At 38.2% G+C, this 57,671-nt stretch carries 49 protein-coding genes; 24 read left to right on the top strand and 25 right to left on the bottom strand.

What is annotated here, in order from left to right; all coding sequences use genetic code 11:
* Window positions 1–198 precede the first annotated feature (198 nt).
* Entirely contained in the window at window positions 199–840 is a 642-nt protein-coding gene (locus ACMGDK_RS06130) for an alpha/beta hydrolase (RefSeq protein WP_436807121.1), read from the top strand.
* Window positions 841–946: 106 nt separating this feature from the next.
* Window positions 947–2,290: an ammonium transporter gene (locus ACMGDK_RS06125; RefSeq protein WP_436807120.1), complete on the top strand. Its 1,344-nt coding sequence runs from the start codon at window positions 947–949 to the stop codon at window positions 2,288–2,290.
* A 78-nt stretch (window positions 2,291–2,368) separates the two neighbouring features.
* Here the strand turns inward: ACMGDK_RS06125 and ACMGDK_RS06120 are convergent, their stop codons facing one another.
* Together ACMGDK_RS06120 and ACMGDK_RS06115 are read right to left on the bottom strand one after the other, a co-directional pair.
* Complete coding sequence (locus ACMGDK_RS06120; protein ID WP_436807119.1) at window positions 2,369–2,992, bottom strand: FMN-dependent NADH-azoreductase; 624 nt, start codon at window positions 2,990–2,992, stop codon at window positions 2,369–2,371.
* Window positions 2,993–3,052: 60 nt separating this feature from the next.
* Window positions 3,053–3,631 (bottom strand): Crp/Fnr family transcriptional regulator, encoded by a 579-nt coding sequence (locus tag ACMGDK_RS06115; protein WP_436807118.1) that lies wholly within the window; start codon window positions 3,629–3,631, stop codon window positions 3,053–3,055.
* Between the two features lie 173 nt (window positions 3,632–3,804).
* Here ACMGDK_RS06115 and ACMGDK_RS06110 point away from each other — a divergent pair, with 173 nt between their 5' ends.
* Entirely contained in the window at window positions 3,805–5,223 is a 1,419-nt protein-coding gene (locus tag ACMGDK_RS06110; RefSeq protein ID WP_436807117.1) for an L-serine ammonia-lyase, read from the top strand.
* Window positions 5,224–5,384: 161 nt separating this feature from the next.
* Here ACMGDK_RS06110 and ACMGDK_RS06105 read toward each other — a convergent pair whose 3' ends face one another.
* Complete coding sequence (locus ACMGDK_RS06105; protein WP_436807116.1) at window positions 5,385–6,227, bottom strand: prephenate dehydrogenase; 843 nt, start codon at window positions 6,225–6,227, stop codon at window positions 5,385–5,387.
* A gap of 357 nt (window positions 6,228–6,584) precedes the next feature.
* Here ACMGDK_RS06105 and ACMGDK_RS06100 point away from each other — a divergent pair, with 357 nt between their 5' ends.
* Window positions 6,585–7,322, top strand: coding sequence for a hypothetical protein (locus ACMGDK_RS06100; RefSeq protein WP_436807115.1), 738 nt, complete (start codon window positions 6,585–6,587; stop codon window positions 7,320–7,322).
* A gap of 133 nt (window positions 7,323–7,455) precedes the next feature.
* On the opposite strand, the gene ACMGDK_RS06095 is transcribed toward ACMGDK_RS06100, so the two are convergent.
* From ACMGDK_RS06095 to tsaE, 6 genes are all read right to left on the bottom strand, one after another.
* Window positions 7,456–9,738, bottom strand: coding sequence for a cation:proton antiporter (locus ACMGDK_RS06095; protein WP_436807114.1), 2,283 nt, complete (start codon window positions 9,736–9,738; stop codon window positions 7,456–7,458).
* 249 nt (window positions 9,739–9,987) lie between these two features.
* A complete protein-coding gene (locus tag ACMGDK_RS06090; protein ID WP_436807113.1) occupies window positions 9,988–10,698 on the bottom strand; it encodes a LytR/AlgR family response regulator transcription factor in 711 nt (236 codons plus the stop codon).
* Window positions 10,673–11,446, bottom strand: a complete 774-nt coding sequence (locus tag ACMGDK_RS06085) for a histidine kinase (RefSeq protein ID WP_436807112.1) — start codon at window positions 11,444–11,446, stop codon at window positions 10,673–10,675. The genes ACMGDK_RS06090 and ACMGDK_RS06085 overlap by 26 nt, the downstream gene beginning before the upstream one ends.
* A 51-nt stretch (window positions 11,447–11,497) precedes the next feature.
* Entirely contained in the window at window positions 11,498–11,869 is a 372-nt protein-coding gene (locus ACMGDK_RS06080; protein WP_436807111.1) for a hypothetical protein, read from the bottom strand.
* Window positions 11,869–13,062 (bottom strand): alanine dehydrogenase, encoded by a 1,194-nt coding sequence (locus ACMGDK_RS06075; protein ID WP_111956148.1) that lies wholly within the window; start codon window positions 13,060–13,062, stop codon window positions 11,869–11,871. The genes ACMGDK_RS06080 and ACMGDK_RS06075 overlap by 1 nt, the downstream gene beginning before the upstream one ends.
* 63 nt (window positions 13,063–13,125) lie before the next feature.
* Window positions 13,126–13,533, bottom strand: a complete 408-nt coding sequence (gene tsaE / locus ACMGDK_RS06070; RefSeq protein WP_436807110.1) for a tRNA (adenosine(37)-N6)-threonylcarbamoyltransferase complex ATPase subunit type 1 TsaE — start codon at window positions 13,531–13,533, stop codon at window positions 13,126–13,128.
* A 236-nt stretch (window positions 13,534–13,769) separates the two neighbouring features.
* Between tsaE and dnaG the strand changes: the two genes are divergently transcribed.
* The 3 genes from dnaG (at window position 13,770) to ACMGDK_RS06055 (ending at window position 18,020) form a co-directional block, all read left to right on the top strand.
* A complete protein-coding gene (gene dnaG, locus ACMGDK_RS06065) occupies window positions 13,770–15,752 on the top strand; it encodes a DNA primase (protein WP_436807109.1) in 1,983 nt (660 codons plus the stop codon).
* 121 nt (window positions 15,753–15,873) lie between these two features.
* Entirely contained in the window at window positions 15,874–16,560 is a 687-nt protein-coding gene (gene clpP, locus ACMGDK_RS06060) for an ATP-dependent Clp endopeptidase proteolytic subunit ClpP (protein WP_436807108.1), read from the top strand.
* Between the two features lie 194 nt (window positions 16,561–16,754).
* Window positions 16,755–18,020 carry an esterase-like activity of phytase family protein gene (locus tag ACMGDK_RS06055; RefSeq protein ID WP_436807107.1) on the top strand — a complete coding sequence of 422 codons (1,266 nt, stop codon included), beginning with the start codon at window positions 16,755–16,757 and terminating at the stop codon, window positions 18,018–18,020.
* Between the two features lie 89 nt (window positions 18,021–18,109).
* On the opposite strand, the gene tpiA is transcribed toward ACMGDK_RS06055, so the two are convergent.
* The 6 genes from tpiA to ACMGDK_RS06025 form a co-directional block, all read right to left on the bottom strand.
* Window positions 18,110–18,871 carry a triose-phosphate isomerase gene (tpiA, locus tag ACMGDK_RS06050; protein WP_436807106.1) on the bottom strand — a complete coding sequence of 254 codons (762 nt, stop codon included), beginning with the start codon at window positions 18,869–18,871 and terminating at the stop codon, window positions 18,110–18,112.
* A 139-nt stretch (window positions 18,872–19,010) separates the two neighbouring features.
* Window positions 19,011–21,137, bottom strand: coding sequence for a S9 family peptidase (locus tag ACMGDK_RS06045; protein ID WP_436807105.1), 2,127 nt, complete (start codon window positions 21,135–21,137; stop codon window positions 19,011–19,013).
* Window positions 21,138–21,164: 27 nt separating this feature from the next.
* Entirely contained in the window at window positions 21,165–21,515 is a 351-nt protein-coding gene (locus tag ACMGDK_RS06040) for a tellurite resistance TerB family protein (protein ID WP_436807104.1), read from the bottom strand.
* 1 nt (window position 21,516) lies between these two features.
* Window positions 21,517–22,197, bottom strand: a complete 681-nt coding sequence (locus tag ACMGDK_RS06035) for a DUF6058 family natural product biosynthesis protein (protein WP_436807103.1) — start codon at window positions 22,195–22,197, stop codon at window positions 21,517–21,519.
* A gap of 4 nt (window positions 22,198–22,201) precedes the next feature.
* Window positions 22,202–23,314: a BT_3928 family protein gene (locus tag ACMGDK_RS06030; protein ID WP_436807102.1), complete on the bottom strand. Its 1,113-nt coding sequence runs from the start codon at window positions 23,312–23,314 to the stop codon at window positions 22,202–22,204.
* Between the two features lie 6 nt (window positions 23,315–23,320).
* The gene (locus ACMGDK_RS06025; protein WP_436807101.1) at window positions 23,321–23,884 is read right to left on the bottom strand and encodes a DUF1599 domain-containing protein; all 564 of its coding nucleotides are present in this window, start codon (window positions 23,882–23,884) and stop codon (window positions 23,321–23,323) included.
* A gap of 341 nt (window positions 23,885–24,225) precedes the next feature.
* Here ACMGDK_RS06025 and folP point away from each other — a divergent pair, with 341 nt between their 5' ends.
* The 7 genes from folP to ilvA all read left to right on the top strand — a co-directional run bounded on the left by folP (window position 24,226) and on the right by ilvA (window position 32,596).
* Entirely contained in the window at window positions 24,226–25,074 is an 849-nt protein-coding gene (gene folP, locus ACMGDK_RS06020; protein WP_436807100.1) for a dihydropteroate synthase, read from the top strand.
* Between the two features lie 347 nt (window positions 25,075–25,421).
* A complete protein-coding gene (ilvE, locus tag ACMGDK_RS06015) occupies window positions 25,422–26,294 on the top strand; it encodes a branched-chain-amino-acid transaminase (RefSeq protein WP_436807099.1) in 873 nt (290 codons plus the stop codon).
* Between the two features lie 199 nt (window positions 26,295–26,493).
* Complete coding sequence (gene ilvD, locus ACMGDK_RS06010) at window positions 26,494–28,185, top strand: dihydroxy-acid dehydratase (protein WP_436807098.1); 1,692 nt, start codon at window positions 26,494–26,496, stop codon at window positions 28,183–28,185.
* Between the two features lie 11 nt (window positions 28,186–28,196).
* Complete coding sequence (gene ilvB / locus ACMGDK_RS06005; protein WP_436807097.1) at window positions 28,197–29,924, top strand: biosynthetic-type acetolactate synthase large subunit; 1,728 nt, start codon at window positions 28,197–28,199, stop codon at window positions 29,922–29,924.
* Between the two features lie 23 nt (window positions 29,925–29,947).
* A complete protein-coding gene (locus tag ACMGDK_RS06000) occupies window positions 29,948–30,229 on the top strand; it encodes an ACT domain-containing protein (protein WP_436807096.1) in 282 nt (93 codons plus the stop codon).
* Window positions 30,230–30,281: 52 nt separating this feature from the next.
* Window positions 30,282–31,328, top strand: coding sequence for a ketol-acid reductoisomerase (gene ilvC / locus ACMGDK_RS05995; RefSeq protein ID WP_426047466.1), 1,047 nt, complete (start codon window positions 30,282–30,284; stop codon window positions 31,326–31,328).
* A gap of 11 nt (window positions 31,329–31,339) precedes the next feature.
* Window positions 31,340–32,596, top strand: coding sequence for a threonine ammonia-lyase IlvA (ilvA, locus tag ACMGDK_RS05990; RefSeq protein ID WP_436807095.1), 1,257 nt, complete (start codon window positions 31,340–31,342; stop codon window positions 32,594–32,596).
* Between the two features lie 132 nt (window positions 32,597–32,728).
* On the opposite strand, the gene ACMGDK_RS05985 is transcribed toward ilvA, so the two are convergent.
* The 6 genes from ACMGDK_RS05985 to alaS form a co-directional block, all read right to left on the bottom strand.
* The gene (locus tag ACMGDK_RS05985; RefSeq protein ID WP_436807094.1) at window positions 32,729–34,198 is read right to left on the bottom strand and encodes a M20/M25/M40 family metallo-hydrolase; all 1,470 of its coding nucleotides are present in this window, start codon (window positions 34,196–34,198) and stop codon (window positions 32,729–32,731) included.
* Between the two features lie 9 nt (window positions 34,199–34,207).
* A complete protein-coding gene (locus ACMGDK_RS05980; RefSeq protein WP_436807093.1) occupies window positions 34,208–34,444 on the bottom strand; it encodes a hypothetical protein in 237 nt (78 codons plus the stop codon).
* 30 nt (window positions 34,445–34,474) lie between these two features.
* The gene (locus tag ACMGDK_RS05975) at window positions 34,475–36,889 is read right to left on the bottom strand and encodes a hypothetical protein (protein ID WP_436807092.1); all 2,415 of its coding nucleotides are present in this window, start codon (window positions 36,887–36,889) and stop codon (window positions 34,475–34,477) included.
* A gap of 128 nt (window positions 36,890–37,017) precedes the next feature.
* Entirely contained in the window at window positions 37,018–38,832 is a 1,815-nt protein-coding gene (locus tag ACMGDK_RS05970; RefSeq protein ID WP_436807091.1) for a cytochrome-c peroxidase, read from the bottom strand.
* A gap of 64 nt (window positions 38,833–38,896) precedes the next feature.
* Window positions 38,897–40,378: a hypothetical protein gene (locus ACMGDK_RS05965; RefSeq protein WP_436807090.1), complete on the bottom strand. Its 1,482-nt coding sequence runs from the start codon at window positions 40,376–40,378 to the stop codon at window positions 38,897–38,899.
* Between the two features lie 191 nt (window positions 40,379–40,569).
* Complete coding sequence (alaS, locus tag ACMGDK_RS05960) at window positions 40,570–43,173, bottom strand: alanine--tRNA ligase (RefSeq protein WP_436807089.1); 2,604 nt, start codon at window positions 43,171–43,173, stop codon at window positions 40,570–40,572.
* Window positions 43,174–43,481: 308 nt separating this feature from the next.
* Here alaS and ACMGDK_RS05955 point away from each other — a divergent pair, with 308 nt between their 5' ends.
* From ACMGDK_RS05955 to ACMGDK_RS05915, 9 genes are all read left to right on the top strand, one after another.
* Window positions 43,482–44,036: a sigma-70 family RNA polymerase sigma factor gene (locus tag ACMGDK_RS05955; RefSeq protein ID WP_436807088.1), complete on the top strand. Its 555-nt coding sequence runs from the start codon at window positions 43,482–43,484 to the stop codon at window positions 44,034–44,036.
* A 12-nt stretch (window positions 44,037–44,048) separates the two neighbouring features.
* Window positions 44,049–44,321: a hypothetical protein gene (locus tag ACMGDK_RS05950; RefSeq protein ID WP_436807087.1), complete on the top strand. Its 273-nt coding sequence runs from the start codon at window positions 44,049–44,051 to the stop codon at window positions 44,319–44,321.
* 78 nt (window positions 44,322–44,399) lie between these two features.
* The gene (locus ACMGDK_RS05945; RefSeq protein WP_436807086.1) at window positions 44,400–44,843 is read left to right on the top strand and encodes a DUF417 family protein; all 444 of its coding nucleotides are present in this window, start codon (window positions 44,400–44,402) and stop codon (window positions 44,841–44,843) included.
* A 20-nt stretch (window positions 44,844–44,863) separates the two neighbouring features.
* The gene (msrB, locus tag ACMGDK_RS05940) at window positions 44,864–45,955 is read left to right on the top strand and encodes a peptide-methionine (R)-S-oxide reductase MsrB (RefSeq protein WP_436807085.1); all 1,092 of its coding nucleotides are present in this window, start codon (window positions 44,864–44,866) and stop codon (window positions 45,953–45,955) included.
* A 312-nt stretch (window positions 45,956–46,267) separates the two neighbouring features.
* Window positions 46,268–47,263 carry an alpha/beta hydrolase gene (locus ACMGDK_RS05935; RefSeq protein WP_436807084.1) on the top strand — a complete coding sequence of 332 codons (996 nt, stop codon included), beginning with the start codon at window positions 46,268–46,270 and terminating at the stop codon, window positions 47,261–47,263.
* A 124-nt stretch (window positions 47,264–47,387) separates the two neighbouring features.
* Window positions 47,388–48,752 carry an AAA family ATPase gene (locus ACMGDK_RS05930; protein WP_436807083.1) on the top strand — a complete coding sequence of 455 codons (1,365 nt, stop codon included), beginning with the start codon at window positions 47,388–47,390 and terminating at the stop codon, window positions 48,750–48,752.
* A 119-nt stretch (window positions 48,753–48,871) separates the two neighbouring features.
* Window positions 48,872–49,981, top strand: a complete 1,110-nt coding sequence (locus ACMGDK_RS05925) for an NAD(P)/FAD-dependent oxidoreductase (RefSeq protein WP_436807082.1) — start codon at window positions 48,872–48,874, stop codon at window positions 49,979–49,981.
* A 211-nt stretch (window positions 49,982–50,192) separates the two neighbouring features.
* Window positions 50,193–51,305 (top strand): peptide chain release factor 2, encoded by a 1,113-nt coding sequence (prfB, locus tag ACMGDK_RS05920; RefSeq protein ID WP_426049043.1) that lies wholly within the window; start codon window positions 50,193–50,195, stop codon window positions 51,303–51,305.
* 87 nt (window positions 51,306–51,392) lie between these two features.
* Complete coding sequence (locus ACMGDK_RS05915; protein WP_436807081.1) at window positions 51,393–52,088, top strand: DedA family protein; 696 nt, start codon at window positions 51,393–51,395, stop codon at window positions 52,086–52,088.
* Between the two features lie 38 nt (window positions 52,089–52,126).
* On the opposite strand, the gene ACMGDK_RS05910 is transcribed toward ACMGDK_RS05915, so the two are convergent.
* Window positions 52,127–52,996, bottom strand: coding sequence for an alpha/beta hydrolase (locus ACMGDK_RS05910; RefSeq protein WP_436807080.1), 870 nt, complete (start codon window positions 52,994–52,996; stop codon window positions 52,127–52,129).
* A gap of 101 nt (window positions 52,997–53,097) precedes the next feature.
* Window positions 53,098–54,543, bottom strand: a complete 1,446-nt coding sequence (locus tag ACMGDK_RS05905) for a serine hydrolase (protein WP_436807079.1) — start codon at window positions 54,541–54,543, stop codon at window positions 53,098–53,100.
* Window positions 54,544–54,645: 102 nt separating this feature from the next.
* Here ACMGDK_RS05905 and ACMGDK_RS05900 point away from each other — a divergent pair, with 102 nt between their 5' ends.
* Entirely contained in the window at window positions 54,646–55,545 is a 900-nt protein-coding gene (locus ACMGDK_RS05900; RefSeq protein ID WP_436807078.1) for a DUF808 family protein, read from the top strand.
* A 93-nt stretch (window positions 55,546–55,638) separates the two neighbouring features.
* On the opposite strand, the gene dnaJ is transcribed toward ACMGDK_RS05900, so the two are convergent.
* Together dnaJ and ACMGDK_RS05890 are read right to left on the bottom strand one after the other, a co-directional pair.
* Window positions 55,639–56,757, bottom strand: a complete 1,119-nt coding sequence (dnaJ, locus tag ACMGDK_RS05895) for a molecular chaperone DnaJ (protein WP_436807077.1) — start codon at window positions 56,755–56,757, stop codon at window positions 55,639–55,641.
* 105 nt (window positions 56,758–56,862) lie between these two features.
* A complete protein-coding gene (locus ACMGDK_RS05890) occupies window positions 56,863–57,399 on the bottom strand; it encodes a nucleotide exchange factor GrpE (RefSeq protein ID WP_436807076.1) in 537 nt (178 codons plus the stop codon).
* Window positions 57,400–57,671: the final 272 nt, after the last annotated feature.

Here is a 57,671-nt window from a genome sequence, read left to right as displayed (position 1 = left end):
AATATACCTTTAAAAATTAAAATGGGCGGTTTTTATAAACTGCCCATTTTTTGTGGTATAAACAGAGTGTTAGGATAATTATTCATTAATTCAGCTTACAATCCGACTACTTATAAAAATCTTCAATACACTTAAAGGTTCGAATACAAAACTAAATTTAATCTCTTCCTTTTCCTTCATTTTTCATAAATTAGTACTATGAAAATTTATGTAGTAAGCGGTCTCGGAGCCGATTTTAAAGTATTGGAAAGACTGGAATTTCCCGAGAACTGTGAGTTAATTTTTATAGACTGGCTCATTCCTGAAAAAAACGAGCCATTTCATTCCTATGTCCAAAGAATGGCGGAAAAAGTAGATGATTCTGAACCGTTCTGCCTGCTTGGATATTCTTTTGGCGGCATTATGGTACAGGAGATCAATAAGCTGAAGCCTGCACAAAAAGTAGTCATTATGGGAAGCATTAAATCAGATAAAGAAAAATCTAAATTTATCAGGACCGGTGAGATTACAAAAATACCAAGAATACTTCCAGTCGGGATGTTTAATGACAAAGCTGCCAATGTATATTCTGTGGTAAGAAAGCTGTTTGATCCTAAAAACCCTAAAATCCTTGAATATTTTAGAGTCAGAGATCCTTATTATCTCAAATGGTCTGTAGAAAAAGTTTCCGAGTGGAAATTTGAAGAAATTCCGGAGGTTATTCAGATATTAGGAGATAAAGACATTGTTTTTCCTATTAAATATTCAAAACCGGATTATGTAATCAAAGGAGGCACCCATCTTTTTCCTGCTACAAAACACAAAGAAGTATCGAAAATATTAAAAGAAGTTTTTATTTAAATCATTTAAATTTTATTTTAGGTATAATATTTTAAGGGTTATTTGATTAAAATATATGTTTTTATAAAATTTATATTTAATTTTGATAGGGTTAAATGTAAATTATATGAAAATTGGTTTAAAATGGATCGTTTCATTCTCGATCATTACTCTTGTTGCTTTCGGAGGACTATTTTGGAGCCCGATTGTTGATTTCCCTAATACCGGAGATTTCCTCAGTGAAGATAAGATTGTAGGTGCGGATGTAGCATGGATTCTTGCAGCAGCAGGGCTTGTTCTGTTGATGACCCCCGGACTGTCGTTCTTTTACGGAGGCATGGTAGGAAAGAAAAATGTAATCTCTACCATGCTGCAGAGCTTTATTGCGCTCGGGGTTATTTCTATTTTATGGGTTGTTGTCGGGTTTTCCTTATCGTTTGGGGATTCATTAGGCTTTGAGGTCAGTGGTGTACATTACGGAATCATTGGCAATCCCTTAAGCTATCCATTTTTCAGTCGTGTGGGAGTCTTACCTCACAAAATGATGGCCTCCACCATTCCTTTTGTCCTTTTTGCCCTTTTTCAGATGAAATTTGCCGTTATTACTCCTGCACTTATTACAGGTTCTTTCGCTGAACGTGTACGTTTTATCTCCTATCTGTTGTTCATGGTGCTTTTTAGCATTTTCATCTATACACCGCTTTGTCACATGGTATGGCATCCTGACGGGCTTCTGAATAAATTTTTTGGAGTAAAAGACTTTGCTGGTGGAACCGTAGTCCATATGAGTGCCGGTTTTGCAGCCTTGGCTGGAGCTATGGTCCTTGGAAACAGGAAAAATCCGCACCATGAGCCTTCCAATATTACTTACGTTATTCTTGGAACGGGAATGCTGTGGTTCGGATGGTTTGGATTCAATGCAGGTTCTGCTCTTAGCGCAAATGCTTCTGCTGCAATGGCTTTCGGGACTACCACTATTGCTTCTGCTTCTGCTATGATGACCTGGATATTTTTTGACCGGATCAATGGGAGAAGCATTTCTGCATTGGGAGCCTGCATCGGAGCCGTAGTAGGGCTGGTGGCCATTACTCCCGGCTGTGGTTTTGTCAGCATTCCGGAAAGTCTTTTTATAGGATTTTCAGCGGCAATTGTTTCTAACCTTATGGTAAATTGGAAAGCTTTGAAAAAAATAGATGATACCCTCGATGTATTTGCCTGCCATGGAGTAGGGGGAATTATGGGAATGATCCTGACCGCCATTTTTGCGCATGGTGAAAATGCCAGCCTCCTTCATGGAGGTGTTGAAGTTTTTGCCCATCATATGGCTGCTCTGGTTCTGGTTTCAGCTTTTACATTCTTTGGCTCGCTGCTATTGTATAAAATTACAGATTCCATAATTACCCTCAGAGTTTCCGAAGAAGCAGAATCTGTTGGGCTAGATCTTTCCCAGCATGAAGAAAGTTTCAAGTGATTGCTAAAAGAAAAACAGGGCATAGGCGGTAAAGCCGAATGCCCTGATTGTAAATACTCAAAAGGATTTTTCCTCGTTTCATTCAATGGATTGAATGGCGTTGAAAATTTTATCTTTTGACTTTTCAAATATTTCACCCCCAAATTCTTCATTATCTAATGAAAAAATGGTAATATCTTTGACTCCCATGATTCCGAAAATGTGTTTCAGATAGGTTGTTTGAAAATTGATATGTCCGTTTTTTTCATTTTCTCCGTATCCTGTATCGCCCCGGGCAGATAGTATAAATGCCTTTTTGTTTTCAAGCAAACCCACATAGTCACCATCCGGGACCCCTGATCTGAATTTCCAGGTTTCATTAATCCGCATCACCTGATCTATATAAGCTTTTAACCCACTTGGAACAGCCCAGTTATACATTGGTGTTCCAATGACATACATATCGTGTTCTTTTAGCTCTTGTACCAGCTCATTGCTTAGCTGTAATGCCTTTTGGTTTTCTTCTGTCCTGTCTGACGGTTTTTTAAATGCTCCTGCAATCCAGGATTCGTCAATATTGGGAATACTGTCAATACCTGTTTCTCTGTATGTAAATACATCTGAGGGATATTTGGTTTTCCAGTTCTCAACAAAAAGTTGGGTTAGTTTTCGGCTGTAAGATCTTTCATTTCTTACACTGGCGTTAATAATCAATACTTTCATTATTATAAATTTTATAACAGCAAAATTCCTGATTATTCATTTCTGAAAAATTGATCTAGTTCAAGAGGATTTATTTTTTTTCCGGATTCTACTTATAAACTCTGCTGATACGCCTAAATAGGATGCAATTAAATATTGCGGAACTCTAGAGACAATATCAGGATAAGTATCGAGAAAATCGTAATACTTCTGTTCGGCTTTATACATATTGTTAAAAACAATTCTTTTCTCAAGAGTTCCCAGGTAGCTTTCTAAAATGATCCTGAAGTATCTTTCCAGGGAAGGAATTTCCTGCAGCATTTTTTGAAAAGACTGATGACTAATTTGTAAAAGGTTTGTTTTTTCTACGGCCTGTATATTATAAATGGAAGCTTTTTGTTTAGAAAAGCTGGAGATATCAGTTGCCCACCAATCGTCAATAGCTAAAAAAAGAATCTCTTCGTTTCCGTTTTCTGAATTGATGCAAAACGCTTTTAAAACACCCGAAACAATATAACTGTCATAGCGGCAGGTTTCTCCGTTTCTTAAAAGAAACTCACCTTTTTCCAATGTTTTTTCTGTCCAGAAATTTTTAAAAATGACAATTTCCTCCGGACTTAATCTTACATGCTGTAAAATGTTCTTAATTAATGTTTCCATTCAAAATTATTAAAAGGAGAAAACTGATATTACAGGTTAGGAAAACTAATTTACAAAAATACTTATTATAAAGGCATCTCACAATGCGTTAAGTTATAATTCTGAGATCCGGGAATGCTTTTATTGGGATTTATCGCGTATCTTTGTTTTAAGAGGAAAATGAAGAATTATCTATGGAATCAATATCGGTTTTTGAGATTATTAAAGTAGGAATAGGGCCATCCAGTTCGCATACTATGGGCCCATGGAATGCAGCTTCTGCATTTATTAGAATTATAAAAAGGGAAAGATCAATCGCAGAGGTGAAAGAAGTTTTCCTTGAATTTTTTGGCTCTTTAGCTAAAACCGGAATTGGGCACGGAACGGATATTGCCGGAATGCTTGGACTGAATGGCGAAGATTTCAAAACAATAGACACAACAAAGATCGATGAGAAAGTCGATAAGATAAAAAATACCCGGATCCTGAATCTGGGTGGCGAAAAAGAGATTCCTTTTGTATACGGATATCACCTGATACTGAATATGGAGAAGTCGCTTGATTTTCACCCCAACGGGATGATCTTTAAAGCTGTTTTCGAAGATGGAACCGAGCTTGTTCAGGATTTTTATTCTGTAGGAGGAGGTTTTATTGCCAGCCAGGAAAAAAATTCCATAGAAAAGCACTGCATCCGAACATTATATCCTTGCCATCACGGCTCGGATATTGTAAAATACTGTGAAAAATTAGGATTTAAAAGATTTTCAGATCTGATCCTGATCAATGAAGAAAGCTGGAGATCCCAGGAAGAAACCAGGCAGGAAGCACTGAATATCTGGAAGAACATTAAAGAATGTATCTACAAAGGAGTCAATAAAGAAGGCATCCTTCCCGGCGGCTTAAATGTGACCAGAAGGGCTGCGGGGATCAACAGAAAGCTTTTAGGAGATAAGATCTATAGAAATATCGACGAATGGTTTAAGCTGGTTGTTGATGCAGAAGAGAATTTCACGAATATCAATAAATGGATCGCATGTTTTGCTTTGGCGGTGAATGAAGAAAATGCGAGCTTCGGAAGAATCATTACAGCACCTACCAATGGAGCCAGTGGTGTTATTCCGGCAGTTTTAATGTATTCGCAGGCATTCACCGAATCTATCAGTGAAGATGATATCGTAAGGTTTTTACTTGTAGCCGGAGAGATTGGAACCCTGTTCAAGAAAAATGCTACGATTTCTGCAGCAATGGGCGGATGCCAGGCCGAGATCGGAGTTTCATCGGCAATGGCAGCGGCCGGACTTACAGAGATTTTAGGCGGAAGTATTGGCCAGGTGCTGATGGCGGCTGAAATAGCCATGGAACATCACCTTGGACTTACCTGCGATCCTATCAAAGGACTTGTACAGATCCCTTGCATTGAAAGAAATACAATGGGTGCCATGAAAGCGATCACAGCAGCTAATATTGCCCTTGAAAGTGATCCTGCTAAAGCAAAAGTAACACTGGATGAGGTGATACAGACTATGTGGGAAACGGCTTTATCAATGAGTGACCGTTTTAAGGAAACCTCAGAAGGCGGACTGGCTATCGCAGTGAATGTTCCTGAATGTTAAAAGAAAAACAATACTGTTTTACATATAAAATCCTTAGAAAATTAATCTAAGGATTTTTTATTATATTTTTATCGAAGGCAAATAAGATAAACAAGGGCATTTCATTCAGCAGAGTAATACAATATGCATTGCTGTATATTACTTACTAATAAGTAAAATGTTTATCTTAAAATACCTCTTATCCTGTTGGCATTGCTGATCAGCTCTTCAAGGTATTCATAATTTTCTTTTTCTAATGCAGCTTTGAATTTTCGGAGCTGGGTGATGTGCTCATTCAGAACATCCAGAACATTCTCCTTGTTTTGCTTAAAGATAGGCACCCACATTTCAGGATGAGATTTTGCAAGACGTACTGTACTGGAGAAACCGGAACTGGCAAGCTGAAAAATGGTCTCTTCTTCCCGTTCTTTTTCCAGAACAGTATTGGCCAGAGCATATGATGTAATGTGTGAAATATGTGAAATATAAGCCGTATGAATATCATGAGCTTCCGCATTCATATAGATCAGGTGCATATCTAGGTTTTCTGCCACTTTTTCAACCAGTTGAAGCGCATCAGGTGCAGATTCCTCTTTATTGCAGATCACTCCGGCTTTTCCCGAAAAACTGTCGGAAACAGCAGATCCGGGACCGCTGTTTTCTGTACCCCACATTGGGTGAAATGCCACAAACCTGGAACGTTTCGGATGGTCCTTGACAGCATTTACAATTCCTGCTTTGGTTGATCCCGCATCCATAACAGTCTGTTTGTCTGATATAAGGTCCAGAACTTCCGGAAGCAGTTTTCTGGCCGCATCTACAGGAACAGCAATGATGATGAAGTCGGCATTTTTAACTCCATATTCGAGATCCGTGCCGGCATCGATAATATTAAGATTCAATGCTTCCGTGATATGCTGCTGATTATTGTCGATTCCATAGATAAAATCTGCAATGCCTTTTTCCTTTAATTTTAAAGCCATTGAGCCTCCGATTAATCCCGTACCAATAATACTTATTTTCATCTTTTTAATTTTAAAATAAAAAACCCCGTCCAGGACGAGGTTTTTAAGTTATGTTCATAAGAATCCTAGCCCAGATCTGAGTTAAAAATTCTATAATAATATGTTCCGTTATTGAAATTCACAGAGCGAAGGTATAAAATATTTTTTAAACTTAAAATATTTTTTGACTTAAATTATTATGGTGCTTCTTTGCCAGCTTAATCTGCAAACTGAAACTCAATATCTGTTTTTTCTCTAGAGAACCTTATACCTGATGGATACTAGGCCGCCTTTTTGTACTTTTGTATAACGAGGCCTTTTTGTGAAAAAAAATGACTCCACTGAATTGTATCCATCTTATCAATAAAATCTAATAATATGAATTATCTGAAAAAAATATCATTCATGATATGCTTTGCCGCAGGCATCTGTCACGCTCAGCAAAAGAATACTGATGCGAATTATAGTTTTAGCGGTCTTATTGACCAAAAAATTCCTGTTGAACTGACCGTCAGCGTTTCAAAGAATGTTGTTTTAGGGAACATCAGATATGTAAAAACTAAAGAAAAGAAACCCATTAAAATAATAGGAACACTGGACTCTGGAACTCATTATCATCTGGAGGAATTTGAAAAAGATGGGAATATCAGCGGAATTATTGACGCGGTATTAAAAAATGGAAAATTAGAGGGAGTCTGGTCTTCCACAAAGTCTGACGCAATTTATCCCATGGCACTTGATGTTCAAACTAAAGTAAATCCGAAGCCGGAAATATTTTCACCTCTTCCATCTGATCATTTTGAAGGAACGTATACCTATCAATATGGAGAAAATGGATATCAGGGAAGGATTACTATTAAAAAGATAAAAGGCCAGATGTATGCCTATGACATTGGTTCTGTGACCAGGGCTCCGGGCAGAAATATTGCAGATGCGTCGGGTGAGGTGATGATTAAAAATAATCAGTTTACTATTGAAATCAATAAATCATGTTCATTCCTCGCTACATTTTATAATGGATTTATATCAATTACACCAGTCCCGTCTGAACAGTCGCGTGATTGTGAGTTTGGACTGAACGCAACGTTAGAAGGAACTTTTCTTAAAGTGAAATAGATTGGTAAATTAATGCAAAACAAACTTATCAAACTCCGGAAGGAAAAACAATGTAACAATATAACAATGTACAGTTTATCAATCATTTAATCCTATTGTTACATTGTTATACTGCTACATTGTTACATTAATTCTATGGGTTCGAGATAATCAATGTAGAAGGAATATCAGACAGCCAAAGACTCTTAGTATCGATCAGGTTTTTCCAGCTTTTGCTGCTGACCAGCATCAGATCCTGTGAGTTCAGGAATTCTTTCTCGATCTTTTTCTCGTTATATAAAGTGATGTGATTTGGGGCTACCTGTTCGATGCTTCTGATCAGTTCTTTCACCTCGATATTATTGCGGATCTGTCCGGCTGCATCCAGTATGATAATCTGGGAATTGTTATTGTTGATCAGTCTTTTAGCATATTCAAGCAGATAAAAATCGCTGAGGTTGAACATAGGGATAAATACTTTGTCTGCAGATTTGAAGTCTTTTTCTACCAGAACTCCTACCGGAATATTGGTCTTATCAAGGATCTGTAGGGTAAAATCGTCAAAAGGAGAATTGTTGAAAATGTTTCCTTTGCCTTTTACCGTATTCAGAAGTTTTTCCGGGTTAATGATCTTCGTCGTAAATCCTAGCAGCCTTCCCAATAAGCTTCCTTCATACATAGATTTTCCGAGCATAATCAGAAGAAGGTCGTAATTTCCTTTATTTGAAATACCTGCGAGGTCGCTTTCAATATCCGTGGAAGCTTTGAAAAGGGTAGTCACTTCAAGCTTCAGGTCGTGAGACGTTTCAATGACGTTTTTAAACTGCGCATCTTCATATTCATTGATATCATAAGCGTGCATTTCGTCCACTGGAGCAATATTCATGGCCGTGATGCTTTTGTTACCGTTCATTTTATTGGTAAAATCATGGGCAAGCTTCAGCAGTGTGCTTCCGGATTCAGGCTTATCAAAAGACAGCAGTACACGGTATTTTGAATCGTTATTATCGGAAGTATCTTCATCAGAACTTTTTTTAGATCTAAAAATAAAATTAATAAAGTCTAAAGCCGGTCCTGTCATAAAAGTGGTAAATAACGCCATGATCACCAGCATGGCAAAGATCTCCGGACTTAGCACTCCAAGGTCATATCCGATATTCAGGACAATAAGTTCCATTAATCCTCTGGTATTCATCAAAGCGCCGATCGTTAAGCTTTCCTTCCAGTTGATTCCGACGAACCGTGCTGTGAGTGCACTTCCTGCAAATTTTCCTATCACTGCCGTTAAAATGATAAATCCTGCCGTCATCCACAAATGACTGTCATTCAGAAGTCCGATCTGGGTCCGGAGCCCTGTAAACACAAAAAACAGCGGAAGAAGAAGGACGAGGGCCACATCCTCTACCTTATCAATAAAAAGGGTACGGAATTTTGCATTTTCCGGCATAATAGCTCCGGCCATAAATGCTCCGAATAATGCATGGATACCAATAACTTCAGTAGCATATGCAGAAAGAATAAGTGTCAGAAAGAAAATAGCGACCATTGGCTTGCTGATGGTATTTTTACCCGCCTGAAGATCCCCGATCCTTTTCAGGAACGGTCTTACAATTTTAATCATTAAAAAAACATAAGCCACAGCCATAATGATCACATAGATGGAGCTGGCGAAAGAGCCTGCCTTTACAATGGCAATCACAGCTGCAAGAATACACCATGCCGTAATATCATCTGCCGCAGCACAGGTAATAACGATCGTTCCCAGTTTGGTTTTCTGAAGATTTCTCTCCTGAACGATCCTGGCGAGTACAGGAAATGCAGTGATACTCATTGAAATTGCTATAAATAGGGCAAATGATGTAAACTGTATGCCTTCCGGAGCAAATTCCTGATATACAAAATAAGAAAGCCCAATACCCAGCGCAAAAGGGATAATGATACTTGCATGGCTGATTACCACTGCATCATGTGCTTTTTTTCTCAACACACTGAGATCAAGCTCCATTCCTACAATATACATAAAAAGTATAAGGCCTATCTGACTCAGAAACTGTAGGTTACCTAAAGATTCTTTCGGGAAAAGGAAAGCTGAAAATTCAGGAAAGTACATGCCCAGCAATGAAGGACCTAAAACAATTCCCGCAATCATTTCTCCAATTACTGTGGGCTGCTTGATTTTCATGCAAATCCACCCGAAAAGCCTTGCGACAAGAATAATAGTGACAATCTGCGCCAGAAGAAGTGCCAGCGGATGATGAAGATTTGTTTTAAAAGATTCCTGGAAATTTTCCCAGGTAGAACCTGTGTTGGTTTTTGTAACTATATTTTCTTTGATCTCCAGCGTTTGTCCTTCTATAATAAACAAGTACATCAGGCAGGAAAAAAAAGCTATTGTTACAACGTAAAAAATTAAATTTCTGTATTTTCCCCAGTTCATGATTCCTAATATTTAAATGCAAAGTTGATGAGAATATATTGATGTTAAAAACTGTTTTTTTTAAAATGTAATCAACATTCTAAAAAATGTAATAAAATATATAAATATAACCAGGTCAGGATCTGATTTCCAGAAACTATTTTCTCTGGCTAGTCAAATCTAATCAGCAACAAAATATGGCGTAAAGTTAATGTAAAAGAGGAAGATGTAATGAAGCGGCTGCATTCTGCAGTAAAAAATGTCTGAAAATTACTTTCCGAACAGTTCCATTAATGCCTGCTTATATGCTTCTCCAATCTGAAGCTTAAGGAAATGGTCTCCTTCCTGCTGGATTGTGGTGATAATTTCGCTGGTAGAGAATATTTTGATGGAAGACAGGGCGATAATTTCTTTTTTATTGACTTGTGCGAAATCCTTTGGAGGAAGCATTTCAAGGAGGTTTTTAAAGCTGAGGTTTTTTAAGACGATCGTGGTTCCGTCATTCAGAATAATATCTTTGTCGCGGCTATCGATTTCTGAGGTTTTAATATAAGCGATCTGTTCAGTAAAAATCACGGTTCTGCCGATATTGGTGTTCCATTCAATCAAATCCTTTTTATGAGGAATGTCTACCAGTTCTTTTGCTTTTTCAAAGGCCTGGATCAGTCTTTCTTTTTTGATGGGTTTTCTGACATAATCGACTACATTGAGGTCGAAAGCTTCTGCTGCATATTCTTTGTAAGCGGTCGTGAAAATGATTTTTTTGGAACCGGAAATGAGCTCTGCCACTTGGAGTCCTGTCATACCCGGCATTTCAATGTCCAGGATGCAGAGGTTACAGTCGATATTGTCTATTTCGCTCAGGAAAATTTTAGGATCATTGAATGCTTTTACGACTTCTACATTTTCGATCTGTTCGCATAGAAGTTTTAAATAGCTGATTGCCAGTAGTTCATCATCGAGAATAACGCATTTTATCATAGAACTCTCCTAAATTGATTTGTAATTCTGCGGTGAATATACCATTTTTTGAACTTTTTTCCAGCTGGTAATTATTGCTGTAGATCATTTTAAGCCTCTGATCCAGAGACTGGCTTCCGAAACCGCTGTTTTCCTTTTCAAGAATATTCTTTAATGAAGATTTGTTGCTTACTTTCATGGTGAAAATTCTGTTTTCAAGTTCCAGGTGGATCGAGATAAAAGAATCCTGAGCCAGAAAATCAGTATGTTTAAAGGCGTTTTCAATAAGGTCAACAGAGATCAGCGGGGCAAAGACTTTTTCCTCATATACCGCATCAGACTTATTGATCTTTGATTTAATCCTGAAATCAAAAAGAGGATTGATCTTTATTTTATTAATCTCGATAAGGCTTAAGGCGAAGTTTAATTCTTCTTTAGGGCTGACAAATTTATTGTTGCTTTCGTACAGGATATAATCCAGAACATTCGCAAGCTTATCCAGAGACATATAGGTTTGGTAGGCATGCGACTGCACAGAATTAAGAATATTCTTAAACAGATGTGGGTTCAGCTTTGTACCGATATGTTCCAGCTGAACTTCATTCAGCTTCTGTTCAATGATCCTGTTGGTTTCAGAAAGGCGGATATTTTTTTGTTTAATCCTGTTGTTTTGGCTGAACAGGTAAATGCTGACCGTAAGCAGGAAGAATATAGCAAAAACTCCAATGAATATCAGATAATCGTGGATCATGTAGTAATTGCCTTCCATAAAAATTGCTTTAATGATCTTTATACAAATTTAGTAAAAAGATCCTCAGGATCATTTCAGTTTTTTCAGACTGTTTACAGTAACTGTTTCCTCACACTTTTCAAAGGTAATCTCATAAGAGGGATTCTTCTCAGGATAGGTAAGAACATAGTCAGGACAAGGTTTTTTCTGTGCGTGGCTTCTGTCGAAATCTACTTTTCCTTTGGTAATGATACTGTCTTTTATAAATTTTTCATCAATTTTATAAGTAATCATTCCGTTTTTAACGTCTTCGGAATACTTGAATTCTTTAGATAGGGTTTCAGCAATTACGCGGCTGTTGGGAAGATATCCGCTACAGCTCGCTCCTTTTTTGTTTAGAATAAAAAATACAAGAATCAGCCCCGGAATAAGGCCTATTAAAAAGAATTTAACTTTTTTCATTAGAAAATTAAAAGATTGATATCATGATAGGTAAGTCCGAAACGGTCGCAGATCACTTTTTTGGTATGTCTTCCTTTATACATATACAGACTTTGCTTCATTTCATTTTTGCGGATCAGCATATTTTCAAAACCGCCTTCTTCATCGTAATTCAGAATATAGGAGAGGAAAAAATTGGAGATCGCTTTTGTAGTCGTTCTTGGCATTCTGGAGGTAAGGTTCGGAAGTCCGCAGTGGATCACGCCGTGTTTGATAATATAAGGATTATCCATGGTCGTAAGTTCGGAGGTTTCGATCACTTTGCCATTGTCTATCGTAATATCAATGATGACGCTGCCTTTTTTCATTTTTGCGACCATTTCTTCAGTAACGATCGGAGTCATATTCAATCTTGGAAGCGCACCGATAACAACGTCTGCACGCCTTAAAGCTTTGCTTAATTCTTTCGGATCAATAATGGAAGTCGGGACACGGCTGTCTACAAGGGTATGAAGTCTTCTTAACTTTGAAAGTGAATTATCGAAAACCCTTACACTGGCTCCAAGCCCGATGGCAGCTTTCGTAGCAAATTCGCCTACGATGCCGGCTCCTAAAATAACAACTTCTGCAGGCCTTACTCCTGTGATGCCACCCAGCATTAAACCGTTTGACAAGGCAAGAAGTTCTGACGCATATAAAATAGAAACTGTTCCTGCAATTTCACCAATCAGCCTTACCAAAGCAAGCTGCTTATATTCATCTACGATAAATTCAAAAGCAATGGCATTGATTTTTCTTTCCGCAAGTTTTAAGAAATAATCTTTGTCTCTCAGGTTGATCTGAAGAGCTGAAACCAGATATGTATTAGGCTTCATGTAGTCTATTTCTTCTTCTGTAGGTGGGTTGACCTTTAAGATAAGATCCTGTCCGAAAGCTTCTTTGGGATCATTAGTGATCTTCGCCCCGGATTCAGAATACTGAAGATCTGTAAAAAAAGAACCTTCTCCGGCGCCTGCCTCTATAATAAGCTCGTGGCCGTGTTCTACCAATACCTGTACCGCATCCGGAGTAATGCATGTTCTCCTTTCGTTAAGACAGGTCTCCTTAGGAATTCCAATGCTGAACTGTTTTCCTTTCTTTATAACCTCCAACTTTTCTTCCTTCGGCATCAATTCTTCTTCAGTGAAAGGAGTAAAAATATTTGTAGTACTCATTCTTTAATTAGGTCTTACAGGTTGTTATTTTACTATGAATTAATAAGCAAAGATACATAATATTTACTCGAATGAAACTTCTCTTTTATCGCCGGTATTCACGATGCTCATTGTGTGGTAGTTAAGCCCGTAGAGCTCTTCTTCATACACTTCCGGCCATTCTATGATGCATAAAAAAGCATTATCCAGGTATTCTTCTATGCCGATGTCATACACTTCTTCAATATTTTTTAAACGGTAAAGGTCAAAATGATAAATCTTTCCTTCCGGTGTATCATATTCGTTCACAATAGAGTAAGTGGGAGAGTTTACTTCATCGCTGCTTCCCAGGTTTTTAAGAAGAAATTGCGTGAATGTTGTTTTACCCGCGCCAAGGTTTCCTTTTAGTAGAAGGATATTATGCTTTAAGTCAGGAATAATCTTATCGACAACTTCCTGCCAGTCTTCGATCTTTTGTATAGTGAACTGCATAAAAGTAATTTGTGCAAAAATAAGCAATTTAATTGGAGACTGGTAAGGGTTGAGAGTGAGAGAGTTTTAGGGTGGAAGTGTGGGAAATATGATTTTTTGTTTATTAATTGTAGAAATATTTGTATTTCATATTAATATAGTTATTGTTAACTCTAAAAATTTTTCAAACGCTAAAACACTTCTATCCGAATGCAAAACACTTTCTCTATCTCTATAAATTTACTTATTTTTACACTATGATTTCCAAACAGACCATAGATAAAATATTCTCAACGATACGGGTAGAAGAAATAGTGGGAGAGTACGTTCAGCTGAAAAGAGCCGGGTCTAATTTCAAAGGACTCAGTCCTTTCCATGAAGAAAAATCTCCAAGTTTTGTTGTTTCACCAAGTAAGCAGATTTGGAAGGATTTCTCAACAGGAAAAGGAGGAACAGCCATTTCTTTCCTGATGGAGATCGAAAATTTCACTTACCCTGAAGCCCTTCGTCACGCCGCCAAAAAATATGGAATCGAGATTGAAGAAGATCAGCGGGAATTTTCTGAAGAGGCAAAGCATGCACAGACCGAAAAAGATCAGCTGTATAAAATTCATGAAGTTGCCAACTCTTATTATCAGGATATTCTTTGGGATTCGGAAGAAGGAAAAAGTATTGGTCTGGCTTACTTCAGAGAACGTGAGCTTAAGGATGATATCATAAAGAAATTCCAGCTCGGATATTCACCGGAAAAGAAAAATGCATTCACAGTGTATGCAGAGGAAAAAGGCTATACAAAAGAAATCCTTGAAAAATCCGGACTTTCCATATTTCCTGAGAATACACCTTCGGGGATCGACCGTTTCCGGGAAAGGGTTATTTTCCCGATTCACAGTTTTTCGGGAAGGGTTTTAGGTTTCGGGGCCAGGATTCTTAAAAATAATGTCAAGACAGCTAAATATCTGAATTCTCCGGAAACTGAAATTTATCATAAATCCAATGTACTTTATGGCTTAAATCAGAGTAAACAGGCTATTTCACGGAAAAACGTCTGTCTTCTGGTGGAAGGTTATATGGATGTGATCGCCCTTCATATGGCGGGAATCGAGAATGTAGTGGCGAGCTCCGGAACGTCTTTGACAACGGAACAAATTAAGCTTATCAAAAGGCTTACGGAAAATGTGACGATTCTTTTTGATGGTGACAATGCGGGGATCAAAGCCAGTTTCAGAAGTATCGACATGCTTCTGACGGAAGGTATGAATATCCGTGTCCTGCTGTTTCCGGATGGTGATGACCCTGATTCCTTTTCCAGAAAGCATCCGCAGGAATATGTTGAAAAATTCATCGAAAATGAAGCGAAGGACTTCATTGATTTTAAAGCTGAAATTCTTTTAAGGGAAGTAGGAAATGACCCAATTAAAAAAGCTGAAGCGATCAGAGATATTGTAAAATCTGTGGGTTTTGTTCAGAATGCTTTAAAAAGGGAAGTTTATCTTAAAGAGGTTTCCAACAAATTCGGGCTTTCCGAGCAGAGCCTTTTTAATGAACTTGATGTTCAGAAACAGATCACGCAAAACCAGCATCAGCACGTTCAGCAGCAGAAAGAAAAAGTTCAGCCAAAACTGGAAATTGTGCCTTTGGATAAGGAAAAGGAAGATCCTTATTTATATGATGTCTTATTCATGGAGAGCAAACTTGTGGATCATATGCTGATGTTTGGAGATATTGTTCTGAAAAGGACCAATGAAAAAAATGAGGAATATCAGATCACGGTTATTGAAGAAATTCTGCTGCATTTTGAAGAAGAGCAGTATAGTTTTTTAGTAAAAGGAAATGAAATTATCATCAATCAAGTGAAAGAAGGAATCCAAAAAGATGAGCTGAGAAGCGGGAATTTTTTCGTGACCTTTATGGATGAAGAGATTACCACCAAGGTAGTAGATGCACTGATGCCTCTGGATGAACTGGAGAACTGGGGTTCCAGAAATATTTATCCCCCCAATTACGGCGACAAAATAGCTGAACAGGTACAGGGAGATGTCTTACTCCATAAATACAGGTATATTGATTATCTGATCAAAGAAACAGCACGACAGCTGGACCAGTACAACGGAACAGATGAGGAAAAATACTACGAGCTTATTAAAAAAATCACTTTGCTGAAACAGGCTTCGATTAGATTGAGTGATATTATTGAATATTCTCCGATCAAAGGGATCTATGTGGATAGGAAAAGATAATTTACAGACATAATACTGATGCTCAGATGGATATTCTGTGACAAAAAGTCCTATAAAATTTTAGGAATAAAAGTTGTAATTTAAACTTCGAAAAAAATATTTAATAATACATAATAGAAATATGGACATTAAAAAAGACTTCAGAGATTTCTCTGTAAAACATTTAGGAAACAGCGGTCTGGTTACCGATCAGTATATGGGAATGTACGGCCCAACAAATCTTACGCCGTATATCATGGAAGAAAGAAGATTAAACGTTGCACAGATGGACGTGTTTTCACGTCTGATGATGGACAGAATTATCTTTTTAGGAACAGGAATTGACGATCAGGTTGCCAATATTGTAACGGCACAGCTTTTATTCCTGGAAAGTGCGGATCCATCGAAAGATATTCAGATCTACATCAATTCTCCTGGTGGAAGCGTCTACGCTGGTTTAGGAATCTATGACACGATGCAGATCATCAAGCCTGATGTAGCAACTATCTGTACAGGAATGGCAGCTTCAATGGGAGCGGTTTTGCTTGTAGCAGGAGAAAAAGGAAAGCGTTCTGCGCTTAAGCATTCAAGAGTAATGATTCACCAGCCTTCAGGAGGTGCTCAGGGAGTGGCTTCGGATATGGAGATCAATTTAAGAGAAATGTTGAAATTGAAGCAGGAGCTTTACGAAATCATCGGTCAGCACTCAGGACAAACCTACGAATGGGTAGAGAAATCTTCTGACAGAGATTACTGGATGACTTCTGAAGAAGCGAAAGGCTACGGAATGGTAGACGAAGTTTTACAGAGATCTACAGAGAAAAAATAATTTCCTTTTTTAGGAATATTGAAAAACGCACCGATTCGGTGCGTTTTTTTGTTTTACCACAAAAAAGACAAAAGTTTTGAGTTTAAAAATGTTAACAAAGAATACACTTAAAATCTTTATTGTTAAAATACAATTATTATTAAATTCAAGATCAGTTTACAATCAATGTATACTTTCGCGGCATAAAAGTAATTATGAAAAAACTGCTGTTATCGGCGATAGTATTCACGGCGTTCGCATCATGTAAAGATGATGACAACAAGATGAATAATCAGGATATCAATTATACTAAACTCCCTCAGGAATTTCCTTTTTCCAAATTAGCAACGGTGAATGGTGTTGATGTCATTAACGGTGGATTTGGTTCCGGTGCAGCGGCACATCCTACCAGAAAAGGTGAATTTTATGTGATCACAGACCGTGGTCCGAATACAGACTACCTGAACGGAAAAAAATTTCCGGCTCCGAATTTTACACCAACCATCATGCATTTTAAGATCAATGGAGAAGGAAATATCGAGGTTATTAAATATATTAAGCTGAAAAATCCTTCCGGCCAACCGATTACAGGCTTACCAAACCCTGCAGGAATGGGAAGTACTGGTGAAACAGCCTATGATTCATCAGGAAATGTTTTAGGAACAGATAATTACGGACTGGACAGCGAAAGCATTGTAGCAGCAGCGGACGGAACATTTTGGGTTTCTGATGAATACGGACCTCATATTGTTCACTATAATGCAGAAGGAGTGGAACTGGAAAGAATAAGTCCGATAGGTGTCAATACAGGACCACGTAAACTTCCTGCTGTTTTAGCCAAAAGAAGAGCTAACAGAGGAATGGAAGGATTGTGCATCACTCCTGATGGGAAAACGTTGGTAGGAACGATACAGTCTACAATGTATGTTCCAACAAAGGCACTGGCAACCAATACAACTTTAACCAGAATTGTAACCTTTGATATTGCAACAGGACAGACCAAACAATATCTGTATAAACAAAATGGCGGTGGTTCAGACTCGGTATGTGATATTACAGCCATCAGCAATACAGAATTTCTGGTAATCGAAAGAGATGGAAACTTCGGATCTCAGGGTGGTAGTAAAAAAGTATACAGGATTAATATAGCCGGTGCTTCAGATGTGAACGGAACCGATATTACAGCCATTGACGGGATGAAAATCAACAATAAAACTTTAGAACAGTCTACCTGGGATGAAATCACTAATGCCGGATTAAAGCCAGTTTCCAAGATTTTAGCCGTGGATCTGGTAGCAAAATTAGGATATGAACATGATAAATTTGAAGGAATCGTTTATTTGGGAAATAATAAACTGGCAGTCTTCAATGATGATGATTTTGGAATCTTAGATGACGGAAATGGAAACCCGAAAGCCAAGATTCTTCCTAAAACAGGAAAAGTAGACAAAGGAACAATGTATGTAGTCGATATTCAATAATTAGATTTTTTTTAAGAAAGCGGCGGCATCGAAGATGCCGCCGCTTTTGATTGTATATGGTTTATATTCAATAGGAACTCAGCGAAAACCTATGAATTAAATCCTTCAATAATTTTAGAGAAATCCTCCAGTTTTAAAGCTGCGCCACCGATTAATCCGCCATCGATATCCGGTTGAGAGAAAATCTCCTTAGCATTATCAGGCTTCACAGAACCTCCGTAAAGGATAGAAACCTCGTCAGCAACTTCCTGTCCGTATTTTGCAGCAATGATGCTTCTGATATGTGCGTGGATCTCCTGAGCCTGTTCCGGAGAAGCTGTTTCCCCAGTTCCGATAGCCCAAACCGGTTCGTAAGCGATCACCACTTTTTTGATCTCTTCAGCAGAAAGCGTAAAAAGAGCTACTTCAGTCTGGTTTTTCACCACTTCGAAATGCTGCCCGGCTTTTCTCTGTTCAAGTGTTTCACCATTACAGTATACAGGGATCAGGCCTTTATCAAGAGCTAATTTGATCTTTCTGTTGCAGTGAGAATCCGTTTCACCGTGGTATTGTCTTCTTTCAGAATGGCCTATCAATGAACCTGTCACATCGATAGATTCAAGCATATCTGCAGAAATCTCTCCTGTATAAGCACCACTTTCGTGCTCACTCATATCCTGAGAAAATACACCGATTTCATCCTTCTCGAAAATATCTTTAGCCATCATCAGATATAAAGAAGGTGGTGCTATCCATACTTCGCAGTTGGTGGTGTTATTGTTTTTATAGCTCAGTAATTGAATCATTAACTGCTGTGCGTCGATGACATTTTTATTCATTTTCCAGTTTCCTGCAACTATTTTTCTCCTCATAGTCTTATTATGTAAATTATTGTTTATTATTTATTTTTTTCCAGATTTTATGAATTGCTAAATACGAACTCACGAAACAAAAATTTTATTTTCAGTCATTTAAAATCTGCAATATCCGCAAAATCTGCGAGATGTTTAATTATTTAGTAATTCCCTCTAGTTTAAACATGAAAGCATACACCAGCGAAATATCCTTCAGATAATCAAATCTTCCCGATGCACCACCGTGGCCGTAATCCATGTCAGTTTTTAATAATAATACGTTTTTGTCAGTTTTCATATCTCTAAGCTTGGATACCCATTTTGCAGGCTCAAAATACTGGACCTGGGAATCGTGCAGCCCTGTAGTTACCAAAATGTTAGGGTAGTTTTTCTTTTCGATATTTTCATATGGTGAATATGATTTCATGTAGAAATATGCCTCTTTATTATTTGGATTTCCCCATTCATCATATTCATTGGTAGTCAGCGGAATACTTTCATCAAGCATTGTATTGACAACATCTACGAACGGAACCTGCGAAATTACACCATTCCATAAATTGGGGTTCATATTCACTACCGCACCCATCAAAAGGCCTCCGGCGCTTCCGCCCTGTGCATAAAGATGTTTTGGTGAAGTGTATTTTTCCTTAACAAGAAATTCGCCGGCATCGATGAAATCGGTAAAAGTATTCTTCTTTTTCATCATTTTTCCGTCTTCATACCATTGTCTTCCCATTTCCTGGCCACCACGGATGTGAGCGATGGCAAAAGCAAAACCTCTGTTCAGAAGGCTAAGTCTCGTACTGCTGAAAGCTGCATCCATCGAGCTTCCGTAAGACCCATAGGCGTAAAGAAGCAGCGGACTGTTTCCATCCTTCTTGAATCCTTTCTTATAAACAATAGAAATTGGAATTTTTGTACCGTCTTTTGCCGTTGCAAAAAGTCTTTCAGTAGTATAATCATCTTTGGTATAACCGCCAAGAACCTTCTGCTGTTTCAGTAATATTCTTTTTCCTGTCTTTAAATCCTGCTCAAACTGAGAAACAGGCGTTATCATTGAAGTATATCCGAAACGGAAATTGTCCGTATCGTATTCAGGATTTTCCAGTGAAGAAATGGTGTAAGTAGGTTCATCAAATGTCAGAGCTTCCTTTTTACCTGTCTTTCTGTCATAAATAACAAGTTGCGTAAGTCCGTTCTGCCTTTCACTGAAAACAAGATAATTTTTAAACGCGCTCACAGACTGCATTAAGACGTCATTTCTGTGCGGAATGAAATCTTTCCAGTTCTCTACACCGGTCTTATCCAAAGGAGTTTCCACTATTTTAAAATTAAGCGCATCCTTATTCGTTCTGATCAGGAATTTGTCTTCCAAAGGTGTAATGGTGTACAAAACATTCTTCATTCTCGGCTGGAAAACTTTGAATGTTCCGTTCGGATCATTGGCATCCAGGTATCTGGTTTCGGAAGAAGTGGTAGCGCCCGAATAAATCAGAAGAAATTTATGATTTTTAGACTTGTATACCGAGATATAGTTGGAGTGGTCTTTTTCCTCATAAACCGTTACATCTTTAACCGGATCCGTTCCCAACGTATGTCTCTTGATTTTTTCAGATAGAAGAGTAACCGGATTTTTCTCTGTATAAAAAATCGTTTTATTGTCATTGCCCCATTCTGCGGAGCCTTCTGTATTTTTAATGCCCAGGTTAGTTGTTTTTCCGGTTTTCAGATCTTTTAAAAATAAAGTATACTGTCTTCTGGAAACATCATCTACACCATAAACCAGCTTTGTATTATCCGGGCTTATGCTAAAGCCTGATGCAGCATAATAAGCATGTCCTTCAGCCAGTTTATCCACATCCAGAAGGATCTCTTCAGGAGCGGTAAGGCTGCCCTTTTTTCTGCAGTATTTGAAATATTGTTTTCCGGCTTCTGTACGAGTATAATAATAGTATCCGTTTTCAAAAACAGGTACAGATTCATCTTTTTCCTTGATGCGGGCTTTCATTTCCTGGAAAAGCTTTTCCCTGAAAGGTTCCGTATCCTTCATCATGCCTTCCCAATAGGTATTTTCGGCTTTCAGATAATCAACGACTTTCGTGGAATCTTTTCCCTTTTTAAAATAATCGATCAACCAGTAATAGGGATCGTTTACTTTATCACCATGAATTTCCCGGATATGTTCCTGCTTTTCAGCGGTCGGAGCTTTAAGGGCAGGGAATTTTTGAGATTGTATCATAGAAGTACTCATAATTAATATTCCCAGATAAAATTTTTTCATAGTATAGTTTGTTTTTTGGTGTGTTTCCTATGCTAAATTCCACAGGTTTTTCAGAAGCTTGTAGAAAGTATGCTCTTCATCCGTGACTTTATTGTCAGCTTTGATCAGTGTTTTAGCAAATTCTGCGAATTTTACGCGCTCCTCGTCTGTAGAATCATCAAAGAAACATCTTGCGTGGAATTCAAAGTGGTCTTTCCATTCTTCAGGCTTTAGAAGAGCCAAAGTTTCCAGTTCATTGTCAAGATTCATTCTGAACGGAAATTCGTCTGCCATATACTGTTGAATCAGCATTCCTTCTTCAGGAGCAAATTCTCCGTCTACAGAAGAAAGGATCATTAACAGGTGATAACCGGCGATTGATTTATTTGATTTTTGCATATTAGTAATTCTTTATTAAATGATCTAAATTATTTTTTTCTAAAATTCTATCGAGATATTTTCCTCTGCTGCTTGCTTCCCTTTGATAAGGTGCAAATTTTGAAGCTACTTCGTTAAATTCTTCATTTAATTTCATTAGCTCCTCTTTTTCATCATTGCTAAGCGTCTTTTGAGAAAACAGGGAGTTGAATTGCATGAGTTTCTTTACAATAATTTCCTTTTTTACAATTTCTTCTTCAGTTGAATGGAGAGTACAGATTCCATAAATACCTTTACAATAAGCATCCCATTCATCCTCAAAAATTTCATTGATTTTTTGCTGATCTTCAAGATCATTTTCCGAAATATGATGATAAGCAAAATTTTTATCGGGATGTCTCATTAAGTCACGAATAAATTTCTCTTTAAATTCAGCTTTATATTGTAGAGAATCCTTCAGATTTTTATGCTCCTGAATCAGTTGGATACAATTTTTACTGAAATATTTTTCAGTGATCTCACTCTGGAATTCATCATTCAGTGGTGAAGTGATTTTTATTTGTTGAGAAATCACATAAGAGGCATCCGGAACTAAATGGTTTTGAATAAGTATTTTAAGTTCATCTTTGGTAATGCCTGTTACAGCACATATATTATCTTCAGTAATGTAATTTTCATTAATATATCTCAAATTCTTTTCCATAGCCTTATTTTATATAATCTTTTGCAGGTTGTTTGTCTACAATTTTCCCTTTCTCCAATATCAACACAAACGGATTGCTCCTCGCGATCGTTTTGATGGCTGTTGCGTCCATCATAGCATTTTTTATGGTTTTAAAAGTGTTATGATCCGTAGAAACACCGTAGATTACAGCTCCTTTTTGGGCATTTACTTTGGCTTCAACCTTCTGGATAAGTTCAGCGGAAACTTCCTTCGGATGATAAGAAAAAACAAGCACAGCTTTTGGTGCATTGATGATCTCATCCGTTAAATCCATTCCTGTAGGATCTTCAATTTTGAATTTTACGATCTCGGATTTATACCCTTCTTTCGTCAGAACAGATTCATTTTTTCCTTCCTCAATTTTCCATGGAGAACCTTCTGCCCAGTATTTTGTTTCTTTAATATAATCGTCCTGATTAACCTTTAAAACCTCTCCTGTCTTCTGGTTTTTAAGAGAGTAAAAAGTCTTGTATTGAGAAGGATTTTTATTGATCTTTTCCTTTTCGGCCTTCATATCGGTCCCGGTCTTATAATCCCGGAAATCGATCAGAGGTTCATGCATGATTCCCTGAGCCATAATGTAAATCATGATCACAGAAAAAAGTCCCAGAACAGCATATTTGAACTTACCTGAAGATTCTTTCGCACCAGTACTGCTGTACTCGTCTTTCTTACGAAATTCCTTTCTGTATAAAACAAAAAGAATAATAAGACCTACAAGAAGCACAATATCTTTAATAAAGCTCTGCCAAGGGGTAAACTTTATGGCATCTCCAAAACATCCGCAGTCCGTCACCACATTAAAATAAGCAGAATAAAAAGTAAGGAACCCGAAGAAGATACAAAGGGCAATTAACGCTGAAAGAGTAAATTTAAGCTTCAGTTTCAACAGCAGCATAAATCCTAAGAAAAGCTCCAGTACGACCACAATGATCGAGAACAGAAGCGCAAATTTTTCCAGGAACGGCATATTGAAAACCGGTGGTGCGAAATATTCTTCCATTTTGAAGGAAAATCCTACCAAATCCACAGCCTTCACAAAGCCTGAAAGAATGAAGATAACAGCAATAATAAAGCGTAATAAACCTTTGATCATATCAATTTATTTTGGGGTTTCGGAAATATTTTCTTTTTCAGAGAACTTGATCAGGCAGAAAACAGCGTAATTCAGCATATCGAAATAGTTCGCATCCAGCCCTTCAGAAACAATAGTCTTTCCCTGATTGTCTTCAATCTGCTTCGTTCTCAGTACTTTCTGATAAATAAGGTCAGTGATAGAAGAAATTCTCATATCCCTCCATGCTTCACCGTAGTCATGGTTCTTTTTTTCCATTAAAGCCTGAGCATCATTTGCATATGTGTCGTAAAGACTCAAAATCTCCTCCTTGTTTTCATTAAAATCATTTGAAAAACCTTTCTCAAGCTGAATAAGTCCGATAATAGAGTAGTTAACGATCGCGATGAACTCATCTTCCTCACTTTCATCCACCATTTTTTTATCTGTCATCTGAAGCGTACGGATCCTGTTTACTTTGATGTAAATCTGATCTGTAATAGAGCTGGGTCTCAAAACCCTCCATGCTGCCCCATAATCCTGTAATTTTTTACTGAATAGATCACGGCACTGACTGATAACTTTCCCGAACTGTACTGATGTTTTTGACATAAATTCTCTTAATCTCCCAAATATACGAATTCGGTTTTAGGTAGCAGGAATCGGGAATTGATTTTTGTCAGCGTTTGGAAAGTTTAAGTTTAATGTGGATTTCGGGGTGAGAAGGTTGAGGAATAGAAGAGTTGGTTGCTGGTTACCAGTTGCTGTTTTCTTGTTCGGGTTTTTAAAGAGAGAAATTTTAAGTTAGAAAAACCTTCATTTTTATCCAAAGATATTATTCAATTAATCACAAGCTGACAACTAATAACCAGCAACCAACAAAAACCACAAAATCCTCATATTCCATAATAAGTCTTAATTTTGCAGAATATCATCATTTATCAATCATAAACATGCTTTCCCAAACCCTCAAACCTTTCCACTCCATCAATTGTAATGGTAGGCTGGTAGAACTAAGTGTCCCTAAAATTATGGGTATCCTCAACCTTACTCCGGATTCATTTTCAGACGGTGGGAAATTTAACAGTGAAAAATCAGCGCTGGAGCATGCCGAAAAACTTTTGAAAGACGGAGCTGAAATTATAGACATCGGGCCGCAATCCACCCGTCCGAATGCTGAATTTTTAAATAGTAAAGAAGAAATAGCCAGAATTGGAAGCATGATTTCCATGATTAAAAAAGAATTTCCTGAAGCACTGATATCACTGGATACATTCTATGCTGAAACCGTAAAGTTCGGATTTAATGAAGGAATTGATATGATCAACGATATTTCCGGCGGACAGTATGATGATAAAATGTTTGAGGTTGCAGGGGAAACGAAGCTTCCCTACATTCTGATGCATGTGAACCCATCTTACGAAACGATGCATAACAAAGTGAAGTTTCAAGATATTACGCTGGAAGTCAATCGTTATTTTTCTAAAAAGACCCATGAGCTTCTTGAAAAAGGAGTAAAAGATATCATCCTTGATCCTGGTTTTGGTTTCGGAAAAACAGTAGAAGATCAGATGAAAATGATCGGTGAAACAGAATATTTAGGTTTTGATAAATTTCCTTTACTGATAGGTATTTCCAGAAAGTCATTTATCTATAAACCACTTGGGAAATCTCCCTTGGATATCAATGAAGAAACACAGAAACTCCATGCGAAGGTTTTGGAACATGGAGCGAAAATTCTCAGAGTACATGATGTGGCAGAAACGGCAGTAACCATCAGACAATTTTTGCAAAAAAAATAAAAAATGTTAAAAAAGCTTGCTCAGTATTTAAAAATTAATACATTTGCAGTATGAATTTTACGAATCAGAAAAATATTATTGTCATTTCTAGCATTATTGTTGTCATTAACAACAGTAGGAAAGCGGCATTGTAAAATCTTTTAATTTAAATTATATAAGCCGTTTCATATTGAAGCGGCTTTTTTATTTCAAAAATTATGTATCAGTTATTAACAGTAATTATTATCGTCATTATTATTCCCTTGCGTTTGTGAGAAGGATAGAGTATGACTGTACATATTTGAGCCCTCTCACATCGTGAGAGGGCTTTTTTTATACCCATTTGCTAATTTTTAAACCCTTATACAATGTATTACAACGACGAAACTATCGTGTATTTTGATGGAAACTTCCTTAAAGCCGAAGAAGCGGGAATGGATCTTTACGGACAATCACTTCATTATGGTTATTCCGTTTTTGAAGGCATAAAATCCTACAATACCGATCACGGAACCAGAATTTTTAAAGCAGAAGAACATTACGAAAGATTGAAAAGATCAGCAGAACTGATGTACATCCCGTTTGATTATTCAGTCAGTCAATTGACAGATCTCACCTATGAACTTTTGGAACGCAACGGATTTAAAGACGCTTATATCCGTCCATTGGTGACCTGTTCGCCCAATATGTCTCTTTCCAAAGGAAAAAAATCCTATCTCTCACTGCTTGCCTGGGAATGGAGTAACGGGTATCTCGCAGATAAAATGAAGATCATGACCTCAGGATTTCAACGTCCCAATCCTAATGCTTTTAAAGTAGAAGCTAAAGTAGGCGGGCATTACGTCAATTCTATCCTTGCCTGCCAGGATGCCAAGGACAAAGGCTACGATGAAGCCCTGTTACTTGATGAAAACGGAAATGTTGCTGAAAGCTCAGGAGCCAATATATTCTACGAAAAAGACGGAACATTATTTACGCCCGCAAAAGGAAGCATATTACCGGGTATCACAAGACAGACTGTTCTTGAAATATGCAGTGAACTTAATATTCCTGTTAAAGAAACTTTCTTCAAGCCTGAAGATATGAGAGGAGCTGATGCCGCTTTTTTCTGTGGTACGGCAGCTGAAATTGTAGCGTTGGATTCTTTAGATGGTGTGCCTTTTACCAAAAACTGGAAAGATACATCAAGTTCAAAAGTACAACAGGCCTATCTGAAACTGGTAAGACTTCTGTCATTGTAAATTTTAAGAATTTAAATGTTTGATAATCAGTTATTTATTTCTATTTTTTAAACAGTTGGATACTGTAATTTTCATAAAAGTGAAAATGAAAAAGATATTACAAGCTGTAGTTTTGGGTCAAAATTAAGTTAAAGCTCTATTTAAATTCCGAAAAAATTAAAATTTTTGATATAACGCTGAGAAATGATAAAAACAGCAAATGCAGAAAAATATGTTAAATAAATATTCAAAAACATTCACACAAAACAGCGAACAGCCCGCCGCAAAAGCAATGCTTTACGGAATAGGTTTTACAGAAGAAGATATGCACAAGGCCCAGATCGGTATTGCCAGTATGGGATATGACGGAAATACCTGCAATATGCATCTCAATGATCTTGCGAAAGTAGTAAAAAAAGGAACCTGGAATCACGGTCTTGCAGGATTGATATTCAATACCATAGGAGTAAGCGATGGGATGAGTAACGGTACAGACGGAATGCGGTATTCACTGGTAAGCCGCGACGTGATAGCAGATAGCATCGAAGCCATCTGCGGGGCACAATATTATGACGGAATCATTGCATTACCGGGATGTGACAAGAATATGCCGGGAACTATTATCGCCATGGGAAGGCTGGACAGACCGTCCATCATGGTTTATGGAGGAACGATAGCTCCGGGCTGCTATAAGAATGAACCGCTTAATATCGTTTCGGCCTTTGAAGCTTTGGGGAAAAAAATTGCCGGAGAAATTTCAGAAGAAGACTTCAATGGGGTTATTAAAAATTCCTGTCCAGGAGCGGGAGCTTGCGGAGGAATGTATACCGCCAATACCATGTCTTCAGCCATAGAGGCATTAGGAATGAGTCTTCCGTATTCATCTTCCAATCCTGCAATGAGTCCGGAAAAACAGAATGAATGCCTTGAAGCAGGAAAGTATATTAAAATATTACTGGAGAAAGATATCAAGCCTTCAGACATTATGACTCGTAAGGCTTTCGAAAATGCACTTCGTCTCATCATTATTCTTGGAGGCAGCACCAATGCCGTTCTGCATTTTATAGCGATGGCGAAAAGTGTAGGTGTTTCCGTAACTCAGGATGATTTCCAGAAAATGAGTGATATTACACCGGTATTGGCAGATCTTAAGCCCAGTGGAAAATACCTGATGCAGGATCTTCATAACCACGGAGGAACACCTGCCGTCATGAAATACTTACTGGAAGAAGGTTTACTGCATGGCGACTGTTTAACGGTTACCGGAAAAACCATTGCTGAAAATCTTGAGAACGTTCCCAGTCTTGATTTTACGAAGCAGAAAATCATCAGACCCTTATCAAACCCAATCAAAGAAACGGGACATCTGAGAATACTGTATGGAAACCTCGCTGAAAAAGGAAGTGTGGCAAAAATCACCGGAAAAGAAGGCGAAAAATTTTCAGGAAAAGCAAGGGTATTTGATGGCGAAAAAGATCTGATCAAAGGAATTGAAAACGGAAGGGTTCAGCACGGAGATGTGATTGTCATCCGTCATGAAGGACCCAAAGGAGCACCGGGAATGCCGGAAATGCTGAAACCTACCAGCGCTTTGATCGGTGCGGGCCTTGGGGGAAGTGTAGCTTTAATTACCGATGGAAGATTCAGTGGCGGAACCCATGGTTTTGTAGTGGGGCACATCACTCCGGAAGCATATGAAGGTGGCCTCATTGCTTTTGTAAAGGATAATGACCTTATTGAAATTGACGCTGTAAACAATACGATACAGCTCAAAGTTTCTGAAGAAGAAATCAAACAACGGAAGAAAGGATGGCAAAAACCTGAACTTAAAGTAAAAAAGGGATTGCTGTACAAATATGCACTCACCGTGTCATCAGCCGCAGAAGGTTGTGTAACAGATGAAATTACCTAATAAAAAATACAATGAAGAATTTAAATGTATCCACAGAAACAGAAATCAGCGGCAGCCGGATCATCCTTGAAGCATTTCTCCAAGAAGGAGTAAAAACGATATTCGGATATCCGGGCGGGGCCATTATTCCAATTTATGACGCTCTTTACGATTATAAAGATCAGCTGGAGCATATTCTGGTCCGTCACGAGCAGGGAGCAGTCCATGCGGCACAGGGGCTTGCCAGAGTATCCGGAGAAGTAGGAGTGGTGTTGGCTACAAGTGGTCCTGGAGCAACCAATCTTGTAACAGGATTAGCTGATGCGCTGTTGGATAACACGCCTATTGTATGCATTACGGGACAGGTTTTTGAACATCTTCTGGGAACCGATGCGTTTCAGGAAATCGATGTGATGAATGTCACCAGCCCCGTTACCAAGTGGAATTATCAGGTAGCTGATGCTGATGAACTTTCTGAAGTATTGGCCAAAGCATTCTACATCGCAAGATCAGGAAGGCCGGGTCCGGTATTAATCGATGTCACGAAAAATGCCCAGCTGCAAAAGGTTTTCAATAGAGGCTATACACCTTGCGATTCCCTCAGAAGTTACAAACCGGATCCGGTTCCCAATATGGACAATATTGAAAAAGCTTCCTTTCTGATTAATCATGCAGAACGGCCGTTTATCATTGCCGGACAGGGAATTATGCTGGGAAAAGCAGAAAAAGAATTTTTGAAGTTTGCTGAGAAATCAGGGATTCCGGTGGCATGGACGGTTTTAGGAATGAGCGCGATCCCGACAGATCATCCGCAGGCTGTAGGAATGGTAGGAATGCATGGAAACTACGGTCCCAATATCCTTACCAACGAATGTGATGTGCTGATTGCGGTGGGAATGCGCTTTGATGACCGCGTGACCGGAAGACTGGACCAGTATGCCAAGCAGGCGAAAATCATTCATCTGGACATTGACAAAGCGGAGATCAATAAAAATGTAAAAGTTGAGGTTCCGGTTCTTGGAAACTGCAAAGAAACCTTACCGCTTTTAACACAGCTGATAGAACCACGAACGCATGCAGACTGGCATCAGAAGTTTAAAGATTGCTATGAGTTTGAACATCATGAATTGATAAGCCACGAACTTTATCCTTGTGAAGGAGAAATTACCATGGGAGAAGTGATCCGTCTGCTGAACGAAATGACAAAAGGAGAAGCTGTGATTGTAACCGATGTAGGGCAGCATCAGATGGCTACCTGCAGATATTCAACCTTTAAGCATTCCAGAAGCAATGTTACCAGCGGAGGATTGGGAACCATGGGATTCTGCCTTCCTGCTGCAATAGGAGCGGCTTATGGAGGAAAGAACCTTCCTGTTATTGCGGTGATGGGTGATGGAGGCGCACAAATGAATATCCAGGAGTTGGGAACACTGATGCAGTATCAGCCAGATATCAAGATCCTGATTCTTAATAACTGTTATCTCGGAATGGTAAGACAGTGGCAGGAACTGTTCCACGAAGAAAGATATTCCTCAGTTGATATTCAGAGCCCGGATTTTGTGCAGGTGGCCAAAGGATATCGTATTTCGGGAAAAAAAATAATTCAGAGAGAAGAATTGGAGGTTGGATTAAGTGAAATGCTTCACCATAAAGGGGCTTTCCTGCTGGAAGTAATGACTGGGAAAGAACACAATGTTTTCCCGATGATCCCTCAGGGAAAAAGCGTTTCGGAGATTGTCCTGACCAACAATAAGACATAACAATATAAATACAATATAAAAAGATGAAATTAGAAAACAGAGAATACACCATAACGGCCTATACAGAAGATTATCTGGGCCTGATCGGGAGGATCAATGCTATTTTTTCAAGGAGAAGGATCTCCATTGTGAATTTTAATGCAGGGCCTTCCGATATTGAAAAAATAAAAAAAATTGTAATCGTCATCAGAGAAACAGAAGAGTCTGTACAGAAAATTACCCGACAGATGGAAAAACAGGTAGATGTTCTGGAAGTTCATTATCATAAAAGTCCATGCCTCACCACAGCGGCACACGCAAGCTGAATTATAGATACAATCAAAAAATTATAAATAACAACATATAAAAATTAAAAAAATGGCAAAATTGAATTTTGGCGGAGTAGAAGAAAACGTAGTAACAAGAGAAGAGTTCCCATTACAGAAAGCTCAGGAAGTGCTGAAAGATGAAATTGTAGCCGTGATCGGCTATGGTGTACAGGGACCCGGACAGGCACTTAACCAGAAAGACAACGGAATTAATGTGATTGTTGGTCAGAGGAAAAACTCAAAATCCTGGGATAAGGCTGTGGCAGACGGATTTGTACCCGGAGAAACATTATTCGAAATAGAAGAAGCTTTGCAAAAAGGAACAATTATTTGCTATCTCTTGAGCGATGCTGCTCAGATCGAATACTGGCCGAAAGTTAAACAACATCTTACCCCTGGAAAAGCACTGTATTTTTCCCATGGTTTCGGAATAACCTTTAATGAACGTACAGGAATTATTCCACCGGCTGAGGTTGATGTATTTCTTGTTGCACCCAAAGGATCCGGAACTTCATTAAGAAGAATGTTCCTGCAGGATCGCGGACTAAACAGCAGTTTTGCCGTATATCAGGATGCTACCGGAAAAGCTAGAGAAAGAGTAACTGCATTGGGAATAGCCATCGGAAGCGGTTATTTGTTTGAAACAGACTTTAAAAAAGAAGTATTCAGTGATCTTGCGGGAGAAAGAGGAACATTGATGGGTGCTGTACAGGGAATATTTGCTGCACAATATGATGTATTGAGAAAAAACGGCCACAGTCCTTCTGAAGCATTTAATGAAACAGTTGAAGAACTTACACAATCATTAATGCCATTGGTTGCAGAAAACGGGATGGACTGGATGTATGCGAACTGCAGTACCACAGCACAAAGAGGAGCACTGGACTGGTGGAAACGTTTCAGAGATGCCACTTCTCCGTTATTTGAAGAATTGTATGAAAGTGTTGCCAAAGGAGATGAAGCACAGCGTTCTATCGACAGCAACAGCAAACACGATTACCGGGAAAAACTGGAAGTTGAACTGACTGAGCTTAGAGAAAGCGAAATGTGGAGAGCGGGCAAGACTGTCCGCAGCCTCAGACCTGAGAACAATTAATCACAAAAATAATGGAAGAAACGTATCCTTCTGTTTTGGACAATGTCTATAAAGCAGCAGAAAGACTCAGAAATGTAGTGGTAAGAACACCTTTGGCTATTAATAATAACCTCTCTACCATTTATGAGGCAAAGATCAGCTTTAAAAGAGAAGATCTGCAGCGCGTGAGATCCTACAAAATCAGGGGAGCTTACAATAAAATGGCGGTGATGTCTCCTGAAAATCTTGCGAAAGGTGTGGTTTGTGCAAGTGCAGGAAACCATGCTCAGGGAGTCGCTTTTGCGTGCAGTACAATGAAGGTTAAAGGAACTATTTTCATGCCTTTGCCCACTCCGGGACAGAAGCTGGAACAGGTGAGAATGTTTGGCGGTAACGATGTAGATATTGTTCTTTACGGGGATACTTTCGATGAAGCTAAAGATGCCGCAGTAAAGTTCTGTAAAGAGAATGAGGGAATATTCATTCATCCTTTCGAGGATCAGGATATTATTGATGGTCAGGCTACAGCAGCACTTGAGATTCTTGAGCAGTCGGATGAATCTGTTGATTATCTTTTTCTTCCGGTTGGAGGTGGTGGTTTGGCTGCAGGCGTTTGTTCTGTATTTAGAGAATTATCACCAGAAACGAAAATTATAGGAGTAGAGCCTTCTGCAGCGCCCAGTATGAAAAGAGCATTGGAAAAAGGAAAACCTGTGCTTCTGGAAAAAATCAGCCGTTTTGTGGATGGAGCTGCCGTACAGAGAGTGGGTGATCTTAATTTCGAACTCTGCAAAAATGTGCTGCACGATATGGCTTTAGTGGATGAAGGAGTAGTTTGTGAAACCATTCTTTCCCTTTACAATAAAGATGCTGTAGTAGTGGAACCTGCCGGCGCTCTTTCCGTGGCGGTACTCGAAAAATATAAAGATCAGATCAAAGGGAAAAATGTGGTCTGTATCATCAGTGGAAGCAATAATGATATTACAAGGATGGAAGAGATTAAAGAAAAAGCTCTTCTTCATGCAGGATTAAAGCATTATTTCCTGGTAAGATTTGCACAGCGCCCGGGAGCTCTGAAAACCTTTGTTATGAATGTTTTAGGCCCTAATGATGATATTACTTTTTTTGAATACACGCAAAAGAACTCAAAGGAGAAAGGTATTGCTGTTTTAGGGATTGGATTGAAGAATAGTGAAGATTTTACTCCGCTGCTCAATAATATGAAGAAGTATGACTTTTTTGTCAATTACCTGAATAATGATCCGTCTTTAATGAATTTGCTCATTTAAAATATTCACATAATCTGTTGTGGATCAGTAGGGAATAATCTAAAAAGTAAAAAGTAAGAAGACTGTTTTGTCGCTCCGTTCCCGGCAATGACAAAATGCAGACTCGGCGGCCCGAACGGGCCGCCGAGCTTTTTATCTCTCAAGCGTAAAATTCGAAATGACTTTCGGACGTTCAGCTTCATTGGCTACTTTCCAGGATGTTCTGTACATCCACTCCGTCATTTTATAAAGCTTTTTGTAGTTGATATTTTCAGATTCATCCTGAGGGGTGTGGTACTGATCATGCAGTACGCTGGTGAAAAATACCGCCGGAATTCCAATTTTTGCATATGGCAAATGATCACTTCTAAAGTAGAAATACTCAGCATGATTTGGAGAATCCCAGTCTTTCAGGTATTTGAATTTTGTACTTTCATTATTAGCATCCTCTGCCATTTTTACCAGTTCCTCAGAATTTTTATGGGGAACATTTCCTCCCAAAAGGGCGGCTTCATTATTGTCATTTCTGCCAATCATATCGCCATTCAGAACAGCTATAATCTTCTCTTTCGGAACAACTGGGTGAGCGGCATGCCATCTTGAACCCAGCAATCCTCTTTCCTCAGCTCCATGGAAAACAAACAGAATACTTCTTTTGCCGGGCTGTTTTTTGTAAGCTCTGGCCATGGCAAGCATTGCAACGCATGTACTGGCATTATCGTCAGCACCGTTGTAGATGGTGTCATTTTTTACAGGATGCCTGATTCCGTCATGATCCTGGTGACCGCTCAGCAAAACGTATTCTTCCTTAAGCTTAGGATCTGTACCTTCAATTTTTCCAATGATATTAACTGATGGATATTTGTAGGTTTCTGTGAATAGGTTCAGAGCAATTTTAGGGTTGTTTTTTATCCAACCTGCATTTTCTCTTTTGATCCATAAAACAGGAATATTATCCGTTATTTTTTCTCTCAGGCCTTCCACGCCGTAGGTTCCTCTTGTCATTTGAGGAAGAACCTCTACCCAGCTTTTTTCAGAAATATCATCGGTGATGAAAATAACTGCTTTTGCTCCCAGTTCATGAGCTTTGCTGTAATATTTTGCCCTTACAAATCCAGGATATCGTCTTACGAAAAGAGTCATTTCCTTGTCAATATTTTTGTCGGACGCATTAACGGCAAGAACTTTCCCCTTGATATTCAGTTTGGAAAGGTCTTCAGGTTCTGCATTTCCTGCGTACACGATATCAGTATTAATCGCTGTATTTACAGGTTCAGCAACAAGGAAATCTTTCCATATCTTAAGGCTGTTGTTACCGATGTTTAAACTGCTTTGAGGAGCTACCTGATGCCTGTACATATCAAAAAACTGGAAGAATGTACCATTGTTACCAGCGGGTTCCATTCCGGCTTCTTTTGCTTTGTCGGCCAGCCACATCGAAACTTTTAATTCATCTAACGTTCCAGCTTCACGCCCCCAGAACTGATCCGCAGCCAGCTCATACATATCTTTCCTTAAATCGGTTTCTTTGATGGCAGAGACCAGTGGTTTCTTGTAATTCTGAGCATTCGCAGAACTGAACAGGAGAATACTCAACAGAGAGAATACGTAGCTTTTATTCATCTAAAATTTTTAATTGAAGTTAGCCAATTTATCTGAGAACTGCTTTGAAAATTCTTTTCTGTCTTCTTCCAGTTTTTCCTGTTCGGCAGGAAGGATATAATTAAAAAGGACTTTATCTTCATTGTCAAGAAATATAATTTCCTTTTCGTTGCCATCGATCATCTGTGAAAAAATCTCCCACATTGAAGTGTCTTTTAGCTTTAATAATTCAAAAAACTGTTCCGTTTTTATTTCTATTCGCTGCATGTTTCGTTTTTATGTATTTATAGGTATTGTTTAAAATTCTAATAATTTCAGTTTAAACTGGATGGCAAAATTCTGTTTGAAATTGGGGGTGGTGTAGTATCCGACTCTGTAGAAAAGCCCTAAATTAAAATAACTTGACAGGAAATTATTCCACTCAAGACCTACTTCCTGATACAGGTGATCCAGTTTTCTGAATTTAAATTCATGATATTCCGGATGCTTCATATCTCCGATCGTTCCTCTCAGTACAAAATCAAAGCTCGAAATATTCTGTCCGAAACTTTTAAAATATAAAGGAAGCTTGTGGGTGAAATAATAGGCAACGAATTTATCATTGTAATATTTTCCGCCCTCCAGCGTTGCAAAACCAAGGTAAGACGTAAAGTTAAAATTAAAATCCTTTCTCGGAGAAGCCAGACCGTTCATTGTAAAATGCTTCCAGATTGGAGCTTCCCCCAATACAATCCCGCCGTACAATCTGAATCCTGTAGTTCCGAACATTGTTTTAAAATTGTGCACAAACAGGGCATCAAAACGCGTGTAATTGAAATCTCCTCCCAAAACTTTGTAACTCTGCTCATAGTTGAAATACAGCTCGGGATATTTCTGATCGATGATGGATTTTCCCTGAGGTGTCATGATATTCGTAGAATTCGGGGAATATTTTAAAGTAAATAACGTATTGAAATTATCAAACTCGCCGCCTTTTCCCCTGAACTCATAATCAAATTTAGCCTCTTCAATATTTCTTTTTGCAGCAAAAACCAAAGTCAGTCCGTTCGTAACATCGTTCAGGTAGGATAGGGAAGCTCCTCTGTAATGATAGTATTTATCATTGTTAATGTTATTTCCGTAATTCATCGTTCTCATCTTGAAATTCCACAGTCTTCTGTAAAACTCTCCCGATGCCGTTACGTCATTATAATATTCAGCTCTGAAAAATGAATTTTTATCCAGAGTCGTCTTTATATCCAGACCGATACCGTATTTCCATTTATTATCTTTAAAACCGTACGCGAAATAATAATCCGGTGAGAAATAAGGATTAAAAGTTTCGTTAAGCTTTGCTTTTAAGCCTAATCTGAAACCTTCATATAAGTTATAGTTTACAATTTCATCCACGGCAAAATCTACAATTCCCATCCGGATCTGGCCATTGATAAGGCCTGTCAGGATTTTCGCCTTGCTGTCGATATTATACTTTTTGCCCAGGCTGTCTATCGTAGTATATGTATTTCTTTCCCTTTCCGTCAGAGGATCGGTTCTGTACTGATCCAAAAGATGACCGTCTGCATTTTTCACCGAAAATGTATAGCCTTTAAAATCATTCCGGTTTTCCTCAATAGGCGATTTAAAGTCAAAATAAGTGGAAGTAAGGAAAGTATATGTCCCGAAACTGGTCCTGTCTTTCTTCTTAGGATTCTCTTCTGTTTTTTCTTTGTTTTCCTCTTCCATGGCGACCCTGCTCATTCTGAGTTTTACCTTTTCCTGAGCCAGAAACCATTTATTATTATAGAAAATCCAGGTGCTCGTAATGATACCGTCATTTTTGTTCTTGCTGAAATTTTCAATCTTTTGAATTCCGTAGGTTTCGGTGTCTATATAGATTGCACCATTGTATTTCCTCCTTTTATCAGGCTTTTTATAATTCACCTCACGGAAACGGATCACGAAAGTTTTTCTTCCGTTCACTTCAATGGTATCCGAAAGAAAAAAACGGTAAAGACCTCTGTTTTCCTGCTTGATCTGGTTGGGGATTTTATCCCTGTTGCTTTGCTGGATAGCAATCATTTCGTAGATCGGCTGCTTGAGGCCGGAAATCCTGTTGTCCAGGATATTGATCTTTTCACCATATTGTTTGGAATATAGAAATTCCTGAGCTCTTTCCCACAGAAAAAGCTTGCTTTTTGAAAAGATCTGCTTGGCGGAGATATTATTTAATGAATCTTTTTCCCTTTTTTTCTTGAAAAACTGAGTGTCATTAAAAAACTGGTTAAACTGATTAATACTGTCCTGATCAATGTCCAGGGATATTTTTTCATAGGATTTAAAAGTATAGGAATCTAAACTTTTCGGTGAATTGTCTTTGAAAAGCCTGTTTACTTTCTTTAAGATCTCAATAGCCCGCGGATCACTTCGGTCTTCAATGATGACCTCTTCAATATCAGTTGTTTTTGAGGTCTTTCTCAGTAAAGAAACTTCCATGTCTGCTTCAACAGATACTACCTCTCTCTGATATTTTTCCGCCTGGATTTCGAGAGTACTGCAGGATGATTTAAATTCCAGGGTGCCCTGGAGATCTGTAAAGCCTAAAACCTTTCCCTCACAGGATATTTGGGCGTTGGATATCGGTTTCTGATCGGTTTCGTCAATGACCTTAATCCTTGATTGGGAAGAACCAAAGAAAGAAATCATTAAAAACAATAAAACTAAAACCCTTTTCATGTAAAACTGAGTAAAAGTAGTAATATTTCTTGTGTTGGGAAAGTTTTTATGATTTGTTAATACATTGATTCATCTAAGTTTCAGATAGAAAAATAGAGTAAAAGAAGATTTTGAAAATGAGCACATTTTTAATGATCATCCAAAGCACCCATAAAGTCGATGATCTGATCTATTTCCTGATCCGTAAGCTGGAGAGGACTGTCAGAAAGTGTCTGGTTGTCCACTTTAAATCCAAAGCCTTTTCCACCACCTTTGTTATAAAAATTCATTACTTCCTTCAGGGTTTTATAACCTCCATTATGCATATAGGGAGCTGTTTTGCTGATGTTTCTGAGGGTAGGTGTTTTAAATGAATGTTGTAATGCGGCTACAGTTTCATGGAATTTTCCTCTTCCAAGATCCTCATCAAACATCTTATTTTCTCCGTTGGCAGCCGTTCCCAATACTTCCTGTTCCGTTTTTTTGAAATTCGGGGGAACGGTTCCGTTAAATAAAGGAATAAAATGACACAATGCACATTGGGCTTTTCCCACAAAAAGATTGAATCCCTTTTTCTGATTTTCCGTCATTGCAGAACGGTTTCCACTCATGTATCGATCAAAATTAGAATTGAACTTCGCCAAAGAACGGATGTAGCTTGCCAGTACATTCTGGAGCTGCCAGGTTTGAGCTTTCGGAGTATGGTAAATCTTTTTAAACGCCGGAAGATACGTAGCGTCCTGATTAATTTTATCCAAAATAACATTCAGATCACCGTGCATTTCTTCCTTGTTGGAGATCACATCTGAACTTTGGCCTTCAAGATCATCTTTTCGAATATCCCAAAACTGCCCGTGCTGAAACCCTGCATAATTCAGAGAAGGTGCATTCCGCTGAAGTTCTGCATTTTCAAGCGACATAGATTTGGCAAGTCCATCTGTAAAAGCTTTTTCCGGAATATGGCAGGTTGCGCAGCTTCTGTTGTTGCTGTTGGATAGAATTTTGTCACTAAAGAGCTTTTTGCCCAAAGCCGCTTTTTCATCAGAGAACGCGAATTCCTTTCCGGGAATAAATGCATTGGGATTAAAAGCATTTTTCGAGAAGAAAGTGGCTGCATTCTTACTTAAAGCAGTGGTCACCTCAATGTCCGGAATGTTTTCCTGCTTTTTAAATTCCAGGAGTAAAGACGAAATTGTATTCAAATGATCCGGAATAAAATTAACATAGTCAAACGTATTTCTGTCCGTGTTTTTTTTCAGTGCAGCGATGGCTGAGTTAATGGCTGCGTTAATACTTTTCAACGCTTTATCTTTCGACTGATCCGTAGAAATCTGCTGTAAAGTCATTTGAATAGCTTCCAGAGAATAAGGCATTTCCTTCAGGAATGTTCCTGATATAGGGGTGTCAAAACTTGAAATTCCTAAACTTGAAATCCTGAAAATTTCCTGTCTTACTGCATCAAAAATCTGGTCTTTACTGATGGAGATCGCCTGGAAGTTGGTTTTAATGGTATTGCTTTTATTGGTAAGCTTCTTCAGAAACCGAATCGCTTCTTCTTTGTTTTCGGGAGTGTAGGGGTAGAAGAGCTCTTCTAAAACCTGAAGTCCTTCCGGTTCCAGTTCGGTATGCTCATCCATTTCAATTTCAGAAAGGGCAGGACCGTTGATAAACCGTGCTGAATTTGGCAGAAAATATTCAACAGCCCATTCCATTTTTTTATAGGTGATTCTGAGTTCCTCAAACTTTCTCTGAATCGTCTTTTCATCTGCATTATTTGAAACAAGAGTCATTAGCTCATTGATCTGTTTTTCAAAAGAAGTATTGGTTTTGACTATTTCACTTTTTACAGCACTCAGATCTTCATTGATAGGCTGGTGTTTGTCTGTTTTACACTGAAAAAGAACAAAAAGAACAGCTACAATTGATAATATAGTAAGGATCGGATGTTTGAAGAATATTTTCATAAGCATGAAAAAGTATCAACAGAAATTCTCCGCTGATACTTTGGTTTTTATGGGATATCTAAAATTATTTCTCTACGTTTCTGATGATTACAATCTGCCCGCCTTCTTTGTTGGTATTCACGCCCGCACCGTCAGCATTTTTAAATTTATCTTTCTGCCATGTATGAGAGTGGATGTTTACCGTAAAGGTATTTGGAACTCCGATGATGTCTGAGATGTCAACCATCGCTCCATATTCCCATGAACCGAATTTCTGAAGGTTTCCGGACTGGTTGTAAGCGGTCTGCCATGCTGTATCCAATCTGTTGTGTTTCATATTCAGCCAAGGTTTGTACTGTTTTGTAGCAATATTCAGCTGCCAGATATAAGAATCGTGGGCTGCTGCCGTGTAATAAGAATCCCCGTCTTCCTGGATGTAAACGAAGTTTTCAGTTACACAAAGATTATCAGGATTGATCAGGTTATGCCCCGGATTGGAATCTCCTTCTGCAGCCACTTCCAGTTTTCCAGCCAACATATTGTTTTCGTTAAGAACAAGCTTGTAGACTCTTCCCCACATGGTTAATCCCGGTTTCGGAGTCACACCGTCTGAAGATTCCCCTGTTGCCGTAAAGTAAATTTCCCTTCCTTTTCCAGCTCCTTTTCTGTAATCTACGTCCTCAACTCTTGAAAAGCGGATGGCATTATTATCAATATTCTTTTGATTGATCTGAGCTCCTGTAAGATTTTTAGCATTGGAAATCTCTACAAATTCCACATCATAAGAACTTCCTTTTACCATATCGGTTTCCGTATAGTTGTTGTTGGTTCTCTTTAAAGCATATAATTTTCCGTTCTCAAGATCTCCCTGTGTATTGGAAACATACATGATCAGCTGTCCTGCAGACTGGTGTGATGAAGAGTAAGACTGATCTTCACCGATCATAATGTACGTTTTTCCGCCTGAAATATCTTTAGGAAGCGGAACTGCATTTTCCATTGAGGCTTTACCTAAAGCAGGTTTTACCCTTGTCTGGTCGGATGCCTGAGAAGCAGCTGCCAGTGGATTAATGGCATGAACCATACTTTCTTCACCGGATTCACCGGCAGTAAGAAATGCACTGAATCCGTGGGTTTCCGGAGTCGCAAGGGTAGCAGAACATAATCTGGTCATACCTCCGATCCCGTTTAGGATATATTCTCCTTTTACAGGTTTGAATGTTTTATCTAAATAAACTCTTGATACAGATTGAGTGATCTCATGGTTGTTAATCATCAAATAACCGTCCGAGTTGGGATCTTTCATAATTCCCATTCCGTCCGGCTGGCCTGCAAACACGAAATTGGGTGTTCCGGAAAGAATATCGGAACTTGAAATCAAAGTCGTAATATTCAGATTTTCAAAACCCGTCATCCCATAAACGAAGGCTGGCTCCTGTGAAAAGTTTTCAATTTTAATATCCTGATTGACAGGATTGGTTTTCTGACCGTCATTATTGTCATCGTTGCAGCTCTGAAAGGCCATAGCTGCAAACAATAGAGCTCCGATAGTTCTGTTAATTTTCATAATTACTTTTTTGAATTTCGATTGTAGCAAAACTAAAGGTCTATTGTGAATTATATTTTAAGGGGACGCAACAAATAGTTTAAGTTTAGGTAATGCTTTGTTAAGATAAGATCAATAATTAGAATGGTTATAAATAAAAAAAACTCCTGAAAATCTCAGGAGTTCTAATGTTTATGATAAGAGGATTAATCCTAAATATTCAACGCTTTTTGATAGGCATTTTCCAGACCATCAAGATTTTTACCTCCTGCCGTTGCAAAGCCCGGATTTCCGCCGCCGCCGCCCTGGATCTCTTTTGCCAGGTCTTTTACGATAGCTCCGGCTTGATAATCTGCTGCCAGATCTTCAGAAACTCCAACGGTGATCATTGGTTTTCCGTCTGCATCGGAAAGAATAATCGTTACTGAAGATGGGATTTCTCTTTTCAGCTGGAAAACAATATCTTTTACAGAACCTGCATCCAGAGAAGTTTTCTTAACCAATAACTGTTTGTTCCCTTTCTGCTCGTACGCGTTTTTCCATTCGCTGATTTCGCCTTTTGCTTTTTCCTTTTTAAGGGCTTCCACTTCGGATTTTAAAGACGCGTTTTCTTCAATCAGTTTTTCAATAGATCTTACCACATCTTTAGACTTTAGTAATTGAGAAAGCTCATGAATCTGATTTTCCAGATTTCTGAAGTATTCCTCAGATTTATCTCCTGAAATGGCTTCAATTCTTCTGATCCCTGCAGCTGCTGAACCTTCGGAAGTAATTTTGAAATGACCGATTTCGATTGTATTTTTTACGTGAGTTCCCCCGCAAAGTTCCTTAGAGCTTCCAAATTGGATCATTCTCACACTGTCACCGTACTTTTCACCGAACAAGGCCATTGCTCCTTTATCCAAAGCCTCCTGGATAGGAATACTTCTGAATTCCTGTAAAGCAATGCTTTCTTTGATCTTGTGGTTTACTTTTTCTTCTACCAATGCCAATTCTTCCTCCGTCATTTTATTGAAGTGAGAGAAGTCAAAACGAAGATAATCAGGACCTACGTAAGAACCTTTCTGCTCTACATGTGCTCCTAAAACCTCTCTTAATGCCTCATGTAAAAGGTGGGTTACCGAATGGTTGGCCTGGGAATTTTTTCTGTCAGCAGCATCCACTTTAGCATAAAAAACAGCTCCTGCATCTTTAGGAAGACCGTTGATCAAAGAAATGATCAGTCCGTTTTCTTTTTTAGTTTCTAAAACCTCAAAGCTTTCAACAGCATTTTCCAGAACGCCTTTGTCGCCTACCTGGCCACCGCCTTCCGGGTAAAAAGGAGAGCTGCTCAGTACCACCTGGTAAAATTCTCCGTCTTTATTTTCTACTTTTCTGTATCTTGTAATATAGGTTTCAGCTTCAATCTGATCATACCCTACAAAGTTTTCATCTCTTTCTTCTAAAGTTACCCAATCGTAAACTTTCTGAGCAGAATCAGCTTTAGAACGGAGTTTCTGCTTTTCCATTTCTGCCTTAAATCCAGCTTCATCAATGGTTAAGCCTTTTTCCTCTGCGATAATTCGGGTTAAATCATCCGGGAACCCGTAAGTATCATATAATTCAAAAACTTCTTCGCTTGGTAATACTTTTGAGCCGTCTGCAATGGTCTGCTGAATTAATTTTTCAACTCTGATCAGCCCGTTTTCAATAGTTTTTAAGAATGAATCTTCCTCACTTTTGATTACTTCAGAAACCAGTTTCCCCTGCTTTTCAATTTCAGGAAAGAAAGTACCCATTTGCTCTTGGAGTACAGCAACAAGCTTATAAAGGAAAGGCTCTTTCATGCCTAAGAATCTATAAGAATAAGAAATTCCTCTTCTTAAAATTCTTCTGATCACATAGCCCGCACCGCCGTTTGAAGGAAGCTGTCCGTCTGCAATCGCAAAAGCAACCGCTCTGATGTGGTCTACTACAACACGGATCGCAATATCTTTTTCGTCTTCTAAAATTCCTGTATATTTTTTACCTGAAAGTTCTTCCACTTTAGCAATAAGCGGAGTGAAAACGTCGGTGTCATAATTCGAAGATTTGCCCTGAAGTGCCATACACAAACGCTCGAAGCCCATTCCTGTATCCACATGCTGTGCAGGAAGTTTTTCCAGAGATTTGTCCGCCTTTCTGTTGAACTCCATGAAAACCAGATTCCATACTTCCACAACCTGTGGGTGATCATTGTTGACAAGATCAAGTCCTGACACTTTAGCTTTTTCTTCCGGAGTTCTCAGGTCAACATGGATTTCTGAACACGGTCCACATGGTCCACTTTCTCCCATTTCCCAGAAATTATCCTTCTTATTTCCATTGATAATTCTGTCTTCCGAAATGTATAATTTCCAGAAATCATAAGCATCCTGATCCCTTTCAAGATTTTCAGAAGCATCTCCTTCGAAAATCGTTACATATAAGTTCTCTTTGGGAATTCCGAATACTTCAGTGAGTAATTCCCAGGCAAAAGCAATAGCATCTTTTTTGAAATAATCACCGAAAGACCAGTTTCCCAACATTTCAAACATGGTGTGGTGGTATGTATCTCTTCCCACATCATCCAGGTCATTATGTTTTCCGGAAACCCTAAGACATTTCTGTGTATCGGCAATTCTTGGGGCCGTAGGCGTTTTGTAGCCTAAGAAAAAATCTTTGAACTGCGTCATTCCCGAGTTGGAAAACATAAGGGTAGGGTCGTCTTTCAGCACGATAGGAGCTGAAGGAACGATAAGGTGGTCTTTACTTTTAAAATAATCTAAAAATTTTTGACGTATCTCTTGTGATGTCATAGTATTGCTTTGCTTTTAAAACTATCAAATTTTTGATAAGATGCAAATTTAATGTTTTTAAGCGATTTGTAAATAATTTTATGCTATGTTTTGAATGGTGTAGAGTGGGAAGTGTTTATATCTTGTTGGATTGCTTTACCTGCAGTTCGCAATGACGTTTGTAATAAAACTTTGTATATTATCATTTAACTTTTTATATTCGTTTTAATATTAAATAAAGACCTGATAGATTTTATGATTTCGAAGCCTGAATATAATGATCTGCGCAATCAATAAAATGAGTTTTTTATGATATTAAAGAATAAAAAATGACGAAAAACGAAGTACTGAAAAGCTGGGTAGAACAGTATTCCGGACCTCTTCTGAAAAGGGCAGCTTACCTGCTTTCAGATAAATTGGAAGCAGAAGATTTGGTTCAGGAGGTCTTTTTGGCTGCCTATTCGTCTTATAATTCTTTTGAAGGGAAAAGCCAGCCGCTGACTTGGCTGACAGCTATTTTAAATAGGAAAGCTGCTGATTTTTACCGGAAAAAATATAAATCAGAACCAGAGATCAGACTGGATCATTTCTTTGATGAGACAGGTTCCTGGAAGAATGACGGTGTTTTGAATGACTGGAATGTTTCGGAGAAAGAATCTGAGCTTTTGGATAATAAAGATTTTAATAAAACGCTTGAAGATTGTATTGAGGATTTGCCCATCAGATGGAAGATTCCGATGAAAATGTATTATCTTCAGGAAAAAAAAGCACCGGAAGTGAGTCAGGAATTGCAGATTTCTGCGACCAATCTATGGAAGATTCTTCAGAGAAGCAGAATGCAGCTGAGGGAATGCCTGGAGGTCAACTGGTTTGCAAACTTATAACCATATCATAAAATGTTGAGAAAATTTATTCATATTCTGTTCCTGCCATGTAGCAAAGCAACGATGCTGATGGAAAAAAGGAATGCCAAAGCGATCTCCCAGAAGGAAGACTGGCAGCTTTCCATGCATCTGAAGATCTGTAAATGGTGCAGAGCTTATGAAGAGAAACTGCAAATTTTAGATGATATTTTAAAACGGAGACTTTCTCAAAAAGATAAAACTGAAATTAATGATTCTGATATTCAGGTTGTTAAAAATAAAGTTTTAGAAAAATTAAATCTTTAGAAGAAATATTGTCAGGATTTTGAAATGCCTCCGACTATACTTTTGAAAATAATAAAGTATCATTCAAAATCTTAAGACATGAACGGAACATCACAACTTAACGTAGAATCGCAGACTTACAAAACAGGATATTATATTTCGCTTTTTGGTGCCGCGTTTATTTTACTCTGGATCGGAATCTTTAAATTTACTCCCACAGAAGCTGCTGCTATTAAACCTCTGGTCGAAAACCATTTCCTTACTTTTTTCGTATATAAAATAGCAAGTGTACAGATCGTGTCAAATGCTATTGGAGTGATAGAAATTATCATTGCATTATTACTGATATTTAGTGTGAAATTTGCATCTCTAAGAAAGTATGCCGGGATCGGGATGATTATGACATTTCTGGTAACATTGAGCTATCTTTTTACCACTCCCGGAATCTGGAAAATAGTGGACGGTGTTCCTGTCACAGATTTTTTTATTCTGAAAGACCTAATGCTTTTAGGATTTGGATTAATGATATTTCAAAAAAAATGAATACAAATAAAAAGATAAAAATGAAAAATATATTAATATTACTCGGAATGATTCTGGGAATAGGAGTATTTGCAATGAGTTGTGGAAATTCAAAAAAAATGAAATCCACTGAAACTAAAAAAGAAAATGAGACCATTATGGACAGTAAAAATGTAAAAGAAGTTTATTTTGCAGGTGGATGTTTCTGGGGAACAGAGCACTTTTTTCAACAAATTCGTGGTGTGGTGGGAACTGAAGTTGGCTATGCAAACGGGAATGTTAAAAACCCGACGTATGAGCAGGTTGTAAGTCATACAACAGGTTTTGCTGAAACGGTAAAAGTGAAATATGATCCTGAACAGGTTGATCTTAGGCTGCTGATTGATTTGTATTTTAAAACGATTGATCCGACAAGTTTAAACCAACAGGGAAATGACCGGGGAGATCAGTACAGAACAGGGATTTATTCTACAGATAAAAACACAGAAGCGATTGTAAAAGAAGAAGTTGCAAAATTGTCTAAGAATTTCAGCAAGCCGGTTGTAGTAGAAACAATTCCGTTGAAAAACTTCTACAAAGCAGAAGATTATCATCAGGATTATCTCGGCAAAAATCCGGGAGGTTACTGTCATATCGAGCCGGGACTTTTTGAAATGGCTAAAAACGCCAACCCGCTTCCCAAAGCAAAATACCAGAAGCAGGATAAAAAAGTATTGAAAGAAAAACTAACCTCAGAACAATATAAGGTAACCCAGGAAAACGCAACGGAAAGACCTTTCCAGAATGAATACTGGGACGAAACGCGCGAAGGGATCTATGTAGATGTTACCACCGGAGAACCACTATTTATTTCAACCGATAAGTTTGAATCCGGTTGCGGATGGCCAAGTTTTTCAAAACCGATTACCAAAAAACTGATAGACGAGAAAATGGACAAATCTGCCGGAATGATAAGAGTGGAAGTAAGAAGTAAAACTGGAGATGCTCACCTTGGACACGTTTTCACAGACGGTCCTGCGGATAAGGGCGGCCTTAGATACTGTATCAACAGCGCTTCGCTGAAGTTTATTCCTAAAGCTGACATGGAGAAAAAAGGCTACGGAGATTATATTTCTCTGCTGGATAAAAAATAATATGAAGATAGACTGCTGAAAGGCGGTCTTTTTTAGATTAAAATGCAAATTCTTTTGCGGATTTCACGGATAGCGCGGATATTTGAGCCCCTTTCTCTGATCAAACCAAAAAAAGTGATCCAAAGGACCACTTAATTTTTAATCAATTAAAATTTTTTAAATTATTCAATCTTTCAATTTTTAAAACCCAGGCAACCTACTAATGAACTATACCAAAATTTAATGTAACAAGATTCACAGTATCATTGTTTTATGGATGTAACTATTTTTATGAAATAGAGACCTATTGAGGAAACATCAAAAAACAAAACTATGAAAACCATGAAATGGATAAAAAGACTGTTAATGGCCTTGCTTTTAATCGTCATCCTGTTATTAATTACCGGATTTATTTTTGAAAGAATATCCCGTTCAATTGCTGAAAAAATTCAACCGGACGGTCAGCTTGCAGAAGTTGAAAATCACAGGATGCATTACCTGATGGAAGGAAAAGGCGGGCCTACAGTAGTTTTCGAAACAGCTTTCGATCCCGCGGGTCATCTGCAATGGTATCATATCCAGAAAGATCTTCCGAAAAATTATACTACATTTTCCTATGACAGATCCGGAATTTTGTGGAGTGAACGGGGAACAAATCCTAAAACAGGCGAGAAAATGGCAGAAGAACTTCATTCGCTTCTCGAAAAATCAAAAGCACCCAAACCTTATATCCTTGTCGGGCACTCATTTGGAGGCATGCTTACCCGTTTTTTCGCACAAAAATATCCGGCGGATGTTGCAGGAGTGATATTGGTAGACAGCCAGTATCCGGCAGATGAAAAATACCTGTCACCTGAAATGCATAAAATGGTAAATCAAGGGCTTCCGGGAGGATTTCTCCAGTTTGCAAATACTTTTGGTATGGCTAGACTTATGTTTGAAAATATGTTTCCTGCCAGCCCTCAGTATACCTATCAAAATACCCTAATGCCTGCGCTGCTTTACAAAAGCGCCAACGCTACTTTGGAAGAACAGGACCATATGAAATCTATTAAAGCCGAAGCTGCCGCCATCAATTCTTTTGGCTCAATTCCTTTGTGTGTAATTACAGCAGGTGATAAGACAAGATACAACAGCTTTATTAAAGATCAGAAATTAAAGAACGAGATGCTGGAAGCATGGGACAAAATGCAGAAAGATCTGTTGAATTTATCTACCGACAGTAAACAGATCATTGTAGCAAAAAGTGGGCATTATATTAATCAGGACCAGCCGAAGATCATAGAAGAAGCTGTAAACGATATGGTTAAAAAAGTTACGGTTAAGTAAAAGGCTTTTGCTTTCCTGTTTTCTTCTTCATAATATCAGGGTGAGTTCATGTTAAACTTTAATATATTTTCCAATAGATTTTAAGATTAAAATATTAAATTTGATAGAATTAATCGGTAGTTTTATGAAGTTAATTGAGTTAGCTAAGGAGCTTAACGTTTCGGCAGAAGCCATCAAACAGTTTATCCAGGATTTTGATCTTGAGCTGGGGGTATGCATCAGTACAAACTTTGAAGTGAAGAAAGATTTCGAAAAGTTTGCCCGCGAAAACCTGGATTTTTTGAAGCTTTATGAGAAAGATCTGGACAAAAATAAAACCCTGGAGCAGATTGCTGAGGTGATCAATCAGCCCAAAGAAAAAATCGAAGAAGCAATTAAAGAAGGAAATCCCAATATTTTTGATAACGGCTTTTTCCGTTCATCAATCTCAAGTTATGGCATTGATAATAAGCTCGGTGGCAATTATCAGTTCGTTTATGATTATTTCGGGCAGAAAACTACTCTTCAACACAGGGATTTTATCGGATACAGAGATCTGTTCTTTTATATATCAGCCGTTTTAGAGCCATTCTTAAATCCTCAGCAGATCAAAGACTGGGGAATACATAAACCTGCGGGAATTATTCTGTACGGACCTCCGGGAAGCGGAAAAATATTCTGGGCGACCAAAATTGCCGAGATTATCGGATATCAATTTAAAGAAGTCAAAAAACATTATTTGGGAACCTCTTTCATAGACGGGAATAAAACCAACTTTAATGATTTTCTGCTTACCATGATGAAAGAAGAAAAAGTCCTGCTTTTCCTCGACGATTTTGATGAAATCATGATGGAAAGAAAAGCGGAAACTGACATTGCCTCCTGTAATCTGGAAACTCAGGAGCTGATCCTGCATTATATCGGGAAATTTGAGAAAGAAGAACTGCTGATGGTGGGTTCCGCCAATTCCGTTTCTGAGATTAATGAAGAAATTCTTGCTCCGGGAAGATTTGATGTGATGATTCCTATATTTCCACCCAATGCTGCAGAGCGTTCAGAGATTATTCTGTATGCGATGACCAGAGAGCTTGAAGAAGATTCCCTTCTTTATAAAATTCTTAAAAATAATAAAGCTGATAAAGTTCCGTTCTGGCATGAGATTTCGTCTAAAATGAAGGCATTCAGTAATACCATGCTTATTGATTTTACACAGAGTCTGAAGAAACGCCTTAAAAACAAATATCAGCAGACCAAGAATGAAAACCTTAAGATCGATCAGAAACTTTTGGAAGCGGCGCTGAGAGATGCTGCCGGAAAGTTGACCGGAGAATACCTGGATCAGGTCGCAAGGTTCCTGGCAGACACCATTATTAATAATTTCGACGAATTTAAATTCAGGATTCAGGCTCTGAAAAAAGAGTTGGATACCTATAAAGCCGTTGAAGAACCAAGAAGAGCAATCGGATTTCAGCATAATGGGGAAGAGGGACATGACGTTGCAAAAGGGTAATTGGGTTTTGAGAGTTTTAGAGTAAGAGAGTTTGGACGCTATAGCGTTTGAGGATACAAATCTTGTCTAAAATCTTGACTCTTGGTTTGGGTCCTTAAATATCAATACATTGTAAAAAAATGAACAGCATCTGGGAACTGGAAACCTTTTACAGGAAAAGAGATATTGTCATCATCGGAGCTGGATTTTCCGGGCTTTGGACTGCTGTATCCATTAAGGAAAAATATTCTGAAAAATCTGTATTAATTATTGAAAGAAATACCGTTCCGCTGGGAGCCTCAACCCGGAATGCAGGATTTGCCTGCTTTGGAAGCTTGACGGAAGTCATTGCTGATTCCCGGAAAATGGGCTGGGAAAAAACACTTGAGCTGGTTAAGATGAGGTTTGAAGGTCTGCAGAAAATCAAAAGATATTTTAACAGTGATGAAATTGATTTTGAATTGAACGGAGGTTATGAAATTTTAAATAATGCTGAACCTTTAGAACATTTAGATACCGTTAATGAAAAGCTGAAAGAGATGACCGGTCTTGATAAAACTTATTTCCTTAACCAAGAGAAAATTCAGGAATTCGGGCTTGGAAAATCTGAATTTCTGGTAGAAAATCCCTGCGAAGGAAGCCTTCATTCCGGAAAATTATTGCAGAAGCTTTTAGAAAAATGTTATGAACTGAAAGTCGAATTTCTTTTTGGAACAGAAGTGAAAAGCATTAATGAAATTACAGGGGAAATCGAGATCTGTCTTTCGGAGGATCTTTCTGTAAAAGCTGAGCAGATTATTTATTGTACCAATGCTTTCAGCTCAAAGTTTCTTGAAAAAGAGGAAATTATTCCCGCACGGGGACAGATTCTTTTGACGGAACCAATTGAAGGCTTGAAATTGAAAGGAACATTTCATTATGACGAAGGGTTTTATTATTTCAGAAACCTGGGAAACAGAGTTCTTTTGGGAGGAGGACGGAATCAGGATTTTAGAACTGAAGAAACAACAGCTTTTGAAACCACAGGATTCCTACAGAAACATTTGGAAACCTTTTTAAAAGAAGTTATTTTACCAGAGCAAGATTTTAAGATTGCGCTCCGCTGGTCAGGAATTATGGCCATGGGTTCAGAAAAAACACCAATTGTGAAACAGCTTTCAGAAAGACAGTACTGTGCCGTAAGGCTTTCAGGAATGGGAGTGGCACTGGCTCCGAAGATAGGGGAAATAATAGCCGGAATGATTGGATAGAAGGTGAAAAGTTTGTCAATGGTGAATTTTGCTGCCCCAAATGAATGGGCAATGGATGAATTGTGAATTAAAAGAATGATATTAATAAAATAATACTAAACTTGCATCGTCGTATCCCAACTCATACTCAAAACTCACCTACACCAGAACTCTCAAACCCACTTCCCAACTCACAAAAGAATTCCGTATTTTTGCATAAAATAAAAAATTCGTGATCAACAACGACCAGATAAAAGAAGTTCAGTCTAGAATTACAGACTTATATAAATACCTTCAGATCGAAAAAAAGAAGATCGAAATAGCAAATGATGATGAAAAAACCGCTGCTCCGGAATTTTGGGACAGTCCAAAAGAAGCTGAAGTCTTTCTGAAGCAACTCCGTTCCAAAAAAAGATGGGTAGAGGATTATGAAGAGATCAGTACCCAATTTGAAGATCTGCAGGTGTTGGCAGAATTTGCTAAAGAAGATCCCGATTCCGAAAAAGAGCTGGATGAAACATTTCCTAAGCTTGTAGAAAAAATAGAAGACCTGGAATTTAAAAATATGCTTTCCAATGAAGGAGATGAGCTTTCTGCTGTTCTTCAGATCACGGCGGGAGCTGGTGGTACGGAAAGTTGCGACTGGGCTTCGATGCTGATGAGAATGTATACCATGTGGGCTGAAAAACAAGGCTACAAAATTCGCGAACTAAACTATCAGGAAGGCGAGGTCGCCGGAGTGAAAACCGTGACACTGGAAATTGATGGTGAATATGCCTTCGGATATCTGAAAGGCGAGAACGGAGTACACAGGCTGGTAAGAATTTCACCTTTCGACAGTAACGCAAAACGCCATACCAGTTTCGTTTCAGTATATGTTTACCCTTTAGTAGATGATACCATCGAAATCAATATCAACCCTGCTGATATTTCATTTGAAACCATGAGATCTTCCGGAGCCGGAGGACAGAACGTAAACAAGGTAGAAACTGCCGTACGTCTTCGCCACGCGCCAACCGGGATTATCATTGAAAACTCCGAGTCCCGTTCTCAGCTTCAGAACAAAGAAAAAGCCATGCAGCTCCTTCGTTCAAGACTTTATGAAATGGAGCTTGAGGCACGTATGAAAGCAAGAAACGAGATAGAGGCCAATAAAATGAAAATAGAGTGGGGAAGCCAGATCAGAAACTATGTGATGCATCCGTATAAACTGGTGAAAGACGTTCGTTCCGGTCACGAAACTTCAGATGTGGATTCCGTCATGAACGGAAATCTTACACCATTCTTAAAAGCCTTCCTTATGGCCGATGGTACCGCTGTTTCAGACGATGATATGGACTTGTAAAATATCATGTCCTTATTTTAGTTAAAATCTTATAATTAATTTTTGTTTAAGACTTTTTACACTTACTTTTGTTGTTAATCGTTATATATGGAAGATTTCAATAGCTGGAGAGATTTATTGAACCCCGAGTTTTATATCAAAATGGGTGGGTTCTGGCTTATTTTATTTATTGTTTTTGCTGAAACAGGTCTTTTTATAGGATTTTTCCTGCCTGGAGATTCATTACTGTTTGTATCAGGAATTTATGCTGTTGATATCATCAAAGCGACTTTCGGATCCACGGGGAGCGATTTTCTGGATACAACCATTCTGGCTTCCTGTGTAGCGCTTGCTGCAATTATAGGAAATGAGGTGGGTTATTACTTTGGAGTGAAAACCGGTCCTGCTTTATACAAAAAGCAGGATACCATGCTGTTTAAAAAGAAATATCTTTATCAGGCCCATGACTTTTTTGAAAAGCACGGAGCATTGGCGATCATCATGGCCAGATTTTTACCGGTGGTAAGAACCTTTACTCCAATTGTTGCAGGTATTGTGAAAATGGACAAAAAAGAATTTTTGAGAGATAATATTATCGGGGCCATTCTTTGGTCGTTTATCCTCATATTTGCCGGACATTATCTGGACAAGCTTTTCCAGGAGCAGTTCGGAATCAATCTAAAAGAGAAGCTGGAACTGATTATTATTATCATCGTTCTGGTAACAACACTTCCGGTAATCATCAAGTTTGTTTTCGGTAAGAAAGAAGACTTCTCTAAATACGAAGACAAAGATTCTGAATAAGAATACAAAAAAATATAGATAACCTGCTTTCCGGCAGGTTATTTTTTTATCCATTCCAGAATATTCGGATAGATAATGCTGTCTCTTTTTATTTTGCTGAAAAACCTCGGAACATGGCCTGTCTTTTCCATAAAGATGAGCTTGTGAGGTACATTTTGCCTGGTAAGTGCAGAATCCATGGACAGTCCCTGATGCTGATTCACCAGAAAATCATTATTTCCCTGAAACAATAACGTGGGAACGTTGGATATATTGGCGATCGGGCTCGCTTCCTTAAAAGCTTCAGATATATTTTTACGGTCGAATTTTGTTCCTACCACTTTTTGGAAAGTTGGAGAGGTATATTTTGAATAAAATGAATTCAGGTATTCCGGGCTGTAAAAATCTGTCGGGCCGCTCAGTGAAATGATCTTTTTGATCTGTTTAGTGTGTTGGTAGCCATACAGCAGGGCAAGATGACCGCCGGCACTTTCTCCCAGCAGAATATAATTGTCCGGCTGAAGCTCTGCTTTTTCTGCAAGAGAATTAAACTTTTCAATCGCAGAGCCAATATCTTCCAGCTGCTGCTTATACGTGATATTTTTCCGTTTTGAAACCAACCTGTAATTCATATTGATACTCGGGATCTTATGTTCAAAAAGCATTTTCTGGATTTTGATCATATGTTCCTTTCTTCCGAGAGTCCAGGCACCGCCATGTATGATAAGAACGACAGGAGTATCTTCTGTATAATCCAATGGAAGAAAAACATCCATTTTTTGCCTTTTATGCTCGCCGTATTTTAAATTATATATTTTTTGCTGCCCGCCGGTCCCTACCCAGACCCTGAATCTTGTATTGCATGACTGCAGCATGAAACTAAGGCATCCTATAACAAAAAAATGGTATCTGAGAATGAGTTTTTTCATTAATTAAAATTACAGAAAAATTATAGGAAAGGAGACTGTCGGTTAATGATTTTTGATAGGTGATGAGGCATATTTATAACACAAAAATGAGATAAAAATACTTAAAGTTTCTCTCCTGTTTTGGATGAAAGTCCTTTTTTAACGGTAATTATGCCTTTTTCTCCCTCTTTGAAGATAAAAGTAATTTCACTGTCATCATCCTGCAGAAAAAATGAATGGTCATTTTCAGCCAGCATTCTTACTTTTGGTTCGTTGTTATTCTGAATAAAAAGCTGCCCATTTTCATACAAAATATGGATTGTATTATCTTCTGACAATTTATAATTACCCGCATATTTTTTAAGAATGGCATCGTCCGCTATTATTTCTTTTTTTGGCTTTGGAAGCTCATAAGGTTGATTTAAAAGCGCACCCAGAATCGTATTTCCAGCTTTTTCCAGCTTTTTGCTGGTAATATTGTTGAGCAGTATAATGCAGATGTCATCAGCAGGAATCATAGCAAAATAACTTGTTGCGCCTTCAATATTTCCACCATGATTAATCACTTTTTTTCCATAAAGATCATCAATGAACCAACCATAGCCGTAGCCGCTTAGAAAAGGTGTTGTTGCTTTCCTGAATGCTTCTTTAGAAACAATCTTATAGTCTCTGAGTCCCTTATAATATTTGTAAAGGTCTTCAGCTGTGCTGTAAATCTGTCCTGCAGAAGCTGTTAATTCTGGGTTCCATATTTCTGTTTTTTCCTGTCTTGTTTTTGAAAGGTAGGCATAAGGAATTGTTTTATCCGGGCTTTTCAGTGACGGATAATCAAAGCCTGTATGATTCATTTTCAGAGGGTCTAAGATGAATTTTCTCACAGCATCTTCATAAGAAAGGCCTGTAATTTTTTCAATAATAACTCCAAGCAGGATATATCCAGAATTGGTATATGAAAACTGGCTTCCCGGTTCAAAATCTAAAGGTTCGTCCTTGAAAAAGGAGATTTCCTTGTTTGGGCTGATACTTTCGCCCGTATGAAGAAGACGGAAATATTCTTTGTTTCGCAGCGGCTCATAAATTCCTGACGTGTGGGCGAGCAGATGTTCAACAGTAATTTCATTCCCTCTCGGATAATCTGCAATATATTTGGAGATTGGGTCCTTCACCGAGAGTTTTCCTTCTTCACTTAGTTTGACAATAACCAATGCAGTGAAAGATTTGGTTAAAGAAGCAATCTGGTAAATGCTGTTATTTCGGTTAGAGATTTTCTTTTCTGCATCCTGCCATCCGTAAGATCTTTCGAAAATCATTTTGTTTTGATGGATAAGCGCTGTGCCGTTAAATTTGTTGATTACAGAATAAGCTTTAATAATAGTGTCTATTTCCTGTTTCTTTTCCAGGCTTTCTCTGTTGCCTTCCGCTTTGTTTTGGGATTTCAATGGAGAACAAAACGTACTGAATATAAAAGTCATACATCCTAAAAAAAGAATATAATGTTTATAGCTCATGGTAGTATTGGTTTTTAGCAGGGTAAAAGTAAGCAGAGTTTTTTCATTTAAACCGTTCATCAGAAGAAAATATTTAAAATTAATATCCAGAATCAAATAAAAATAGATTTTAATAATTATTTTTGCTCGACTTAACGTTTATTAAAAAAATATTAAAATAATATGGCATCTGGTTTTTTTGCGATTTTAGATGATATTGCGGCGCTGATGGATGATGTAGCAGTTACAAGTAAAATAGCTACACAGAGAACAGCGGGTATTCTTGGAGATGATCTGGCTGTGAATGCAGAGAAGGCCACAGGCTTCCTTTCTTCACGGGAAATCCCGGTTTTGTGGGCAATTACAAAAGGCTCATTTATCAACAAATTAATCATTCTGCCTGTTGTGTTTTTTCTCAACTGGCTGTATGCTCCGGCCATTAATTATGTATTGATTCTGGGAGGATTATACTTGGCTTTTGAAGGTGTTGAAAAAATTATAGAATTTCTTTTTCACCGCGAAAAGGAAGGTCATGAAGTTGTGGAAGAAATTATTGAAGATGAAAAAAGTGACGAAGACATAGAAAAAGCAAAGATAAAATCGGCAATTACTACAGATTTTATTTTATCAATTGAGATTGTGATTATTGCTTTGGGTACAGTTTTGGAAGAAAGCCACCCTTTCCTTACACAGATTTTGGTAACGAGTTTGGTGGCATTTATTGCGACTGTGGGAGTGTACGGAATTGTTGCTTTGATTGTAAGAATGGACGATGCAGGTTTTAAGTTAATCAAAAAAAGTAATGATAAAGGATTCTTTGGAAAGCTTGGACATCTATTGGTGAAAGCTTTGCCTATCGTTATCAAGGCTTTGGGAGTTATCGGTACAATTGCTTTAATTATGGTAGCGGGCGGTATTTTTGCTCATAGAATAGAATTTTTTCATCATATTTTACCTTCCTGGTCTTCTAGCGAGCTTCTGACTATTTTAAAAGAAATTATTCTTGGTCTTATAGGAGGATTAGGGGCTGTAGCTATTTTTACGGCAGGGAAGAAGATTTATTCACTTGCAATTAAGAAATAACAGATTACAGATATAGCGATAAAAAAACTCAGCAGTACGACTGCTGAGTTTTTTAGTTTTGAATAACAAGGCACTTTGCAATGCCCTTCTATATTAATTGAATAGATCTTTTACTTTATCAAAAAAAGTTTTCTCCTTTCCGGAAGGTTCTGCAACCATTTCTCCACTTGACATTTGCTTCTCAAAGAAATCTTTCTGCTCTTTAGTCAGCTTTTGCGGGGTCCATACGTTAATGTGGATGAACATATCACCTTTACCATAGCTGTCGATGCTTGGGAGACCCTTTCCTGCCAATCTGAGGATCTTTCCGGACTGTGTGCCCGGATCAATGGTGATCTTCACCTTACCGCCTACTGTAGGAACTTCTTTCTTAGTTCCTAAGGCTGCTTCTGCAAAAGAGACATATAATTCCTGGTGAAGATTATCTCCCTCTCTCTTGATTGTTTTATCTACTTCTTCTTCAATGATTACCAATAAGTCTCCCGGAATTCCGCCAAAAGGAGCGTCATTTCCTTTTCCTCTTACATTAAGCTGGATCCCGTCTCTAGCACCTGCAGGAATATTGATGGAAATTTCTTCCTCATCCTTAATTAGTCCTTGTGCATTAGCTCCGGCAGGGATTTTATCCGCTACTTTCCCGATTCCCTGACAGGTACCGCAGGTAGTCTGCGTCTGCATCTGCCCGAACATCGTGTTCATTACTTTGAGCTGCACACCGGAACCGTTACAGGTTGGACATACTTTTGAAGTGGCACCTTCCGCCATCTTCATTTTTTTTACTTTGATGGTTTTTTGTGTTCCGTTCACCATTTCTTCAAGGCTCAGCTTGATTCTAATTCTTAAGTTGGAACCTTTCACCTGCTGACGTCCTCCGCCATTTCCACCAAAACCGCCAAAGCCACCACCGAAAATATCTCCAAACTGGCTGAAAATATCCTCCATGTTCATACCTCCGCCGAAGCCTCCGCCTCCGAAACCACCATTACCACCCATCCCGGCATGGCCGAACTGGTCATATCTGGCACGTTTCTGGTCGTCGCTCAGTACTTCATAAGCTTCTGCTGCTTCCTTAAATTTTTCCTCGGCCTCTCTATCTCCTGGATTTTTATCCGGGTGATATTTAATGGCCATTTTTCGGTATGCTTTCTTTATCTCGTCAGCTGATGCAGATTTACTGATCTCAAGAACTTCGTAATAATCTCTTTTTGACATGTTGATTATAATTGATTACTGATAAATGATAACTGATGCCTATTGCGTATGGCTTAAAGCCTGCTGCCAATCAATTATCTATCACCATTTATCATTCATTTAATATTAGTTTCCTGTTACTACTTTTGCAAATCGGATTACTTTATCACCTAAAGTATATCCTGTTTCAATAACATCTACGATTTTGCCTTTCAAATCTTCAGATGGAGCAGGAATCTGAGTAATTGCTTCATGGAAATCTACATTGAAGGTATCACCTGCATTAACTTCCATAGCTTTTAACCCCTTTTCAGTAAGTCTGTTTTTAAATTTCTGATAAATCAGCTCCACACCCTGAAGGTCAGATGCATTTCCGTTTTTAGCAATTTCTTTTAACGCTCTCTCGAAGTCATCCAAAACTCCCAGCATAGAAACCATCATATCCTGATTGGCATACTGGAAGAACTCCATCTTCTCTTTGGCTGTTCTTTTTTTATAATTTTCGAATTCAGCGTACAATCTGATATAACGGTCCTTTTCTTCTGCCAAAAGTTCTTCTGCAGAAGGTTTAGCTGTCACATTGTCCTCAGATCCCGCTTCGTCCTGAATGTTGTTTACTTCCTGATTATTGATGCTTTCTTCGTTAATATCCTGGTTTTCCATAATTCAATATTTATTTAAAGAATTGATTGACAAAGAACCTGCCAAATACAAAAAAATGGACATTAAGGCAGAAAATGGAGAAGCTGATTGATTGTGAATGGTCAATTTTGCTGTGCAAGTCAATGGTCAATTAACGGCTGTTAAAAAATTCACAATTGACTATTCACGATTCATTACACTTTTAATTGTGAAAGGTCAATTTTGCTATGCAAGTTAATGGTCAATTACCGGCTGTTATAAAATTCACAATTGCCGATTCAATATTCACTATA

It is taken from the genome of Chryseobacterium hilariae (assembly GCF_051400735.1).
In the GTDB taxonomy this organism is placed as follows: domain Bacteria; phylum Bacteroidota; class Bacteroidia; order Flavobacteriales; family Weeksellaceae; genus Chryseobacterium.
Note: the sequence above shows the minus strand (reverse complement) of the source record. Positions and strands in the feature narration are given on the sequence as shown.

Coding starts and splice junctions, on each gene's coding strand:
- ACMGDK_RS06130 (WP_436807121.1), top strand. CDS start 199: ATGAAAATTTATGTAGTAAGCGGTCTCGGAGCCGATTTTAAAGTATTG.
- ACMGDK_RS06125 (WP_436807120.1), top strand. CDS start 947: ATGAAAATTGGTTTAAAATGGATCGTTTCATTCTCGATCATTACTCTT.
- ACMGDK_RS06120 (WP_436807119.1), bottom strand. CDS start 2,992: ATGAAAGTATTGATTATTAACGCCAGTGTAAGAAATGAAAGATCTTAC.
- ACMGDK_RS06115 (WP_436807118.1), bottom strand. CDS start 3,631: ATGGAAACATTAATTAAGAACATTTTACAGCATGTAAGATTAAGTCCG.
- ACMGDK_RS06110 (WP_436807117.1), top strand. CDS start 3,805: ATGGAATCAATATCGGTTTTTGAGATTATTAAAGTAGGAATAGGGCCA.
- ACMGDK_RS06105 (WP_436807116.1), bottom strand. CDS start 6,227: ATGAAAATAAGTATTATTGGTACGGGATTAATCGGAGGCTCAATGGCT.
- ACMGDK_RS06100 (WP_436807115.1), top strand. CDS start 6,585: ATGAATTATCTGAAAAAAATATCATTCATGATATGCTTTGCCGCAGGC.
- ACMGDK_RS06095 (WP_436807114.1), bottom strand. CDS start 9,738: ATGAACTGGGGAAAATACAGAAATTTAATTTTTTACGTTGTAACAATA.
- ACMGDK_RS06090 (WP_436807113.1), bottom strand. CDS start 10,698: ATGATAAAATGCGTTATTCTCGATGATGAACTACTGGCAATCAGCTAT.
- ACMGDK_RS06085 (WP_436807112.1), bottom strand. CDS start 11,446: ATGGAAGGCAATTACTACATGATCCACGATTATCTGATATTCATTGGA.
- ACMGDK_RS06080 (WP_436807111.1), bottom strand. CDS start 11,869: ATGAAAAAAGTTAAATTCTTTTTAATAGGCCTTATTCCGGGGCTGATT.
- ACMGDK_RS06075 (WP_111956148.1), bottom strand. CDS start 13,062: ATGAGTACTACAAATATTTTTACTCCTTTCACTGAAGAAGAATTGATG.
- tsaE (WP_436807110.1), bottom strand. CDS start 13,533: ATGCAGTTCACTATACAAAAGATCGAAGACTGGCAGGAAGTTGTCGAT.
- dnaG (WP_436807109.1), top strand. CDS start 13,770: ATGATTTCCAAACAGACCATAGATAAAATATTCTCAACGATACGGGTA.
- clpP (WP_436807108.1), top strand. CDS start 15,874: ATGGACATTAAAAAAGACTTCAGAGATTTCTCTGTAAAACATTTAGGA.
- ACMGDK_RS06055 (WP_436807107.1), top strand. CDS start 16,755: ATGAAAAAACTGCTGTTATCGGCGATAGTATTCACGGCGTTCGCATCA.
- tpiA (WP_436807106.1), bottom strand. CDS start 18,871: ATGAGGAGAAAAATAGTTGCAGGAAACTGGAAAATGAATAAAAATGTC.
- ACMGDK_RS06045 (WP_436807105.1), bottom strand. CDS start 21,137: ATGAAAAAATTTTATCTGGGAATATTAATTATGAGTACTTCTATGATA.
- ACMGDK_RS06040 (WP_436807104.1), bottom strand. CDS start 21,515: ATGCAAAAATCAAATAAATCAATCGCCGGTTATCACCTGTTAATGATC.
- ACMGDK_RS06035 (WP_436807103.1), bottom strand. CDS start 22,197: ATGGAAAAGAATTTGAGATATATTAATGAAAATTACATTACTGAAGAT.
- ACMGDK_RS06030 (WP_436807102.1), bottom strand. CDS start 23,314: ATGATCAAAGGTTTATTACGCTTTATTATTGCTGTTATCTTCATTCTT.
- ACMGDK_RS06025 (WP_436807101.1), bottom strand. CDS start 23,884: ATGTCAAAAACATCAGTACAGTTCGGGAAAGTTATCAGTCAGTGCCGT.
- folP (WP_436807100.1), top strand. CDS start 24,226: ATGCTTTCCCAAACCCTCAAACCTTTCCACTCCATCAATTGTAATGGT.
- ilvE (WP_436807099.1), top strand. CDS start 25,422: ATGTATTACAACGACGAAACTATCGTGTATTTTGATGGAAACTTCCTT.
- ilvD (WP_436807098.1), top strand. CDS start 26,494: ATGCAGAAAAATATGTTAAATAAATATTCAAAAACATTCACACAAAAC.
- ilvB (WP_436807097.1), top strand. CDS start 28,197: ATGAAGAATTTAAATGTATCCACAGAAACAGAAATCAGCGGCAGCCGG.
- ACMGDK_RS06000 (WP_436807096.1), top strand. CDS start 29,948: ATGAAATTAGAAAACAGAGAATACACCATAACGGCCTATACAGAAGAT.
- ilvC (WP_426047466.1), top strand. CDS start 30,282: ATGGCAAAATTGAATTTTGGCGGAGTAGAAGAAAACGTAGTAACAAGA.
- ilvA (WP_436807095.1), top strand. CDS start 31,340: ATGGAAGAAACGTATCCTTCTGTTTTGGACAATGTCTATAAAGCAGCA.
- ACMGDK_RS05985 (WP_436807094.1), bottom strand. CDS start 34,198: ATGAATAAAAGCTACGTATTCTCTCTGTTGAGTATTCTCCTGTTCAGT.
- ACMGDK_RS05980 (WP_436807093.1), bottom strand. CDS start 34,444: ATGCAGCGAATAGAAATAAAAACGGAACAGTTTTTTGAATTATTAAAG.
- ACMGDK_RS05975 (WP_436807092.1), bottom strand. CDS start 36,889: ATGAAAAGGGTTTTAGTTTTATTGTTTTTAATGATTTCTTTCTTTGGT.
- ACMGDK_RS05970 (WP_436807091.1), bottom strand. CDS start 38,832: ATGAAAATATTCTTCAAACATCCGATCCTTACTATATTATCAATTGTA.
- ACMGDK_RS05965 (WP_436807090.1), bottom strand. CDS start 40,378: ATGAAAATTAACAGAACTATCGGAGCTCTATTGTTTGCAGCTATGGCC.
- alaS (WP_436807089.1), bottom strand. CDS start 43,173: ATGACATCACAAGAGATACGTCAAAAATTTTTAGATTATTTTAAAAGT.
- ACMGDK_RS05955 (WP_436807088.1), top strand. CDS start 43,482: ATGACGAAAAACGAAGTACTGAAAAGCTGGGTAGAACAGTATTCCGGA.
- ACMGDK_RS05950 (WP_436807087.1), top strand. CDS start 44,049: ATGTTGAGAAAATTTATTCATATTCTGTTCCTGCCATGTAGCAAAGCA.
- ACMGDK_RS05945 (WP_436807086.1), top strand. CDS start 44,400: ATGAACGGAACATCACAACTTAACGTAGAATCGCAGACTTACAAAACA.
- msrB (WP_436807085.1), top strand. CDS start 44,864: ATGAAAAATATATTAATATTACTCGGAATGATTCTGGGAATAGGAGTA.
- ACMGDK_RS05935 (WP_436807084.1), top strand. CDS start 46,268: ATGAAAACCATGAAATGGATAAAAAGACTGTTAATGGCCTTGCTTTTA.
- ACMGDK_RS05930 (WP_436807083.1), top strand. CDS start 47,388: ATGAAGTTAATTGAGTTAGCTAAGGAGCTTAACGTTTCGGCAGAAGCC.
- ACMGDK_RS05925 (WP_436807082.1), top strand. CDS start 48,872: ATGAACAGCATCTGGGAACTGGAAACCTTTTACAGGAAAAGAGATATT.
- ACMGDK_RS05915 (WP_436807081.1), top strand. CDS start 51,393: ATGGAAGATTTCAATAGCTGGAGAGATTTATTGAACCCCGAGTTTTAT.
- ACMGDK_RS05910 (WP_436807080.1), bottom strand. CDS start 52,996: ATGAAAAAACTCATTCTCAGATACCATTTTTTTGTTATAGGATGCCTT.
- ACMGDK_RS05905 (WP_436807079.1), bottom strand. CDS start 54,543: ATGAACGGTTTAAATGAAAAAACTCTGCTTACTTTTACCCTGCTAAAA.
- ACMGDK_RS05900 (WP_436807078.1), top strand. CDS start 54,646: ATGGCATCTGGTTTTTTTGCGATTTTAGATGATATTGCGGCGCTGATG.
- dnaJ (WP_436807077.1), bottom strand. CDS start 56,757: ATGTCAAAAAGAGATTATTACGAAGTTCTTGAGATCAGTAAATCTGCA.
- ACMGDK_RS05890 (WP_436807076.1), bottom strand. CDS start 57,399: ATGGAAAACCAGGATATTAACGAAGAAAGCATCAATAATCAGGAAGTA.